This is a genomic window from Streptomyces anthophorae (assembly GCF_049310305.1).
Classification (GTDB): domain Bacteria; phylum Actinomycetota; class Actinomycetes; order Streptomycetales; family Streptomycetaceae; genus Streptomyces.
Genome location: NZ_JBLWQQ010000001.1, coordinates 6,462,577 through 6,520,247, shown reverse-complemented (window position 1 = coordinate 6,520,247; position 57,671 = coordinate 6,462,577). Strand labels below are relative to the sequence as shown.

Genomic DNA, 57,671 nt, shown 5'->3' with positions numbered 1-57,671 from the left:
CGCGAGGACGTCCTCGGCCGCGACCGCGTTGCCCGTCGGGTTGTTGGGGCTCGTGATGAAGACGACGTGCGGCCGGTGCGTGCGGATCGCCTCGACGGCGGCGGGCACGTCGAGCGAGAAGTCGTCGCGGCGCGGGGCGCTCACCCAGCCGGTGTTGGTGCCGCGGGCGAGCAGCGGGTGCATCGAGTACGAGGGCTCGAAGCCGAGCGCCAGACGGCCGGGGCCGCCGAAGGCCTGGAGGAGCTGCTGGAGCACCTCGTTCGACCCGTTGGCCGCCCACACCTGCTCGTAGGTGACCTCGTGGCCGGTCGTCCGGGTCAGGTACCTGGCGAGTTCGGTGCGCAGCTCGATCGCGTCCCGGTCGGGGTAGCGGTTGAGCTCGCGGGCCGCGTCGGCGACGCGCTCGGCGATCCGCCGGACCAGCGGCTCGGGCAGCGGGTACGGGTTCTCGTTCGTGTTCAGCCGGACGGCGACGTCCAACTGCGGTGCGCCGTACGGGGACTTGCCGCGCAGTTCCTCGCGTACGGGAAGGTCGTCGATCCTGGTCACTTGGCTGTAGGTACCTTCCACCCGAAACGGGCCTTGATCGCCGCGCCGTGCGCGGGCAGGTCCTCGGCGTCGGCCAGCGTCACCACGGTGGCCGCGACCTCGGCGAGGGCGTCCTTCGTGTAGTCGACGATGTGGATGCCGCGCAGGAAGGACTGGACGGACAGGCCGGACGAGTGGCAGGCACAGCCGCCCGTCGGCAGCACGTGGTTGGAGCCGGCCGCGTAGTCACCGAGGGAGACGGGCGCCCACGGGCCGACGAAGATCGCGCCCGCGTTCCTGACCCGCTGGGCCACGGCGGAGGCGTCGGCGGTCTGGATCTCCAGGTGCTCGGCGCCGTACGCGTCGACGACCTTGAGTCCGTCGTCGAGCGAGTCGACGAGGACGACCGCGGACTGCTGCCCCTTGAGGGCGGGCACGATCCGGTCCTCGATGTGCTTGGTGGCGGCGACCTGGGGTTCGAGTTCCTTCTCGACGGCTTCGGCGAGCTCGGGAGAGTCCGTGACGAGGACGGCCGCGGCCAGCGGGTCGTGCTCGGCCTGGCTGATCAGGTCGGACGCGACGTGCACCGGGTCGGCGGTGGAGTCCGCGAGGACCGCGATCTCGGTCGGTCCTGCCTCGGCGTCGATGCCGATGCGGCCCGTGAAGTAGCGCTTGGCGGCGGCCACCCAGATGTTGCCCGGGCCGGTCACCATGTTCGCAGGGGCGCAGGACTCGGTGCCGTACGCGTACATGGCGACGGCCTGGGCGCCGCCGACCGCGTACACCTCGTCGACGCCGAGCAGCGCGCACGCGGCGAGGATCGTCGGGTGCGGCAGGCCGCCGAACTCCTTCTGCGGCGGAGACGCGAGCGCGACGGACTCGACGCCCGCCTCCTGCGCCGGTACGGCGTTCATGATCACGGACGACGGGTAGACGGACCGGCCGCCCGGCGCGTACAGGCCGACGCGCTCGACCGGCACCCACTTCTCGGTGACGGAGCCGCCCGGCACGACCTGCGTCGTGTGGCTGGCGCGGCGCTGCTCGCGGTGGACGATGCGGGCCCGGCGGATCGACTCCTCCAGGGCGGCGCGCACGGCGGGGTCGAGGTCGGCGAGCGCCTTGGCGATGGCCTCGGCCGGAACCCGGACGGATTCCAGCGTCACTCCGTCGAATTTCTCCCCGTACTCGATCAGCGCCGCGTCGCCGCGATGATGCACGTCCTCGCAGATCGGACGCACCTTCTCCAGGGCGGCCGAGACGTCGAAGTCGGCTCGGGGCAGCAGCGAGCGCAGGGCCTGCCCCTCGGGGAGGGCGGCGCCGCGCAGATCGATTCGAGAGATCACAGAACAATTCTCTCAGATGCGGGTTTACGCTCGGCGCCCCGTATCAGTGGCTGATATCGCGGCAGGTGCGCTGACCACCGGCGTTCAGACGGTCACACAGCGGGCATGAACGGTTGTACGAACCAGGGATCGCACGGGGGAGGCAGAACAGTCGTGGTCGAGGGGACGACCGGCAACGGCAACGGGGACGTGCCGGACGGGCTGACCGCCACCGAGGTGGGGATGTGGCAGGCCTTCCGCAACGGAAGCGTCTACGACCTGCGCACCGGGGACGCCGAGCGGGACGATCCGCACGGCGGCCACCCCTGGGGACCGGCGCGCAGCGTGCGGGCGCGCATCGCGGCGTGGCTGCTGCTCGACGGCCCGCCCGCCCTCGACGGCCGGGTCTCCTCGCTCAAGCTCCAGGGCGTGCAGATCACGGACGTGTTCGACCTCGCGGGCGGCAACGTCGTCCCGTACCTGGAGATGAAGGGCTGCCGCTTCGAGAAGGAGGTGCTGCTCCCGGAGGCGCACTTCACGACGGTGCGGCTCATCGACTGCTCGGTGCCCCGCCTGGAGGGCGCCCGGATCCACACGGAGGGCGATCTGCACCTCGCCCGCTGCCGCTTCCACAACGGGGTCCGGCTCACGGACGCGCACATCGGCACGGACCTGCTGCTCAACCAGGCCGTCGTGTTCCGCGACCGGCGCGGAAAGTCGATCATGGCGGACGGGCTCACGGTCGGCCAGGACCTCCAGGCCGAGCAGCTGGAGACGCACGGCGAGCTGAGCCTGCGTGGCGCGACGGTCGGCGTCTCGCTGTCGCTGCGGGGCAGCCGGCTGCGGAACACGCAGGGGCGGCGGGCCCTGAACGCTCCGCAGATGTCGGTCGAGCGGACGCTGTACCTCGGTCCCGCCGCGCTCGGCGGCCCGCTCCAGAACGGCGGCGGGACGCCCGCGCGCGGCACCCGCGTGCAGAGCTTCGAGTGCGTGGGCGGGATGCGGCTCGACGACGGCCGCTTCGGGGACGCGGTCGACCTGGACTCGGCGCGCTTCACGATGGAGAACGAGCAGGAGGTCTCGATGCGCCGCATCCAGACCCCTGAGCTGCGCTTCCTCTGCGAGAAGCCGGAGCGCGGGCGGATCGTGCTCTCCGGCGCGCGGGCGACCAACCTGGTCGACAGATCGACGAGCTGGCCGGGCCCCGGCCAGCTCCGGATCGGCGGCTTCCAGTACGAGAACCTCATCCCCACCGGCTCCTTCCCGCTCGCCCGCCGACTCGACTGGCTCTCCGCCGCGACCCCCGAGTACAGCCCGGAGCCGTACGAGCGGCTCGCCACGGTGCTGCGCAACAGCGGCGAGGACTCCGACGCGCGCGAGGTCCTCCTCGCCAAGCAGCGCAGGCGCCGCGAGACGCTGCCGCTCGCGGCGAAGGTGTGGGGCTACATCCAGGACTGGACGGTGGCGTACGGGTACCGGCCCGGGCGGGCCGCGCTGTGGATGGTGGTCCTCTGGGCGCTCAGCGCGGCCGTCTTCTCCCAGGCCCCGCACCCCCGCATCAAGCCCGGCGAGGGCCCGGTCTGGGACCCGGCCCTCTTCACCCTCGACCTCCTGCTCCCCGTCATCGACCTCGGCCAGGCCGCCAGCTGGCAACTCAGCGGCCCCTGGCTGTGGGCCTCGGCGATCCTGGTCCTCCTGGGCTGGATCCTGGCGACGACGGTGGCGGCAGGAGCGACGAGGTTGCTCCGCAGGAGCTAGGCCGTTCAAGCCCCGCCTTTCGGACGAGAGCCCGCGGGGCCCGGGGCGGAGCCCCGAAACCCCGGTGCCGCGCACCCAGGACGACGCCCCCGGCCACGACACGGCAAAAAATCGCACGCGTCATGCAACCTTCCACCCACCTCGGCCGTCATTCCAGCGCAACCACGTCCCCGCGCGCAGAAGGAGGCCCCGTGCCATTCCTGCGCGCCCTCATCCGCACGACCCGCATGCTCCGCCACACCGCCGCCCTCGGCATCGGCCTCCCGCCGGACGAGGAACTCCTGCTCGACGCCCCGGACGACCGCCTCGCCCCCGCCCTCGTCGCCGCGGGCCGCGGCGACCACATCCCCGCCGCGAAGGCCCTCGCCCAGACCCGCGACGCCGCCGAGTGGGAGAACCGGGACCGCGGCGTGCAGCGCCTCGCCTCGTTCGCCGCCGCCCGCCCCGAGTGGTTCGAGGCCTGGCAGAAGGCCTCGCCGCACGACCCCGACCTGCTCCTCGTCAAGGCCGAGCTCGCCGTCACCCGCGCCCTCGCCGCCCCCGCCCACGCCGAGCTCCTGCGCGAGGTCACCCCGCTGATCCTGGCCGCCGCCGAGTGCGACCCCCGTGACCCGGTCCCCTGGCGCATCGCCCTCGACCACGCCCGCGGCACCAACGCCCCGCACACGGAGTTCGAGCAGCTGTGGGCCCGCGCGGTGCGCCGCTCCCCGCACCACTACGGCTGCCACGTCGCGGCCCTGCGCTATCTGTCGGCCGCCTGGTACGGCTCGCACCGCGAGTGCTTCGACTTCGCGGAGCGCGCCGCGCAGGACGCCCTGCCGGGCTCGCTCCTCAAGGCGCTCCCGGCCCGCGCGGCCCTCGCGTATCTGACCTCCGGCGCCCCCAGGACCGGAATCCCGCGCGCCCGCCTGGACGCCGCCGCCGACCTCGCCGCGGAGCTGTCCCGCAGCTACGAGCCCTCGGACCCGTGGCCCGCCGAGGTGCGCAACCTGCTGACCTGCGTACTGGTCGAACTCGAACGCTGGGACGACGCCCTGGAGCAGCTGCGGCTCATCGGCCCGTACGCGACGACGTTCCCCTGGGACCGGCTCACGGACGATCCGCTGGGCCATTTCATGGAGCTGCGCGGACAGGTCCGTCTGGAGGTCGCGGCGACGATGCCGCTGCGCGGCGGACCGGCCCGGTCCGACGACCATTACGCTTGACCGACGTGACCACCGTCCGACTTCCGCTGTTCCCGCTCAACTCGGTGCTGTTCCCGGGACTCGTGCTCCCGCTGAACGTGTTCGAGGAGCGCTATCGCGCCATGATGCGCGATCTGTTGAAGGCGTCGCCCGACGATCCGTCGGAGCCCGACACCGAACCGTCCACCTCGGAGGAGCCCCGCCAGTTCGTGGTCGTCGCGATCCGCGACGGCCATGAGGTCGCGCCCACCGCGCCCGGAATGCCTGACGAGGTGACGACGAAGGAGGCGGGCGCGGGACCGGCCGCGGGCTTCGGCGACGACCCGATCGCCTCCTTCCACGCCGTCGGCTGCATCGCGGACGCCGCGACGATCAGGGAGCGCGCGGACGGCAGCTTCGAGGTGCTCGCCACGGGCACGCGCCGGGTGAAGCTGCACTCCGTCGACGCCTCGGGCCCGTATCTGACGGCCGAGGTGGAGGAGCTGCCCGAGGAGGACGGCGAGGAGGCGGGCGCCCTCGCGGAGGGCGTGCTGCGCGCGTTCCGCTCGTACCAGAAGCGGCTCGCGGGCGCCCGCGAGCGCTCGCTGACGACGGGCGCGGAGCTGCCGGACGAGCCGTCGGTGGTGTCGTACCTCGTCGCGGCGGCCGCCGTCCTCGACGTACCGACGAAGCAGCAGCTGTTGCAGGCCGGGGACGTGGCGTCGCGGCTGCGCGAGGAGCTGACGCTGCTGCGCGCGGAGACGGCGATCATCCGCCATCTGCCCTCGCTGCCCGCGACGGAGCTCACCCGGCAGTCGACCAGCCTCAACTGACGTCACTCAACTCACGTAGGGAAGCGGCACGTTGGCGAAGAAGGCCAAGAAGCAGAATCAGTCCGGAGGCACGCCCGCGACCGTCGCCCTCACCACCGCGGGCACCGCTTTCACGGTCCACTCCTACGAGCACGACCCCGCGCACGCCTCGTACGGCGAGGAGGCCGCCGAGGCGATGGGCGTGTCCCCGGACCGGGTGTTCAAGACGCTCGTCGCGGACGTGGACGGAGCGCTCGTCGTCGGCGTCGTGCCGGTGGCGGGCCAGCTCGACCTGAAGGCGCTCGCCGCGGCGGTCGGCGGCAAGCGCGCCACCATGGCCGACCCGGCCCTCGCGGAGCGTACGACCGGGTACGTGCGCGGCGGCATCTCGCCGCTCGGGCAGCGCAAGAAGCTGCGAACGGTCATCGACTCCTCCGCCGGGAAGCACGACACGATCTGCGTCTCGGCGGGGCGCCGCGGCCTGGAGGTCGAACTGGCGCCGGGGGACCTCGCGGCGCTCACGGACGCGGTGCTCGCTCCCGTCGGGCGTGCGTGACCCCTCGACGTACCCCGCCGCTTCGGCTAAGTACCGAGGACATGTCGAAGAAGACACGCAAGCGCAAGTGGCGGATCAAGAAGGGCAAGGCCAACCACGGGCGACGGCCCGCCTGAGGTCCCTGTTGAGGATCAGCGCGCGCTCAGCCGGCCGCGGATGTCGTCGAAGTGCGCATGCATGGCGGCCTCCGCGGCCTCCGCGTCCCCGGCCCGCACCGCGTCGACGATCCGGCCGTGCATCCGGGCCGGCTCCGCGCCGTCCGCGTTCTCGAACGCGCGCCCGATGTCCTGCGGCCGCGACTGGTGAAAGGCGCTCCAGAACGCGTCGAGCAACTCGCTGAGCAGCCGGTTCGCCAGCGGCCCGTACAGCGCGAGATGGAACTCCCGGTCGGTCGCGGCGTCGATCGCCCCGTCCTTGGCGACCTCCTCGTGCATCCGCCGCACGAGCCCGTCGAGCCGGCCCAGTTCCGCCTCGCCGAGCCGCCCGACGAGACTGCTCATCAGGCCCGCCTCCAGCGCCTCCCGCATCTGGAGCAGTTCGAGCAGGCTGTCCTCGCCCCTGCGGTGTCCGACGACGGTGCGGAACGCGAGCCCGTCGATCAGCGGCTCAAGCGACATCGACCCGACGTACGTCCCGAACCCGCGCCGGATCTCGACGATGTGCTTGGCCTGCAACGACTTCAGGGCCTCGCGCAGCGAGTTGCGGCTGACGGCGAACCGCTCCATCAGCTCGGTCTCGGTCGGCAGCGGGTCGCCGGGTCCGAGGCCGCCCTCGACGATGAGTTCCTTGATCTTCTGCTGCGCGTCGTCCGCGACCAGCGCTCGCATCCAGACCCCTCCTGTGCTCTTGCCCGTGACCATTCCCGTGATCCGCCGGACTCTTCGAACCCTTGACACCGCACTCGACGGAGGAGCACCGTCACCTTCAGGACATAGGACATCCTACGTCCCATCTCCGTACACCATCGGTTAACCCTGGAGACCACGGCCATGACGCTCCGAGCCCCGCTCCCCGCCCCCTTCCGGGGCGTCGTACCGCCGCTGGTCACGCCGCTCACCGCCGAGGGACAGGTGGACGTCGCCTCCATGAGCCGGCTCGCCGAGCATCTGATCGCCGCCGGGGTGCACGGCCTCTTCCTGCTGGGCTCCAGCGGCGAGACCGCCTACCTCACGGACGCCCAGCGCCGCACCGCCCTGGAGGCCGCCATCGAGGCGGCCGCGGGCCGGGTGCCGGTCCTCGCGGGCGTCATCGAGACGACCACGGCCCGGGTCCTGGAGCGGGCCCGGGACGCAGTGAAGGCGGGCGCCGACGCGCTCGTGGCGACCGCGCCGTTCTACACCCGCACCCACCCGGCCGAGATCGCGGACCACTTCCGCCGCATCCGCGCCGGCGCGGACCTGCCCCTGTTCGCGTACGACATCCCGGCCGCCGTGCACAGCAAGCTCGACCGCGACACGATCCTCGGACTCGCCGCCGACGGCACCCTCGCGGGCCTCAAGGACTCCAGCGGCGACGAGGGCTCTCTGCGCCGCCTGCTCGCCCCGCTGCGCGCGGCGGCCCCCGCGTTCTCGGTGTTCACGGGCGCCGAGCTGACCGTGGACGGCGCCCTCCTCGCGGGCGTCGACGGCGTGGTCCCCGGCCTCGGCAACGTGGACGCGCACGGCTACGTCCGGCTCTACGAGGCCGCGCGCGCAGGCGACTGGGCCGCGGCCCGCGCCGAGCAGGACCGGCTCGCCGCCCTCTTCGCGATCACGGACGCCGGCGACCCGGCCGTCATGGGCGGCTCCTCCTCGGCACTCGGCGCCTTCAAGGCCGCGGTCCACCTCCGCGGAATCATCGACTGCCCCGCCACGGCCGCACCGCAGATCCCGCTGGGCGAGACCGAGTTCGCATACATCCGCCACCACCTGACCGAAGCGGGCCTGCTGTGACGACCGCTTCGGCAAAACCAGCCCCGCTCGCGATTGAGACCCACGACCGGGACGGAACCCCAGCCCGCAACACCGGTTCAGCAAGACCAGCCCCGCCGGCGATTGAGGCGCGGGGCCCGGGGCAGAGCCCCGAGTCCGCAACACCGGCTCAGCAAAACCAGCCCCGCCAGCGCTTGAGACCCACGACCGGGACGGAACCCCAGCCCGCAACACCGGTTCAGCAAGACCAGCCCCGCCGGCGATTGAGGCGCGGGGCCCGGGGCAGAGCCCCGAGTCCGCAACACCGGCTCAGCAAAACCAGCCCCGCCAGCGCTTGAGACCCACGGCCCGGGACGGAACCCCAGCCCGCAACACCGGTTCGGCAAAACCAGCCCCGCCGGCGATTGAGGCGCGGGGCCCGGGGCAGAGCCCCGAGTCCGCAACACCGGCTCAGCAAAACCAGCCCCGCCAGCGCTTGAGACCCACGGCCCGGGACGGAACCCCAGCCCGCAACACCGGTTCGGCAAGACCAGCCCCGCCGGCGATTGAGGCGCGGGGTCCGGGGCGGAGCCCCGAGGCCGTAACGGTAGGACTGGGCGGCTACGGGCCCGTGAACGTGGCGGAGCCGTCACGCTGTGGCCCGTACGGCGTAGCGAAATACGGATCCGGATCCCGCGGGCCGAACAGACCCGTGAGGCCCAGGTGCACCACCAGCGCGGCCAGCGGCCACGCAAGCAGCGCCCCCTTGGCGTTCAGCTCCAGGGGCGCGTCGAACACGACCCCCTTGCCGACCTCCTTGGCGTGCGCGGCGACGTTCTGCGTCGGCCCCAGCCAGATGCCGAAGCGCCAGGCGAGCACCCCGCCGAGCAGGCTGCCCAGTGCCAGGCCCACGACCAGCGGTACGCCTCCGCGCCTGCGCCACAGGAAGACGGCAGCCCCGGTGACGGCACCGAACGCGAGCCCGAGCAGGGCGAACGTTCCGTCGATGCCGATGGCCTGCTCGCCCTCGGTGTCCTTGAGGTAGACCGCCGAGGCGTCCGAGACCAGCGGGACCCGGGGCGCGAGCCACAGCCACAGCGCGCCGAGCGCGAGCCCCACCACCGCGACGCCGATCGTCACGACGACGGCCTCGCGCAGTTCGGCCCGGAGCCCCGGACCGTCCTCCTCGTGCTCCTGCGGGGCGGCGGGTGCGGGCGGCAGATGTCCGGTCATGGGGTCGGGGGCCTGCCAGGGGTCGCTGTGCCCGTTGTTGTGCGGGGGCTGATGGGGTGGCGGTGTCAGCGGTGCGGTCACCCTGCCATCGTGCCAGGCGTCGCTGTGCGGCGCGTCACCGGACGGCGGCCCGACGGTAGGCCCACGTCGCCACCGCCAGCGAGGCCACGCCGACGGCCGCGCAGACGCCCAGGTCGAGCAGGACGACGCCCCAGTCGGGGTGCGCGGCGAAGGTCCGCGCGAACGCCTCGACCCCGTACGTAGACGGGAGCAGGTCCCGCGCCCACTGCACGAACTCGGGCATCCGGTCGGCCGGAAGGACGCCGAGCAGCAGCGCCGCGGACATGCCCAACTGGCCGAGCAGCGTGGCCAGTTCCGGCCGGGGCGCGAGCAGGCCGAGCGCGGCGCCGAGGCCGGCGAGGGCGGCGCCCGCCAGCGGGATCACCGCGGCGAGCACCCACAGGTGGGTGAGCGGCAGCTGGAACATCGCGCAGCCGACGACCGCGGTGACCACGGTCCCCGGCACGGTGAACGAGGCGTACGCGCCCGCGGCGCCGAGCACCACGGAGGCGGGCGGCACCGGCAGCGTCGCGTAGTGGTCGAGGCCACCGGCCGCCCGCAGCTGCCCGAAGTACTGGGCGAGCAGGTTCAGCGCGACGAACGCGACGACGAGCACCGCGGACCCGGCCACGACGGCCTGCGCCTCACGGCCGCCCTGGTCGACGACGCCGCGCATCAGGATCATGATGCCGATGCTCTGGAACGTCGCCACGAACAGCAGCGGGATCCGGGCCACGCGGGCCCGGCTGAGCTGGGCCCGGTAGACGGCGGCGAGCGAGGGCAGGAAGCGGGCGCGGGGCGCGAGCAGTTCCTCGGCCTCCTCGGGCACGGACGCCCGGCGGGCCGGGGCCGCCTCGACGGGAATGACACTCACGCCTTCACCAGGCCCTTCACGCCGCTGCGGCTGCCGCCGAGCGCCAGGTACACGTCCTCCAGGCTCGGCGTCGCGAGCGTGAAGTCGTCGAGGAAGTCGAAGGCCGGGCCGCCGGTGACGGCGGCGACGGCGGAGCGGGCCTCGTCCGGTGCGAGCCGCAGCGACCAGCGCCGCCCGGATTCCACGGCGTGCGGCCGCAGCCGCGCCACCTCGTCGAGCTCCACCGGAGCCTCCTGGCGCCACACGAGTTCCACGCGCACCTCGCCGGCGACGCGTTCCTTGAGTCCGGCCGGGGTGTCGCAGGCGATCACGCGGCCCTGGTCGAGCACGGCCACCCGGTCGAGCACGGTCTCGGCCTCGATCACGTTGTGGGTGACGAGCAGCACGGTCGTGCCGCGCTCGGCCCTGCGGCGGTCCACGGCGGACCATACGGCGCGGCGGGCCACGGGGTCCATGCCGGTGGTCGGCTCGTCGAGCACGAGCAGGGGGCGTTCGCCGACGAGGGCGGCGGCGAAGCAGGCGAGCCGGCGCTGGCCGCCGGACAGCTTCTTGATCGGCCGTGCGGCGAGCGGAGTGAGGCCGAGTTCGTCGAGGACGTCGTCGCGGGCGGCCCGCGCGTCCTTCAGCGGGAGCCCGCGGAGCCGCCCGGTGGTCTCGGCGGCCAGCGCGACGGTCAGCTCGTCGAGGGCGGTCGACTCCTGCCCCAGGTAGGCGAGGATCCGGGAGGCGCGCTCGGGGTGCCGCACGATGTCGTGCCCGAGGATCTCGACGCTTCCCGCGTCGGGGCGCATCAGGCCGGTCAGCTGTCGTACGAGGGTGGACTTGCCCGCCCCGTTCGGCCCGAGGAGGCCGAAGATCTCCCCGCGCTCGATGTCGAGCCGTACGTCGTCCGTGGCCCGCAGTTCCGGTGTCCCGGGCACGCCACGGCGCCCGCGCGAGGCCGGATACGTCTTCCGCAGACCCCGCACCGCGCACACCACAGCGCCCGCATTACGCTTCTGGGCGACGGCATCGGTGCGCATACTCACGAGGAACGAGCCTACGGGGTCCGGCGTTCACGATTGCACGCGGGGCGGGACATTTCCCACGCATGGCTCCGCCCCGGACCGGGCCTGCCCCCTTCCGCCGCACCGGCGTTGCACCCTCGGGGCTCCGCCCCGGACCCCGCTGCTCAATCGCCGCAGGGGCTCAATAGGCCAGCCGTCACCGGCTTGGGCAATCTGCCGCCTTGGGCGGCAGGGTGGGCAAGGCGGCGCACGGTGCCGCGCAACGAAAACGTCGGGGCCGACCCCGGCACGGCGGAAAAGCCCCCGTGCCGCGCAACACGGACCGGCTAGTCGGCGGCAGCCGCGTGCTCGGCCGTGCGGATGTCGATCTCCCGCCAGAACCCCGCCCGGATCGCATACCGATCGTGCTCGTCGATCTGGTCGTCCTTGTGCGCGAGCAGCCCGAACCTGGCCGCGTACCGCAACAACTCGCCGTCGATCCGGTGCGGCACCCGCGGATACATGGTCGCCAGCTTCTGCAACTGCGCCTGGTCCCCCAACCGCTCCCGCCACCGCCGCGCGAACACCTGCCCGACCTCGTACGGATCCCCGCCGATCGCGGTGATGTCCTCCTCGCGGTCGGCCCACCGCTGCTCCGCCGTGGTGAGCTGCGCCAGCGTCGGCAGGGACGCCACATCGGCGGGCTCCCCGCCGCCCCCCGGCCGCTCGACCCACCCCTTGTCGGACGACCACCGCAGCGTCGCGTTCGCGGGATGCTGGGCGGTCTGCGCCCCCGGGCCGCGCAGCGCGGCGAGGTCCTTGGGCGTGGGCACGCCCTTGCCGACCCCGGCCCGCTCCTCCTCTTCCGCCGCCGACGCCGCCTCGGAAGCCACCGCACCGTTCTCACCCCGCGCGGCCGGGGCATGCTGCACGGACGCCCCCTCCCCCGGCTCCTCCACGGGCCGCCCCGAGGAGGACAGCGCCGACTCGGGCAGCGGCGCGGAGAGGATCGCGGCGATCTCCGGGCGCGGCACGGGCGGCGGCGCGCAGATCCCGCCGAGCTCCTTGGCACGTACCGCCTTGGTGATCCAGGCCCGGTCGAGCACCCGCCGCTCGTCGGCCTCCGCGACCAGGTCCTCGGACTGGTTGTAGTCGCCGTCGGCGGCCTGCACGGCCCAGAGGTGGACGGCGACGCCGTGCTCCTTGGCGGCCATCATGCCGGGCAGCAGGTCCCCGTCCCCGGTCACCAGCACGATGTCCGAGCAGGCCCGGTTGCGGGCCAGCTCGGTCAGCTCGGCGTGCATCGCCGCGTCGACGCCCTTCTGTGCCCACCGCCCGTCGCTCCTGGTCAGCGCGCCGAGCCGGACGGTGACCCGCGGCATCACCCGCAGTCGCCTGTGCTCGGGCTGCGGCACCCTGTCGGGCGCCCCGTCGAACCAGTAGATGCGCAGCAGCTCCCGGCCGGTCTCGGCCTCGGCGCGCTCGCGCAGGCCCTGGATGAGGGCGGCGTGGTCGACATGGATCCGTGAGCGGGAGGGCTCGCCCGCGAGCAGACTCGCCGCGGCCCCCAGCAGATATCCGGCATCCACCAGAACGATGCAACGATCCACGCGATCCACCCTCTTTCCGCCGACTTGCAAGGAGTCCGGACACGCTCCACGGGACGGCTCCCGCGGCTTCGCTTCGGGTTTCCTTCGAGTCTGCCCGACCGCGCGGGGGTTAACGGCCCGAACTGGATCTTCGGCGTGGCGGAAGCCGTGAACCCGGGGCGGGCCGTCGACGACCTACACCCGTTACGAACGGTAATACTCCGAAATGCGTTCTTCCTCCGCCTGTGTGAATCTGAAGCCGGCCCTGGCCCCTAGATCCCCCGCAGGAGGCAGATCACCATGGCCAAGAACCGTAAGCAGAACCGCCATCAGCAGAAGGCGGCCGAGCAGGCCCGGCCGGACGAGCAGGCCCGGTCCTCGGCCATGGAGGCTCAGGCCAAGTCGGCCGTGGAGGCGACTCCGGGCGACGTGGCCCGCAAGCACCGCGAGCGTCGCTTCGGGCACAACTGAGGCGCCTCGTAGGGAAGTCGGCACACAGCGAGGGGCGCACCCGGATATCCGGGTGCGCCCCTCGCGCATGCGTGCGTGCGGTCAGCCGGCCAGGCAGGACGGGCCGAGCAGCACCTTCAGGTCTCCGTAGAGCGACGGGTCGGGCTTCACCCGGTGCCGGTCGAGCCGCAGCACCGTGGTCTTGCGCGGCCCCTGGAGCTTGATCCGCACCTCGCTGTCGCCCCGGTGGTTGGTGAGGATCTCGCCGAGCCGGTTGATCATCGGCGGGGTGACCTTCAGGGCCGGGATCGTGAGGATCACCGGCGCGTTGGTGCCCGCGTTCGACAGGTCGGGGACCTGCATCTCCATGGCGACGAGGCGCGGCACGTCCTCGCGCTTGTCGAGGCGGCCCTTGACGAAGACGACGGCGTCCTCGACGAGCTGGGTGGACACCAGCTGGTACGTCGCCGGGAAGAACATGCACTCGATGGAACCGGCGAGGTCCTCGACGGTCGCGATCGCCCAGGCGTTGCCCTGCTTGGTCATCTTGCGCTGGAGGCCGGAGATGATGCCGCCGACCGTGACGACCGCGCCGTCCCCGAAGTCGCCTCCGGTGAGCTGGCCGATGCCGGCGTCCGCCTTGTCGGAGAGCACGTGCTCCAGGCCGAAGAGCGGGTGGTCGGAGACGTACAGGCCGAGCATCTCGCGCTCCTGGGCGAGCAGATACGTCTTGTCCCACTCATCGGTGGAGAACTCGACGTCGAGGCCGAAGCCCGGCTCGTCGCTCTCCCCCTCGCCCATGCCGCCGAAGAGGTCGAACTGTCCCTCGGCCTCCTTGCGCTTCACCGCCACGACGTTGTCGATCATCGGCTCGTACTGGGCGGTGAGGCCCTTGCGGGTGTGTCCCATCTGATCGAAGGCACCGGCCTTGATCAGCGATTCCGTCGTCCGCTTGTTGCAGGCCGCGGCCTCGATCTTGTCCAGGTAGTCGGGGAACGAGGTGAACTTCCCCTTCGCCTTGCGGGCCCGGGTGATCGACTCGACCACGTTCGACCCGACGTTGCGAACCGCCTCCAGGCCGAAGAGGATCACGTCGTCGCCCTGGGCGGCGAAGTTGTGCACCGACTCGTTCACGTCCGGCGGGAGGACCTTGATCTTCATGCGCCGGCACTCGTTCAGGTAGACGGCCGACTTGTCCTTGTCGTCCTTCACCGAGGTGAGCAGCGCGGCCATGTACTCGGCCGGGTAGTTCGCCTTCAGGTACGCGGTCCAGTAGGTGACCAGGCCGTACGCGGAGGAGTGCGCCTTGTTGAACGCGTAGCCCGCGAACGGCACCAGGACGTCCCACAGGGCCTGGATCGCCTGGTCGGAGAAGCCCTTCTTCTTCGCACCCTCCTGGAAGAGGACGAAGTTCTTCGCCAGTTCCTCGGGCTTCTTCTTGCCCATCACGCGGCGCAGCACGTCGGCCTCGCCGAGCGAGTAGCCGGCGACGATCTGCGCGGCCTTCTGCACCTGCTCCTGGTACACGATGAGGCCGTAGGTCAGGCCGAGCGTCTCCTTCAGGGGCTCTTCGAGCTCCGGGTGGATCGGCGTGATCTCCTGCCGGCCGTTCTTGCGCTCCGCGTAGTTGATGTGCGAGTTCATGCCCATCGGGCCCGGTCGGTACAGGGCCGAGACGGCGGAAATGTCCTCGAAGTTGTCGGGCTGCATCTGGCGGAGCAGCGAGCGCATCGGGCCGCCGTCGAACTGGAAGACGCCGAGCGTGTCACCGCGGCAGAGCAGTTCGAAGGTCTTCGGGTCGTCCAGCGGGAGGTCGAGCATCTCCAGGTCGATGCCCTTGTTGGAACGCACCATCTTGACGGCGTCGTCCATGATCGTCAGGTTGCGCAGGCCCAGGAAGTCCATCTTCAGCAGGCCGAGCGACTCGCACTGCGGGTAGTCCCACTGCGTGATCGTCACGCCGTCGGTGTGCCTGGTCCACAGCGGGGCGTGGTCGACGATGGGCTCGCTGGACATGATGACGCCGGCCGCGTGCACACCCATCTGCCGGACCAGGCCCTCGACGCCCTTGGCGGTGTCGATGACCTTCTTGACGTCGGGCTCGTTCTCGTACATCCCCCGGATCTCGCCGGCCTCGCTGTAGCGCGGGTGCTGGGGGTCGGTGATGCCGGAGAGGTCGATGCCCTTGCCGAGGACGTCGGCGGGCATCGCCTTGGTGAGGCGGTCGCCCATCGCGTACGGGTAGCCGAGCACGCGCGCGGAGTCCTTGATCGCGTTCTTGGCCTTGATCTTGCCGTAGGTGCCGATCATGGCGACCTTGTCGGCGCCGTACTTCTCGGTCACGTACCTGATCACTTCGACGCGCCTGCGCTCGTCGAAGTCGATGTCGACATCGGGCATGGAGACGCGCTCGGGGTTGAGGAACCGCTCGAAGATCAGGCCGTGCGTGATCGGGTCGAGGTCGGTGATGCCCATGGCGTACGCGACGATCGAACCGGCCGCGGAACCACGGCCGGGGCCCACCGCGATGCCGTTGTTCTTGGCCCACATGATGAAGTCGGCGACGACCAGGAAGTACCCCGGGAACCCCATCTGGATGATGATGTCCATCTCGTACTCGACCTGCTTCTGGCGGTCCTCCGGGACGCCTCCCGGGTAGCGGCGGGCCATGCCGCGGCGGACCTCCTCCTGGAACCAGGTGACCTCCGTGAAGCCTTCCGGGATGTCGAACTTCGGCATGAGGTCGCGCTTCTCGAACATGCCGGTCGTGTCGATCTGCTCGGCCACGAGCAGCGTGTTGCGGCAGCCCTCCTGCCAGGCGTCCGAGGAGTCGATGGCGTACATCTCGTCCGTCGACTTCAGGTAGTAGCCCGTGCCGTTGAACCGGAAGCGGTCCGGGTCGGAGAGGTTCTTGCCGGTCTGGATGCACAGCAGCGCGTCGTGCGCCGACGCCTCGTTCGCGTACGTGTAGTGCGAGTCGTTCGTCACCAGCGGCGGGATGCCGAGCTTCTTGCCGACCCGCAGGAGGTCCTCGCGGACCCGGTGCTCGATGTCGATCCCGTGGTCCATCAGCTCCAGGAAGTACCGGTCCTTGCCGAAGATGTCCTGGTACTCGGCGGCCGCCTTGACCGCCTCGTCGAACTGGCCGAGGCGCAGCCGGGTCTGGAGCTCACCGGAGGGGCAGCCGGTGGACGCGATGATGCCCTCGCTCCACTGGGAGAGCGTCTCCTTGTCCATGCGCGGCCACTTCTGGAGCCAGCCCTCGGCGTACGCGTCCGAGGACAGCTTGAACAGGTTGTGCAGTCCCGTGCTGTTCGCCGCCCACATCGTCTTGTGGGTGTAACCACCCGAACCGGAGACGTCGTCGCGCTTCTGGTGCGGCTGGCCCCACTGGACCTTCCGCTTGTTGCGCCGGGACTCCGGGGCGACGTACGCCTCGATGCCGATGATCGGCGTGATGCCCGCCTTCTCCGCGGTGTGGAAGAAGTCGTACGCGCCGTGCAGGTTGCCGTGGTCGGACATCGCGATGTGCGTCATGCCCATGTCGCCGGCGGCCTTGAACATGTCCTTGAGCCGCGCCGCACCGTCCAGCAGCGAGTACTGGGTGTGCACATGCAGGTGCGTGAAGGGCGGCTTGGACACGGTGGGGGCCTCCAATGGAAAACACCGGGCGACTGACGGGGGACAGCTTGGAAGTCTACGACCGGTCACTGACAACGGCCGGGCACTCCGGAGTACGGTCGTGCGTTGGACAGACCAGAACACCTGTCCCACGCGTCAGTACGGCGTACCGGACCACCCCGCACCAGGAGGCACCCAGCGATGTCGGAACCGCAGCCCACCGCTGAGCAGCGCGGCGAGCAGATCCTCTCCGTCTTCGACACCGCGTTCGGCGAGCTGCTCGCCGCGGACCCCGCGGCGTTCCGGGTCAAGTTCCGCAAGATGGCGGCCTCGGCCTTCGCCTTCTACCGCGGCACGGCGTGTCTCTTCTACGGGGACGTGGAGCGCGAGCAGCACGGCGGGCCCTTCCTGGACGAGCGCACCAGCCGGGTGTGGATCCACGGCGACCTGCACGCGGAGAACTTCGGCACGTACATGGACTCCACGGGCCGCCTGATCTTCAACGTGAACGACTTCGACGAGGCGTACGTGGGCCCCTTCACCTGGGACCTCAAGCGTTTCGCCGCCTCCGTGGCGCTGATCGGCTACTCCAAGGCGCTGAGCGACGAGCAGATCACGGACCTGGTGCGCACGTACGCGGCGGCCTACCGCGAGCGCATCCACGCGCTGGCGACCGGCGCCAAGAGGGACGAGGTGCCGCCCTTCACGCTGGACACGGCCGAAGGACCGCTCCTGGAGGCGCTGCGCGACGCCCGCTCGCTGACCCGCTTCGGCCTGCTCGAGTCCATGACGGAGATCCGCGACTTCGAGCGCCGCTTCGCCGAGGGCGGCGGCTCCATCGAGCTGGACGCGGCGACGCGCTACAAGGTGCTCGCGGCGTTCGACGGGTACCTGGAGACGCTTCCGGAGGCCTCCCTGTCCCGCCCCGACTCGTACCGGGTCAAGGACGTGGTCGGGCGCCGCGGCATCGGCATCGGCTCCGCGGGCCTGCCCTCGTACAACATCCTCCTGGAGGGCAACAGCGACGCCCTCGAGAACGATGTCGTGATCTACATGAAGCAGGCCCAGACCCCGGCCGTCTCGCGGCACATCACCGACCCGGCGGTCCGCGCCTACTTCCAGCACGAGGGCCACCGCACGGTCATCTCGCAGCGCGCCCTTCAGGCGCACGCCGACCCGTGGCTCGGCTGGACGGAGCTGGACGGGGCCGGGCAGCTGGTCGCCGAGATCTCGCCGTACGCGGTGGACCTGGACTGGAGCGACATCGACGACCCGGAGGAGATCGCGGCGGTCGTCGCCGACCTCGGCCGGGCCACGGCGACGATGCACGCGGCGGCGGACGACCAGTCCGGCGAGTCGCTGGTGCCGTTCTCCACCGAGCGCGCCATCGACGCGGCGATCGCGGCCGACGAGGAGGGCTTCGCGCCCCTGCTGGTCGACTTCGCGCACTCCTACGGGGCACGCGCGCGTGCGGACCACCAGATCTTCGTGGACCTGTTCCGCAACGGCCGGATCCCGGGCCTGTAAAAGGTGCTGTGAATGAGCTCCCCTTTAGGCATCGTTTACAGGAACCCATGGCACACTCTGCCGCGATGGACGACATATCCGGGACCCAGCTACGAGTGACGCGCGCGGCGCTGTTCACGGCATGCGTCGTGACGCTGTCCGTCGCGTCGCACGTGCTGCTGTCCCGGGCCCCGCTGCCGCTCACGACGATCGCGGCGATCGCCGCGGCCGTCTTCGTGATCGCGTACGCGCTGGCGGGACGCGAGCGCGGCTTCGGCCGGATCGCCGCCCTGCTCGTCCCGCTGGAACTGGCCGCCGACACGGTCTTCACGACCGGACAGCACGTCTGTTACGGCCGGGCGGGCGGCCCGGTCGCGGGACCGCTGCGCCAGTTCGGCTTCGACGTGCTGTGCGCCGGGAACGTGGGCACCCCGCTGGCCCGGATGACCGGCGGCGGCACCGAGCGGGCCGCCGTGCTCTTCGCTCACACCGACCCGGCGGCCTCCTGGCTGCTCCTCGCCGCGCACGTCGCGGTCGGTCTGCTCGCGGCCGCCTGGCTGCGCCGCGGCGAACAGGCCCTGGCCCAACTGCTGCGCGCGGTGGCCGCCTTCGCGTTCCGGCCGCTGCTCATCGCGTTCGCCGCGGTCACGGTCCGGCGCGAGCCCTCCGCTCGGCTGCCGCGCGTCGCCACGCGCGTACCGGCCTCCCGCACCCGGCTCTGGGTGCACTCCGTAGGACGGCGCGGGCCGCCGTGCCCGACCGCCTGAGCCACCGTTCGGCTCGGGCTCCGGCACGGCAGTCCCCATCCGCATGTCACTTACCTACGGAGCACCACCATGAGCAAGCGCAACACCCAGCAGGCGAAGTCCGCGGCCCGCGAGCGGCTGCGCGCCGAACGCGAGCGCCAGGCCAAGCGCGACAAGACGAAGCGGCAGGCGATCGTCGGCGTCTCCATCGTCGCGGTCCTGGCGATAGCCGGCGGTGTCGGCTACGCGGTGATGCAGGCCAACAAGCCCTCCCACTGGGAGACGGCGATGGACGCCAAGTCCTCCGCCGTGAAGGCGCCCAAGAACACCTCGGGCAAGGACGGCACGACCGTCGTCATCGGCAAGGCCGACGCCAAGAAGACCATGAAGATCTACGAGGACTCGCGCTGCCCGGTCTGCGCCTCCTTCGAGCAGACCGTCGGCCCGCAGCTCCACAAGGACGTCGAGGCCGGAAAGTTCAAGCTCCAGTACATCGGCGGCACGTTCCTCGACGGCGACAGCTCGGGCAAGGGCGACGTCGGCACCAACGGCGAGGGCTCCAAGAACGCGCTGAGCGCGCTCGGCGCCGCCCTCAACGTGAGCCAGGACGCCTTCCTCGACTACAAGACGGCGCTCTACTCGGCGAAGTTCCACCCCGAGGAGAGCGACGACAAGTTCAAGGACGACGACTACCTGATCAAGATCGCCGACACCGTCGACGCGCTCAAGGGCAACAAGGCGTTCCAGAAGGCCGTCACGGACGGCACGTACGACGCCTGGGCCATGAAGATGTCCAAGTCCTTCGACACCAACAAGGACGGCGTCACCGGCACCCCCAGCCTGGTCGTGGACGGCAAGAAGCTGACCGGTTCGGACGGCCAGAACGCCCCGATGACCGTGGCCGAGTACAAGACCGCGACCGAGAAGGCCCTGAAGGGCTGACGTCGGCCGAGGGTGGATGAAGAGCGGGCGAACCTTTCGGGTTCGCCCGCTCTCTGTATCTACCAGTCAGTAGTCTGACCGGCTGTGACCAGTCGACTTCATCAAACCGATCCCAGACCCGCACCGACCGCGCCGAGCCGCCGCACGGTCGTCAAGGCCGCGGCCGCGGGTGCCGCGCTCGCCGCGCCGCTCGCCGCCGCGGCCCCCGCCCGCGCCGCCGAGTCCCCCGCGTTCCTGCACGGCGTCGCGTCCGGCGACCCGCTCCCCGACGGGATCCTGCTGTGGACGCGCGTGACGCCGTCCGCCGACGCGCTGCCCGGCTCCGGCAAGGGCCCCGACGTGCGGGTGGGCTGGGAGATAGCCGAGGACAAGGCCTTCCGCCAGGTCGTCGGCCGGGGAACCGTCACCGCGAGCGCCGCCTCCGACCACACGGTCAAGGCCGATGTAAGGGGCCTGCGCCCGGCGACCGCCTATTACTTCCGCTTCTCGGTGGACGCCGCCCACTCCCCCGTGGGCCGCACCCGCACCACCCCCGCCAACGACGCCTCCCCCGACGGACTGCGCTTCGGCGTCGTCTCCTGCGCCAACTGGGAGGCCGGCTACTACTCCCCGTACCGGCACCTGGCCGCCCGCTCGGACCTGGACGCGGTCCTGCACCTCGGCGACTACCTCTACGAGTACAGAACGGGCGAGTACCCGACCGCCGAGTACACAGTCCGCGAGCACCGGCCGACGCACGAGATCGTCACGCTCGCCGACTACCGCACCCGGCACGGCCAGACGAAGACCGACGCCGACGTCCAGGCGATGCAGGCGGCGCACCCGCTGATCGCGATCTGGGACGACCACGAGTTCGCCAACGACGCCTGGTCGGGCGGCGCGGAGAACCACACGCCGGACACCGAGGGCGACTGGGCGGCGCGCCAGCAGGCCGCCAAGCAGGCCTATTTCGAGTGGATGCCGGTCCGCCCGTCCACCACGGGCACGGTCTTCCGCCGCCTGCGCTTCGGCAAGCTGGCCGACCTCCACCTCCTCGACCTGCGCTCGTTCCGCTCCGAGCAGTCGAGCGTCGGCAACGGTGCGGTGGACTCCCCGGAGCGTACGATCACCGGCCGCGCCCAGCTCGACTGGCTGAAGTCCGGGCTCACCGCGTCGGACGCGCGCTGGAAGCTGGTCGGCACCTCGGTGATGATCTCGCCGGTCGCCTTCGGTTCGCTGCCCGCCCACATCGCGGGCCCGCTGGCCGAGCTGCTCGGCCTCCCGAAGGAAGGCCTGGCGATCAACGTCGACCAGTGGGACGGCTACACGCACGACCGCGCCGAGCTGATCACCCACCTGCGCGAGAACGCCGTCCGCGACACCGTCTTCCTGACCGGCGACATCCACATGGCGTGGGCCAACGACGTGCCGGTCAAGGCGGCGACGTATCCGCTGTCGCCCTCCGCCGCGACGGAGTTCGTGGTCACGTCCGTGACCTCCGACAACCTGGACGACATCCTGCACGTCGCCCCCGACACGCTCTCCACGGTCGCCGAGGGCGCCATCAAGGCGGCCAACCGGCACGTGCGCTGGCTGGACATGGACCGGCACGGGTACGGCGTCCTGGACGTCACGGCCGAGCGCACGCAGATGGACTTCTACGTGGTCTCCGACCGCGCGGACCGGAACGCGACGTCGGCCTGGCAGCGCTCGTACCGCACCCGCACCGGCACCCAGAAGGTCGAACGGGCGGACGCCCCGGTCGCCTAGGACCTACAGGGTTTCGAGGAAGCCGAGCGCCACCCGCCAGGTGGCCTCGGCGGCCTCCTCGTCGTAGTCCGGGAGGTCGGGGTCCGTGTAGAGGTGGCCCGCACCGGCGTACCGGTAGACCTCCACGTCGGCTCCCGCGCGGCCCATCTGCAAGTACCAGGCGGTCAGCCAGTCGTCCGTCTCGAACGGGTCGGGCTCGGCGACGTGCAGCTGGACCGGGAGCTCGTCCACGGCGACGCCCTCCGCGATGTCGGACGTGCCGTGCAGGAGCAGCAGCCCCTTCGCCTTGTCGTCGCCGAGGGCGAGGGTCTGCGCGGTCGCGGCGCCCAGCGAGAACCCGGCGTAGACGAGGCCCCGGTCCGAGTAGGGCGCGGCCGCCAGGACGGCGCGCTTGAGCAGCTCCTCCTTGCCGATCTGTTCGTTGAAGGCCATGCCCTCCTCGACGGTGTCGAAGGTACGGCCCTCGAAGAGATCGGGGGTCCACACCTCGTGCCCGGCGGCCCGCAGCCGGTCGGCGGCGGCCTCGACGGCGGGCCGCAATCCGAACGCCGAATGGAAAAGCATGATGTTCATGGGCTCCATGGTGCCAGGGCCCCGCAGGTTAGACGCGCCCGATCCCGGTTACCGTCGTGGCATGGAGAACGTACTGCGCCCACTGATCGTCATTGGTGGCTCGGTCGTGCTCACACTGCTGGTGGGGTGGGCGGTCGACCGGTTGCTGCAACGCACCGACCAGCGCCACCACGAGACGCCGTTGTGGGGACTGCTGCGCCGCTGCCGGCTGCCGCTCCAGCTCGTGCTCTGCGCGGCGCTGCTCAAGGGGTCGTACGACCAGGCCGGCGTCGCCGAGGACCACTACAGCGGCATTGGAGAAACGCTTAGCCTGGTTCTCATCGGCGCCACCGCGTGGCTCGCCGTCCGGATCTCGTCGGCCATCGTCGAGTCGACCTACGCGCGCTACGCCACCGCCCAGCGCGACCCGGCCCGGGTCCGCCGCGTGCGCACCCAGGTCACCCTGATCCAGCGTGTCGTCATCGCGGTCGTCGGCGTGGTCGCGGTCGCCGCGATGCTCCTGACGTTCCCGTCCTTCAGGGCGGCCGGCGCCTCGCTGCTCGCCTCGGCCGGCCTGTTGGGCATCGTCGCCGGTGTCGCCGCGCAGTCCACGCTCGGCAACCTCTTCGCGGGCCTCCAGATCGCTTTCGGCGACATGGTGCGGATCGGCGACACCGTGGTCGTGGACGGCGAGTGGGGCACGGTCGAGGAGATCACCCTCACCTTCCTCGCCGTGCGCACCTGGGACGAGCGCCGCATCACCATGCCGGTCTCGTACTTCACGTCGAAGCCGTTCGAGAACTGGTCGCGCGGCGGCGTCCAGATGACCGGCACCGTCTTCTTCCACCTCGACCACAGCGCGCCCGTGCCCGAGATGCGCGAGAAGCTGCACGACATCCTGCGCGAGTGCGCCGCCTGGGACGGCCGCGACTGGGGTCTGGCCGTCACCGACACTACTCCCAGCACCCTCCAGGTCCGCGCCCTGGTCACGGCCAAGGACGCGGACGACATCTGGACGGTGCGGGTCACGGTCCGCGAGCAGCTGGTGCGCTGGCTGACCGACCACCACCCGTACGCGCTGCCGCGGATCAACACGGCGACGGCCCTGGTCGCCCCGGACGAGTCGGACTCCCTGCCGGACCACGTCCTCAGCCGCAACGGCCGCGCGCCCCGGACGGGCCGGGGCTGAGACAGGCCCTAACGCCCCAGCAGCTCCCCGCCGTTGACCTGGACGATCTGCCCGCTGACATGGCCGCCGCCCGGCGACGCCAGCCACAGCACGGTGGCCGCGATGTCCTCGGGCGTACCGGCACGCCCGGTCGGGATGGCGTCGACCCGGCGCCGGTACTCCGCCTCTGGCATCGAGGGCCCGAAGAATTCGGTGTCCTCGATGTAGCCGGGCGCGATGGTGTTCACGGTGATGCCGCGCGGGCCGAGGTGCCTGGCGAGGTCGTACGTGTACGGGTGCAGGGCCGCCTTGGCCGCCCCGTACGAGCCCTGGTTCGAGCCGCGCAGGGCGGCGATGGAGGACACGAAGACGATCCGGCCGCCCGGCGAGGTCAGGTGCTCGCGCAACGCCTCGGTGAGCAGCACCGAAGTGAGCGTGTTGATCCGGAAGTCGGCGTCCCAGGCGTGGGCGACGGCCTCCAGCGGATCGCTGCCCTCCGGGGCCGGGTCGCTCCGGCCGCCGAGCCCGCCGGCGCTGTGCACGATCACGTCGACCGTGCCCTCGAACGCCTCGAGCGCGAAGTCGGCGGCGCCGCGCGCCCCTTCGACCGTGCTGAGGTCGGCCGGGTACTTCAGGGCGCCGGACACACCGGCCTTCTCCAGGACCTCGATCCGCCGCCCGACCAACAGCACCCGGTCCCCCTCCGCGGCGAAGGCCCTGGCCGCCGCGAGTCCGATTCCTGTACCGCCACCGGTGATAATCACGTTGCGTGCCATACACACGAGCCTAGGACGTCGAGCGCGCTCCAGGCCGTTGATCCACGGAACCGGAGCCAGGGCCCGATCCAAACGAGAGGCCCTAGCGCAGGCTGCGCACATCCAGCTTTCTGAGCACCCGGTCGACCACCTCGGGGTCGGAGCCCGGTTCGCTGCGGGCCGCGAGGACCTCGTGGCGGGCCGCCGACATCATCTCCGCCTGGATCCGGCGGATCCGCTTGATCCGCTCGACCCGCTTGGTCTGCTTCTCGCGCCGCTCGTCCGCGCCGATCTCCGGGTTGATGCGCAGGCCGATGTCGAGCGCGCGGCGCAGCATCTGCTCCGTCACCTCGTCCGGCAGCTCCTCGACCTCCTCGATCTCCTTGAACCGGCGCTTCGCGGCCTTGGCGGCCCGCATCGCGAGCTGCCGCTCGAACTCCCGCTCGGCGGTGTCGTCGCTGCGCACGCCCAGCTTGCGCACCAGCCAGGGCAGGCTCAGGCCTTGCAGCACCAGGGTCGCCATGATCACCCCGAACGCGAGGAAGACGATCTCGTCCCGCTGCGGGAAGGGAGAACCGTCGTCCATGGTCAGCGGGATGGCGAGGGCCAGGGCCACCGAGGCCACGCCGCGCATTCCGGCCCACCACATGACGACCGTCTCGCGCCAGCTGACCGGGATGTCCTCGTCGACGTCGCGCCGCAGGTGCATCCTTCGTGTCACCCACGTCATGGGCAACAGCCACAACAGCCGTACGACGATGACGACGGCGACGACCGCGGCCGCCCAGCCGAGCATCTCGCCCCAGCGGCCCTCCGCGGTCCTGACGACGTTGTGCACCTCCAGGCCGATGAGGCCGAACGCGACGCCCGTGACGAGGGTGTCCACGACGTCCCAGAAGGCCCGCCCGGTGAGCCTCGTGAGCACGTCGTCGGCGTCGAAGGCGTGCTCGGCCAGGAACAAGGCCGTGGTCAGGACCGCGAGCACGCCCGAGCCCTTGAGCTCCTCGGCGAGTACGTACGAGGCGTAGGGGATCAGGAGCGTGAGGCCGATCTGGAGCGTGGCGTCGCCGAGATAGCCGATGAGCTTGTTGGCGCCCCAGCCGAGCCCCCAACCGACCGCGACGGCCACGACCGCGGACAGGACCAGTTCCAGCGCGGCGTGCGGCAGCGAGAAGGTGCCGCTGACGGCGGCGGCGATCGCGACGTGGTAGAGCACGATCGCGGTCACGTCGTTGAACAGGCCCTCGCCCTCCAGGATCGACACCATGCGCCGGGGCAGGCCGAGTTGGCCCGCGACGGCGGTCGCGGCGACCGGGTCGGGCGGCGCCACCAGGGCGCCGAGGGCGACGGCCGCGGCGACCGGCAGGCCAGGGACGATGGCGTCGGCGGTGAAGGCGACCGCGGCCGTGGTGACGAAGACCAGGGCGACGGCGAGCAGGAAGATCGGCCGTTTGTTGGCCGCGAACTGGCGCCATGACGTGCGGTGCACGGCCGCGTAGAGCAGCGGTGGCAGCACGAGCGGGAGGATCAGGTCCGGGTTGATGTCGACATTCGGCACCGCCTGGATCAGTGCGAGGGCGATGCCGAGCAGGGTCATCAGGACCGGCGACGGCAGGCCGAGCCGGTCACCGAGCGGGACGGTCAGCACGGCCCCGAGCAACAGCACGAACAGCAGGGCCAATTGATCCACCGGGGACTCCGACCAGACTCGACGATCATGTGCGTTCCGGCCTCAAGAGTGCCACGCGCTTCAGATCAAACCGGTCTTTTGGGACCCGGGGCCGCGCGACGCCGCGACGCCGCGACGCCGCGACGCCACGCGGCCACGACGCCTCGGCGCCGGGAGGCCCCGCCGTCTAGCTCAGCGTCTTCCGCATCGCGCGGTGGTCGATGCCCGCGTCGAGGAACTCGGGCCCGTACGCGACGTAGCCCAGGCGCTCGTAGAACCCCAGCGCCTGCGTCTGCGCGTGCAGGTCCACGGCGGTGAGCCCGCGCCCGCGGGCGGCGTCCTCGACGGCCTGCACCAGTGCGGCGCCGACCCCGAGGCCGCGCGCGGCCTTCGTCACGGCGAGCCGCCCGAGCGCGCCGACGTCCGCCGCCCCGCCGTTCTTCACGGCGGCGGCCTCGCCGGTGAGGAGCCGGCCGGTACCGAGCGGCTCCCCGTCCGTCCGGACGGCGAGGACGTGCACGGCCCCGTCGTCGTACGCGTCGTACTCGAGGTCCTCGGGCACGCCCTGCTCGGTGACGAAGACGTCCTTGCGGACGGCGAAACAGGCCTGCCGGTCCGCCGCGCCCTCGGCGACGCGGGTTATGTACGCGGTGACGGGGGTGGTGTTCATGCGCTCTCCGCCCTGACCCGGTCCAGAGCCGTCTGGAGGTCGTCCGGGTAGGAGCTCTCGAACTCGACCCACTGGCCGTCCGACGGGTGCTCGAAGCCGAGCCGCACCGCGTGCAGCCACTGGCGCGTGAGGCCGAGCCGCTTCGCGATCGTGGGGTCCGCGCCGTACGTCAGGTCGCCCACGCACGGGTGCCGGTGCGCGGACATGTGGACGCGGATCTGGTGCGTGCGCCCCGTCTCCAGCTTGATGTCGAGCAGGGAGGCGGCGCGGAAGGCCTCGATGAGGTCGTAGTGCGTGACGGAGGGCTTGCCCTCGGCGGTCACGGCCCACTTGTAGTCGTGGTTCGGGTGGCGGCCGATCGGGGCGTCGATGGTGCCGCTCATGGGGTCGGGGTGGCCCTGCACCAGCGCGTTGTACCGCTTGTCCGGGACGCGCTCCTTGAACTGGCGCTTCAGCGAGGTGTACGCCCGCTCCGACTTGGCGACGACCATCAGGCCCGACGTGCCCACGTCGAGCCGGTGCACGATGCCCTGGCGCTCGGCGGCGCCGGACGTCGAGATCCGGTACCCGGCGGCAGCGAGGCCGCCGATCACGGTCGTCCCGGTCCAGCCGGGGCTGGGGTGGGCGGCGACCCCCACGGGCTTCATGATCACGACGATGTCGTCGTCGTCGTGCACGATCTCCATGCCCTCGACGGGCTCGGCGACGATCTGCACGGGAGCGGGCGCCTGCGGCATCTCCACTTCCATCCAGGCGCCGCCGTGCACCCGCTCGGACTTGCCCACGACCGAGCCGTCCACCGCGACCTTTCCGGCGGCGGCGAGCTCGGCGGCCTTGGTGCGGGAGAAGCCGAACATGCGCGAGATGGCGGCGTCTACGCGCTCGCCCTCCAGGCCGTCGGGTACGGGCAGGGTGCGGACCTCGGGAATCGTGCTCACCCATCGAGTATGCAGGAGCCCACCGACACTCCCGCACATGAGCCCCGTGACCTGGGGCTCGGTCAGCGCGCTCAGTGCTTGCGCTCAGTCCTTGTGGACGGTGCCGTCCGGGTCGATGCCGCGGAAGGACAGCAGCACGATCAGGATGCCGCCGCACACGATCGCCGAGTCTGCGAGGTTGAACACCGGGTAGTGCTTCGGCGCGATGAAGTCCACCACGGCGCCCTCGAAGACGCCCGGCGCCCGGAAGATCCGGTCCGTGAGGTTGCCGAGCGCCCCGCCGAGCAGCAGGCCGAGGGCGATCGCCCAGGGCGTGCTGTAGAGCTTCCGGGCGAGCCGCGCGATCACGACGATCACGGCGGCCGCGATCAGGGTGAAGATGATCGTGAAGGCCTCACCGATGCCCCAGGCGGCGCCCGGGTTCCTGATCACCTCGAGCTGGAGCCAGTCACCGATGATGTGGATGGCGTCGCGGTGCTCCAGCTTCGCCACCACGATCAGCTTGCTGCCCAGGTCCAGGACGTACGCGAGCGCGGCCACGGCGAACAGCACGGCGATCCGCCGCCTGCCCTTGGGCCGGTCCTGGACCTGCTCCTCGGCCTGCTCCGGAACCCGCTTCTCAGCCTGCTCCGGCTCGGTTGCCCCCGCGTCCGGGGAATCCGGCGTACCGATGATGCGCTCCGCCTCTGCCACGTGAGTCCCTCAACCTAGTACCTGACTGAGGACGAGAGTACGGCACGCGGGGCCGCGCCCCCATGGGCCGGTGCCCCGGTGCGGGCGCGGCGATCGCTCAGTACCTGCGCTCCTGCTTCTGCTTGCACTCGACGCACAGGGTCGCGCGCGGGAACGCCTGCATGCGCGCCTTCCCGATCGGGTTCCCGCAGTTCTCGCAGAGCCCGTACGTGCCCGCGTCGAGCCGCTCCAGGGCCCGCTCGGTCTGGAGCAGCATCTCCCGCGCGTTGGCCGCGAGGGCCATCTCGTGCTCGCGGGTGATGTTCTTGGTGCCGGTGTCCGCGTCGTCGTCGCCGGCCCCGTCCCCGGAGTCGCGCATCAGCCCCGCGAGGCCCTCCTCCGCGGACGCGATCTCGCTCCCGAGCCGCAGCACCTCGGTCTGCAACTCGGCGCGCGCCTCCTCGGCCTCCTCCGGGGTCCAGGGATCCTCGCCCGGACGGACGGCCAGCTCACCGGGTTCGGCGGTGCCGCGTGCCTTGGGAACCGCGCTCGGCTTCTTGGTCGCCGTGGCCGTGCCCTGAGTCTTCTTCGCAACCACTGTCGTGGCTCCCGTCGTCTTCGCGGCCTCGGCCGCGTCCTCGGCCGCGGAGGCGACCGTCTTCTTCGCACCCTTGCGCCCGCCGGTCCGGCCGACGCCGTTCCCCTTCTCCCCCGTCTCCTCGGCGTGCTCACCCGCCTTCGCGGCCGCGGTCTTCTTCCTGGCCGCGGTCTTCTTGGCGCCCGCGCTCCCGGCCGCCTCCGGGGCGGCACCCTCCTCGGAGCCGGCCGCCGCCTCGGCCGCGGTCGTCTTCTTGGTCGCGCTCTTGGTCGCGCTCTTCGCCGACGCCGCCTTCTTGGCCGTGGCCTTCTCCGGCTCCGCCTTCGTGGACGCGCCCTTCGCAGTCGTTGCCTCCGTAGAGGCGTCCTTCACCTGCGTTGCCTTCGTAGACGCGGCCTTCGCGGACGCCGCCTTCGTAGCCGTGGCCTTCTTCGGTTCCGCCGCCTTCGTAGCCGTCGCCTTCGTAGCCGTCGCCTTCGTGCTCGTCTGTTTGCGGGCCGTCGTCGCGTGCGACGCGGCGGCCGTCTTCTTCTTGCCGGTGGGCGTCTCCTTCGGCTCCGGCGTCGCGGACGCCTTCGCTCCGGCCGCACCCTTCCCGGAACCGCCGGAGGCTGCCGCGCCCGTGGTTCTCCCGGACTCCGACTGCTGATCGGCGGTCTTCTTCGCCACCATGGTCGCGGCCCCTTCACAATTTGTGATCTTGCTCGCGAATCGTGCTGGGACGATAAATCGACTCAGGGCCCACGGCAACGGGACGAACACCCACCGCGGGGCAGCTTGCAAGCGTTGTGCCCAGCTCCCCGCCCGGTAATCCGCCGCTCCCCGTACCGCACCCGTCGGCGCGCACCGTGTCGCCATTCGGGTCACTCCCCCGCCCTCGCAAAACCGGTCGGCCGCCCCGTCCCGGGCGCCGTACACTGGGTGGAGCGAAAAGCGTGGATGGGGCCGAGTAGCGACGTACGCAGCCAAGAGCGAACCGGGGACGGTGGAAGCCCGGCGGCGAGCGCGACGCGAAGATCACCCCGGAGCCGCCGGAAGAACGCCGCAGCGCACCGATAGCGGCCAGTAGACCCGGCATCGCGACCCCAATGAGGGGGCTCACCGGAGCGCACCACGCCCCGGCGGGCCAAGGAGGGTGGTACCGCGGGAGCGCGCCGCACACGGCGCAGCAGCCTCTCGTCCCTCCGACGGAAGAAGGCAGATCCGCCGGAGGAAGACTGATGACGCAGTACCGCCAGGTGCCCGCCCAGGTCGACCTGCCCGCCCTCGAGCACGCGGTGCTCGACTTCTGGGACGAGCAGAAGATCTTCGCCAAGACCCTGGAGCAGTCCGAGGGGCGCCCCGAGTGGGTGTTCTACGAGGGCCCGCCCACGGCCAACGGCATGCCGGGTGCCCACCACATCGAGGCCCGCGTCTTCAAGGACGTGTTCCCCCGCTTCCGCACGATGCGCGGCTACCACGTGGCCCGCAAGGCGGGCTGGGACTGCCACGGCCTCCCGGTGGAGCTGGCGGTCGAGAAGGAGCTCGGCTTCAGCGGCAAGAAGGACATCGAGGCGTACGGCATCGCCGAGTTCAACGCCAAGTGCCGCGAGTCCGTGACCCGGCACACCGACGCCTTCTCCGACCTGACGACCCGCATGGGCTACTGGGTCGACCTCGACGACGCGTACCGGACGATGAACCCGGAGTACGTGGACTCGGTCTGGTGGTCGCTGAAGGAGATCTTCAACAAGGGCCTCCTGGTCCAGGACCACCGCGTCGCCCCCTGGTGCCCGCGCTGCGGCACCGGCCTCTCCGACCACGAGCTGGCCCAGGGCTACGAGACGGTCGTCGACCCCTCGGTCTATGTCCGTTTCCCCCTCACCTCCGGTCCGCTGGCGGGCCAGGCCTCGCTGCTCATCTGGACGACGACCCCCTGGACCCTGGTGTCCAACACGGCGGTCGCCGCGCACCCCGACGTGACGTACGTCGTCGCCACGAACGGCGAGGAGAAGCTCGTCGTCGCCGAGCCGCTCGTCGAGAAGGCGCTCGGCGAGGGCTGGGAGACGACCGGCGAGTCCTTCACCGGCGCGGAGATGGAGCGCTGGAAGTACCAACGTCCGTTCGAGCTGGTGGAGTTCCCGGCCGAGGCGCACTACGTGGTCAACGCCGACTACGTGACGACCGAGGACGGTACGGGTCTGGTCCACCAGTCCCCCGCCTTCGGTGAGGACGACCTCAAGGTCTGTCGCGCGTACGGACTGCCGGTCGTGAACCCGGTGCTGCCCGACGGCACGTTCGGCCCCGAGGTCCCGATGGTCGGCGGTGTCTTCTTCAAGAAGGCCGACGAACAGCTGACCGAGGATCTCCAGAACCGCGGCCTGCTCTTCAAGCACATCCCGTACGAGCACAGCTACCCGCACTGCTGGCGCTGTCACACGGCACTGCTCTACTACGCGCAGCCGTCCTGGTACATCCGCACCACGGCGATCAAGGACCGCCTCCTCCAGGAGAACGAGAAGACCAACTGGTTCCCGGAGACCGTGAAGAACGGCCGCTTCGGCGACTGGCTCCAGAACAACATCGACTGGGCGCTCTCCCGCAACCGCTACTGGGGCACCCCGCTGCCGATCTGGCGCTGTGAGGAGAACCACCTCACCTGCGTCGGCTCGCGCGCGGAGCTGGGCGAGCTGACCGGCACCGACCAGTCGTCCCTCGACCCGCACCGCCCGTTCATCGACGACGTCACGTTCACCTGCACCCACGAGGGCTGCTCCCTCGAAGCGGTGCGCGTGCCCGAGGTCATCGACGCCTGGTACGACTCGGGTTCCATGCCGTTCGCGCAGTGGGGCTACCCGTACAAGAACAAGGAACTGTTCGAGTCCCGCTACCCGGCGCAGTTCATCTCCGAGGCCATCGACCAGACGCGCGGCTGGTTCTACACGCTGATGGCGATCGGCACCCTGGTCTTCGACAAGTCGTCCTACGAGAACGTGGTGTGCCTCGGCCACATCCTCGCCGAGGACGGCCGCAAGATGTCCAAGCACCTGGGCAACACCCTGGACCCGATCCCGCTCATGGACCGGCACGGCGCGGACGCGGTGCGCTGGTTCATGGCGGCAGGCGGCTCCCCCTGGGCGGCCCGCCGCGTCGGCCACGGCACGATCCAGGAGGTCGTCCGCAAGACGCTCCTCACGTACTGGAACACGGTCGCCTTCCAGGCCCTGTACGCCCGTACGTCCGAGTGGGCGCCGAGCGAGGCGGACCCGGCGCCGGCCGAGCGCACCGTGCTCGACCGCTGGCTGCTGTCCGAGCTGCACCTGCTCACGGACGGGGTCACCCAGGCCCTGGAGGCCTACGACACCCAGCGCGCGGGCAAGCTGCTCTCGGCGTTCGTCGACGACCTCTCCAACTGGTACGTGCGCCGCTCGCGCCGCCGCTTCTGGCAGGGCGACAAGGCCGCGCTGCGCACCCTGCACGACGTGGTGGTGACCATCACACAGCTGATGGCGCCGCTCACGCCGTTCATCGCGGAGCGGGTGTGGCAGGACCTGGTCGTGCCGGTCACCCCGGACGCCCCGGAGTCGGTGCACCTGTCGTCGTGGCCGGAGGCCGACAGGTCGGCGATCGACCCGACCCTGTCCACGCAGATGGCGCTGGTCCGCCGGCTCGTCGAGCTCGGTCGCGCCACGCGCGCGGAGTCGGGCGTCAAGACCCGCCAGCCGCTCTCCCGCGCACTGGTCGCGGCGGCGGGCTTCGCGGACCTCTCCCCCGAGCTGCGGGCCCAGATCACGGAGGAGCTGAACGTCTCCTCCCTGGCCTCGCTCTCGGACGTCGGCGGCAGCCTGGTGGACACCACCGCCAAGGCGAACTTCCGGGCGCTCGGCAAGCGGTTCGGCAAGCGCGTCCAGGACGTGGCGAAGGCCGTCGCGAACGCGGACGCCGCGGCGCTGTCCCTGGCCCTGCGCGAGGGCACCGCCTCGGTGGAGGTCGACGGCGAGAAGATCGACCTCGGCCCGGACGAGGTCATCATCACGGAGACCCCGCGCGAGGGCTGGTCCGTGGCCTCGGACTCGGGCGCCACTGTGGCACTCGACCTGGAGCTCACGGAGGAGCTGCGGCAGGCGGGCCTGGCCCGTGACGCGATCCGCCTGATCCAGGAGGCCCGCAAGAACAGCGGCCTGGACGTCGCGGACCGGATCGCCCTGCGCTGGACCTCCACGGACCCGGCGGTGATCTCGGCCCTCACCGAGCACGCCGAGCTGATCGCCGACGAGGTCCTGGCGACGGACTTCGCCCAGGGCGAGCCGGACACCACGTACGGCTCCGCCTTCACCGACGAGGGCCTGAGCCTGACCTTCCACCTCCGCAAGGTGTAGCCGCACCGGGGCGGGCCCAATCGCCGGAGGGGCTTGAGAAATCAAGCCCCTCCGGCGATTGAGGAGCGGGGTCCGGGGCAGAGCCCCGCGACCGGAGGACCCATTCACGCCGAAGGGCCGGTTGGCCAGAAACGTTTTTCTGGCCAACCGCCCCTTCGGCGTTTCGTACCCCCTGCGCACACCTGACCGCCCACCCCCACCGGACCGCGAAAAGGCCTCGGCCCGGATCGCAGAAACGATCCGGGCCGAGGCCTGAATGAATGCCGACGCCTAGCTACTACCAGGCGCTACACGCACGCGCCGCTCAGTTGTCGTCCTCGTCGATGAGGAAGCCGCGCATCGGCGACGGAGCCTGCCCCATCGGCGACGGACCCTGCGGCCGCACCGGAGCCATCGGCTGCGTCATCGCGGGCGACATCTGCTGCTGACCGCCGCCGTACGACGGACCGCCGTTCTGCTGGTTGCCACCCATCGACTGGTTGCCACCGTAGGACGGCGCACCCGCACCGGCCGGAGCCATGGAAGGCGCCGGGGACGGCGGCAGGCTCGCGGTCGCCGGGGTACGCGGCGGAGCCAGCGAGTCGTCGGCCTGGGTCTCCAGCTGGCGCAGCTGCGACTCCAGGTACGACTTCAGACGCGTGCGGTACTCGCGCTCGAAGCCGCGCAGGTCCTCGACCTTGCGCTCCAGCGTGGCGCGGGCGGACTCCAGGGAGCCCATCGCGACGCGGTGCTTCTCCTGCGCGTCCCGCTCCAGGGCGTCGGCCTTGGCACGGGCGTCACGCTCAAGACCCTCGGCACGGCTGCGCGCCTCGCCGACGATCTTGTTCGCCTCGGAGCGGGCCTCGGCGATCGCCTGGTCGGCGGTCTGCTGGGCCAGCGAGAGGACACGGGCGGCGCTGTCGCCACCGGGGCCCTGACCGGGCTGCGGCAGCTGCGGGCCGCCGTGGCCGCCCATGGGACCGCCCATCGGGCCGCCCAGCTGCGGCTGCTGGCCCATCGGACCCTGGCCCATCGGGCCGGGACCCTGCGGGCCACCCTGCTGACCGTGTCCACCAGGACCGGCCGGCAGCTGCGGGGCACCGCTCGGCAGCTGGGGCGGGCCACCCATGGGGCCGCCCATCTGCTGCTGCGGCGGGCCCGATATACCCGCGGGCACCGGGGCGCCCGGGCCTCGCATGCCCTGCGGGGGACCCTGCTGCTGGTCCTGCGGGCCGTCGGGCCCACCAGGACCGCCAGGCCCACCGGGGCCGCCGGGGCCCTTGCGCATGCCGCCCTGCTGCTGGTTCTGGGCAGCGGCACGGGTGGCTGCGGCAAGTTTCGCGCGCAGGTCCTCGTTCTCTCGAAGAAGACGAGTCAGTTCGGCTTCGACCTCATCGAGGAAGGCATCGACCTCGTCCTCGTCATAGCCTTCTCGGAGGCGGACGGTCGTGAACTGCTTGTTCCGCACGTCCTCGGGGGTCAACGGCATCTCTTCACCTCAACGTTGTCGTCGGCATTCGGCAAGACCGTAGTTGACATCGTGCTCACAGCCGGCTCACGACGGAGATCAGGATGTAGACGATGATCATCAGTACGAAGAAGGACAGGTCGAGCGCCACGCCCCCGAGACGCAGCGGCGGAATGAACCGCCGCAGAAGCTTGAGCGGTGGATCAGTGACAGTGTAGGTGGCCTCAAGAACCACCACCATCGCCTTACCGGGTTGCCACGAGCGGGCGAACTGGAAGACGTAGTCCATGACCAGCCGGAAGATCAGCACGATGAGGAAACACATCAGCGCGATGTAGACCACATCAAAAAACACGCCCATGTCGGCGGTTCCCTCTCCCCTGTGTCTCGTGCCTCGTGACTAGTTGGTTGCTAGCCGTCGAACTTTTACTGCGTCTCAGCTCTGGTTGAAGAACCCGCCCTCTGCGATACGGGCCTTGTCCTCCGCCGTGACATCGACGTTAGCAGGCGACAACAGGAACACCTTCTGTGTCACCCGCTCGATGCTTCCGTGAAGACCGAACACAAGACCGGCGGCAAAGTCGACAAGTCGCTTCGCGTCGGTGTCGTCCATCTCCGTCAGATTCATGATCACCGGAGTGCCCTCACGGAAGTGTTCCCCGATGGTACGGGCCTCGTTGTAGGTCCGGGGGTGCAAAGTGGTGATGCGGTAGGGCTCCCGCTCGGACACAACCTTGGGCATGATCACCGGTGCGTTCTTCTCCAGGCTCTGACGTTCAGGTGTGATGGATGCCACGGGGGCGATTCGCGCCGGACGTCCGGATTCAGCGGCAAGCGAAGCGGGTTGGCGCACCGGCTCGCGCTGAGCCGGGGGCTGCACCACTCTGACCGATTCCTCCACATCCGTGGCGGCATGGGAGCTGTGTGACTGATGCGACGGCTCGTGCCGTCGACGGTCACGCTCGGGCTCCGGGTCGAGCTCGGGCTCGAAGTCGTCATCGGGGTCGAACCCCCGGCCGTCGTACCCATCGTCCTCCACGAGGCCGAGGTAGACCGCCATCTTGCGCATCGCGCCGGCCATTCTCTGAGTCCTCCGCTCTGTGGTGGATCGGCTGACGTCAACCAAAGTGCCCGCGATCCACGTGGCCTCCCCGCCCATCAGCGAGAATGACCATATTTTCTGCTGTGGTCCGACTTCTTCGCGACGTTACCCGAGCCGGGGTCGGACACCGAGGACCGCGGTACCGACGCGCACATGTGTCGCTCCGGCCGCCACGGCCTGCTCGAGATCCGAACTCATCCCTGCCGAGACCATGTTCGCAGCCGGATGGGCCGCGCGCATGGCAGTCGACAAATCCATGAGCCGCTCGAACGCCGCCTGTTGCCGCCCCGCGTAGTCCCCCGTGAGCGGCGCGACGGTCATCAGTCCGTCGAGCCGCAACCCCGGAGCCTCGGCCACGCGAGCGGCCAACTCCTCCACTCCGCCGGGGCCGACACCCCCGCGCTCCCCGCGACCGTCGGCGTCGGCGTCGAGCGCGACCTGGATCAGGCAACCCAGCTCGCGCTCGGCCCGCACGGCCTCCTTGGAGAGCGCCGTGACGAGCTTGCCCCGATCGATGGACTGCACCAGATCGGCGTAACTCGCCACAGAACGGACCTTGTTGGTCTGAAGCTGACCGACAAAGTGCCAAGTAAGCGGCAGATCCGAGCATTCCGCGGCCTTGGGTGCCGCGTCCTGGTCCCGGTTCTCCGCCACGTGCCGCACGCCGAGCCCGGCCAGGATCCGCACATCGCTCGCGGGGTAGGTCTTCGTGACCACGATGAGGGTCACGTCGTCCCGCTTGCGCCCGGCCGCCGCGCAGGCCGCGGTGATACGTTCCTCCACCGTGGCCAGGTTCGCGGCGAGCTCTGCCGTACGTTCCTGAAGGTTCGTCATGTCGTCTCAGTCCAGCCAGACATAGCCGGCGAGTCGGCCGGTGGCCTTGTCGCGGCGGTACGAGAAGTGATCGTGCGACTCAAGTGTGCACACCGGCGACCGCTCCCGGTCACGCACCCCGAGCCGCTCCAGCTGAGCGTGCACACCGGCGGTGACATCGACGGCCGGGGTGCCCCAGCTGGTCTCGGCGTACGCCGCCGGTTCCACCGCCGCGACCTCGGCCCGCATCTCGGCCGGCACCTCGTAGCAGCGCCCGCAGACCGCGGGCCCCGTACGGGCGACGATCCGGGCCGGGTCCGCGCCGCGCTCCACCATCGCCCGCACCGCAGCCGGCACCACTCCGGCGACCATGCCGGGGCGTCCCGCGTGCGCGGCGGCGACGACCCCGGCGACCGGGTCGGCGAGCAGTACGGGGGTGCAGTCCGCCGTGAGCACGGCGAGCGCGAGTCCGCGCCGCGAGGTGACGAGGGCGTCGACACACGGAATGTCGGCTTCGGTGGGCCAGGGCCCGTCCACCACCGCCACGTCGGGCCCGTGCACCTGGTTCATCCACACGACGCGGGAGGCCTCGATGCCGAGCGATCGCGCGGCCAGCTCCCGGTTGCGCAGCACGGCCTCGGAATCGTCGCCGACCGCGCCGCCGAGGTTCAGCTCCTCATACGGAGCGGCGCTCACCCCGCCCCACCGGTCGGTGAAGGCGAAGTGGGCGCCACTCGTAGCAGACACAGTGTGATGTTGTCCTATCACTGTCGCGTGGTTACTTGAGGAAGTCCGGCACGTCGAGCTCCTCGGCCTGGCTGTCCGGGTAGGACGGCCGCGGAACCTGCGGCGGGGCGGGCGGGGCCACCGGCGCCTCGTTCACCGGAGCGGGCGCCTCGGCCGGCGGGGCCGGGGTCGGCGTCTGCGGCTGGGACTCCTCGCGCTGGGTGACGCTGCCGAGGTTGCCGAAGCTCGAACGCGCGGGCTCGGGGGCCGGCGTCGAGGGCCGCGCGGGCGTCGCCGGCTCGTCGCGCTTGGCAGTCGAGGAACCGACCACGTTCTCCCGCTTGTTCGGCGGCTGCCCGCCGTCGAAGCCGGCGGCGATGACGGTGACCCGCACCTCGTCGCCGAGGGCGTCGTCGATGACGGCACCGAAGATGATGTTCGCCTCGGGGTGGGCCGCCTCGCTGACCAGCTGCGCGGCCTCGTTGATCTCGAAGAGACCGAGGTCCGAGCCGCCGGAGATGGAGAGCAGCACGCCGCGGGCGCCGTCGATGGACGCCTCCAGGAGCGGCGAGGAGATCGCCATCTCGGCGGCGGCCACCGCGCGGTCGTCGCCGCGGGCCGAGCCGATACCCATGAGGGCGGAACCCGCCTCGGACATCACGGACTTCACGTCCGCGAAGTCGAGGTTGATGAGCCCCGGGGTGGTGATGAGGTCGGTGATGCCCTGGACACCGGAGAGCAGGACCTGGTCCGCCGACTTGAAGGCGTCGAGGACGGAGACCTGCCGGTCCGAGATGGACAGGAGCCGGTCGTTCGGAATGACGATGAGGGTGTCGACCTCTTCGCGGAGCTCGGCGATGCCGTCCTCCGCCTGGTTCGCCCGGCGCCGGCCCTCGAAGGTGAACGGCCGGGTGACCACACCGATCGTGAGGGCGCCCAGCGAGCGCGCGATGTTGGCCACGACGGGTGCGCCGCCGGTGCCGGTGCCGCCACCTTCACCGGCGGTGACGAAGACCATGTCGGCCCCCTTGAGGACCTCCTCGATCTCCTCGCGGTGGTCCTCGGCCGCCTTGCGGCCGACGCCCGGATTGGCTCCGGCGCCGAGTCCGCGGGTGAGTTCACGGCCGACGTCGAGCTTGACGTCCGCGTCGCTCATCAACAGGGCTTGCGCATCGGTGTTGATGGCGATGAACTCGACGCCCTTGAGACCGACCTCGATCATCCGGTTGATGGCATTGACACCACCGCCGCCGACACCGATGACTTTGATGACTGCGAGGTAGTTCTGCGGTGCTGCCACGTCGAAGGCCTCTCGCCTCGAGTTACGTGTCGCCGCCTCGCGTGAAACGGTGCGACGACTGATGCCGAATTGGGGCGGTCCGGACTACTAGTTGACTACTAGTCGACTGCCGACCCGAACCCTAACGCTGAAGTTTAGGGTTACCAGTGTGTCTGTTTCCTGGACTCTTCCGAACCTGACACTAAGTCGACAAGTGGCGCCCGTTCAACGAACACGCCGAACCTCCCGTTTTTCTTTTCACCCTATGTGATCAGCCGTGTCGATGCCCAACCAGGGTGCTGGCCTGCATCAATGTGCGTCAACTCCCGGACGCCGCAGGGGCCGTGGGAACACTCACGTCCAAGTGCCTGGCCTTCGGGGCGGCTTTCATGAGAGCGGTAAGAGTGCGTGCTTTCGTGTCACCCCGTTCGGCACTCCCCCAGGCGACGGTCCGCCCCCCGGTCAGCTCCAGCGAGATGGCGTCGTACGAACGGACCTTGACGGTCCGCGTGTCCCGCGCGACCTGCTCCGGGAGCTGGCCCGCGACCCGCACCGCCTCGCGGACGAGCCGGGCGGAGCCGAAACGCCGCAGGCTTGCCTCGGCGCCCTGCTGATCCGGCGTCAATTCGAGGAGGGGAACACTCTTCGGCGGCTTGGCGACCGTCGCGAAACGCACGCCTTCGCGGTCGACTTCGATGAACTTGTCTGAATTTCTGCCGTCTTCGACAATCAGGACCGGCTTACGTTCCGTCACTTTCAGCCCGATTCCGTGCGGCCAGGAACGGACCACATCAACCGCGTCAATTCGGGGCAATTTCCGGCGCAGCCGATCCTCGATCGCGTCCGTGTCGACGGAGACCAGCGGGGCACCGACCGGCACGGCGGCCGCGTCCCGGACCTGAGACGGCGTCAGAACCTGGGTGCCGGAGGGCTTGACGCGCTCCACGCGCAGCCACGGCGAGCCGTACAGCAGCCAGGTGCCGCCCGCGCCGAGCAGCACGAGCAGCACTCCGGACACGACAAGGGTGCGCACGCTCGGCATGCGCACCCATCGCGCGGCGGGGGGCGGCTCGGACGCCTCGGACGACTCTTGTTCGCGATCCGTAGTAGTGGGTCCGGCCACTGTCCCCTGCCTTACCTTCGTCCACTCGCTAACGACGCGAGTTGATCGCCTCGTACACCATTCCGACGAGCAGGTCGTCGGCGTCCCTGCGGCCGAACTCGGCGGCCGCGCGGGACATCTCGTACAGCTTGTGCGGGTCGGAGAGCACGGGCAGGACATTGGCCTGGACCCACTCGGGGGTCAGCTCCGCGTCGTCGACCAGCAGTCCGCCGCCGGCCTTGACCACCGGCTGGGCGTTGAGCCGCTGTTCGCCGTTGCCGATGGGCAGCGGGACGTAGGCGGCCGGGAGCCCGACGGCGGAGAGTTCGGCGACGGTCATCGCGCCCGCGCGGCAGAGCATCATGTCGGCCGCGGCGTACGCGAGGTCCATCCGGTCCACGTACGGTACCGGGATGTACGGGGGCATCCCCGGCATCTGCTGGACCTGCGGCAGTTCGTTCTTCGGGCCGACCACGTGCAGCACCTGGATGCCGGACTGCTGGAGGTACGGCGCGACGCGCGTGACCACCTCGTTCAGGTGCCGGGCGCCCTGGGAGCCGCCGGAGACGAGCAGCGTCGGCAGGTTCGGGTCGAGGCCGAAGGCGGCGCGCGCCTCGGGCCGCTTCTGCGCCCGGTCGAGCAGCGCGATGGTGCGGCGCAGCGGGATGCCGATGTAGCGCGAGTTGCGCAGCTTGCTGTCGGGCGAGGAGACCGCGACCTGCGCCGCGTACCGCGAACCGATCTTGTTGGCCAGGCCCGGCCGCGCGTTGGCCTCGTGCACCACGATCGGCACGCCGAGCCGCTTGGCGGCGAGGTAGCCGGGCAGCGCCACGTATCCGCCGAAGCCGACGACCGCGTCCGCCTTGGTGCGCTCCATGACCTGCTCGGCCGCCTTGATGGTGCCGCGCAGCCGCCCGGGAACCGTGATCAGTTCCGGCGTGGGCTTGCGCGGCAGCGGTACGGCGGGGATCAGCGCCAGGTCGTAGCCGCGCTCCGGTACGAGACGGGTCTCAAGGCCGCGTTCCGTGCCCAGGGCCGTGATGCCCACGGTCGGGTCCTGCCTGCGCAGGGCGTCCGCGAGGGCGAGCGCCGGCTCGATGTGGCCGGCGGTCCCCCCACCGGCGAGTACGACATGCACCGAAATTCACCGCTCTCTGGACGGGCGCACCGAGGCGCGCCGTCGCATCGTGTTCCATCTCATCCCCCGGACTCCCGGACTCCGCCGCATGGCGAGGGCCGCCCGCGCCGCCGGCTCGTCCCGCGCGAACGCGATCAGGAGCCCCACGGCGAACATGGTCGGGAGCAGCGCGGACCCCCCGTACGAGAACAGCGGGAGCGGGACTCCGGCGATCGGCAGCAGGCCGAGCACCGCACCGATGTTGACCACGGCCTGTGCCGTGATCCACGTCGTCACGCCTCCCGCGGCATAGCGAACGAAGGGGTCCTCCGTGCGTCCGGCCACGCGGATACCCGCATAGCCTAGAGCCGCGAACAGGGCGAGCACCGACAGCGTCCCCGCCAGGCCCAGTTCCTCACCGGTGATGGCAAAGATGAAGTCGGTGTGCGCTTCGGGAAGTTGTCCCCATTTTTCCACACTCGCTCCGAGCCCGGAACCGAAGAGTCCGCCGGAGGCCAGGGCGTAGATCCCGTGCAGTCCCTGCCAGCACATGTCGCCGGGTCCCGCGTCGGCGCTGCCCAGACAGGCCAGGCGGGCCATGCGGTTGGGGCTGGTCTTGATCAGGAGCAGGCCGATCACGGCGGCCACCGACAGCACGCCCACGAAGAGCCGCGTCGGCGCTCCGGCCGTCCACAGCAGGCCGAAAAGGATCGCGGTCAGCAGGATCGCGGTGCCCATGTCGCCGCCGAGCATGATCAGCCCGAGCAGCATGAAGGCCACCGGAACGAGCGGCACCAGCATGTGCTTCCACTGGGTGAGGAGCCGCTTGTCGTGCTTGCGCGCCAGCAGATCGGCGCCCCAGAGGATCAACGCCAGCTTCCCGAACTCGCTGGGTTGCAGCATGAAGGGGCCGCCGAGCGAGATCCAGTTCTGGTTGCCGTTGATCGACACTCCTATCCCCGGCACCTGCACGAGGACCATGAGGAAGACGCTGACGGCGAGGATCGGATACGCGAGCGCCCGGTGCAGCTTCACCGGCATCCGCATCGCGATCAGGAGCAGGACGCCGCCGAGGACGGCCGCGACGAACTGCTTCTTGAAGAAGTACGAGCTGGACAGGCCCATCTGGAGGGCCGTGATCATCGAGGCCGAGTAGACCATGACCAGGCCGAGGACCGTGAGCAGCAGCGCGGCCCCGATGATCAGGTAGTACGCGGTGAGCGGCCGGTCCCAGGCGCGCTTGGCCTGGGAGTAGAGGCGGCTTGCCGGGTTGACCCGGGCCCGGTAGACCTTGCTGGTCCTCCGGGGCGGTGCGGCGGGGCGCCCGGTCGTGCGGGGAGGACTGCTACCGGCCATGACCGTCCCCCACCGATGAGCCGTACGTCTGCGCTGCCACGTTCCCCTCCCGAAGGGTGCCCGGCGTCACCGGGCGCCCTCTCGAGTCCCGTCAGACGCTGGTGGCGCCCAGTTCGCGGACCGCTTCCGCGAACGCCTCGCCACGCTTGTTGTAGTTGGTGAACATGTCCATCGACGCGCAGGCCGGGGCCATCAGCACGGTGTCCCCTTCGCGGGCGAGCCGCGCGGCCTCCTGGACCGCCGCCGACATCGCCCCAGTGTCGGTCCGGTCGAGGTCGACGACCGGTACTTCCGGGGCGTGTCGCTCCAGGGCTTCCCGGATCAGGGCCCGGTCCGCGCCGATCAGGACGACGCCGCGCAGCCGCTTCGCCGCACCCGTCACCAGCTCGTCGAAGGTGGCGCCCTTGGCGAGCCCGCCCGCGATCCACACGATGGACTCGTACGCGGCCAACGAAGCCTGGGTGGCGTGGGTGTTGGTCGCCTTGGAGTCGTCCACGTAGGCGACGCCGTCCACGTCGGCGACGTGCTCGATGCGGTGGGCGTCGGGGCGGAAGTTCCGCAGTCCTTCGCGTACGGCCCGGGGCTCGACGCCGTAGGCGCGGGCGAGGGCCGCCGCCGCGAGGGCGTTGGCGATGTTGTGCGGGGCCGGCGGGTTGACGTCCCCGACCTCGGCGAGCTCCTGGGCGTTCTTCTGCCGGTTCTCCACGAAGGCGCGGTCGACCAGGATGCCGTCCACGACACCGAGTTCGGAGGGGCCCGGGGTGCCGAGGGTGAAGCCGATGGCGCGGCAGCCCTCCTCGACGTCGGCCTCGACGACCAGGTCCTCGGTCGCCTTGTCGGCCACGTTGTAGACGCAGGCGACCTGGTTGCCCTCGTAGATGCGGCCCTTGTCGGCGGCGTACGCCTCCATGGAGCCGTGCCAGTCGAGGTGGTCGGGCGCGAGGTTCAGGACGGCGCCGGAGTGGGCGCGCAGCGAGGGCGCCCAGTGCAGCTGGTACGAGGAGAGCTCGACGGCGAACACGTCGTAGGCCTCGTCGCCCTGGAGGACGACGTCGATGATCGGCGTGCCGATGTTGCCGACGGCGGCCGTACGCAGGCCCGCCGCCTCCAGGATCGACGCGAGCATCTGCGTCGTGGTGGTCTTGCCGTTGGTGCCGGTGATCGCGAGCCAGGGCGCGGCGTTCGGGCCGCGCAGGCGCCAGGCGATCTCGACGTCACCGACGACGTCCACGCCCGCGGCCGCGGCCTCGGCGAACAGCGGCGAGGAGGGCTTCCAGCCGGGCGAGGTGACGACGAGCTCCGTGCCCTCGGGCAGCGTGGAGGAGTCACCGAGCTGGACGGAGATCCCCTCTTCTTTAAGAAGGGCCGCCTTTTCGCGGTGTGCCTCGCTGTCGCCGCCGTCCACGACGGTCACCGACGCGCCGAAGCCGGCCAGGGCGCGGGCGGCACTGATGCCGCTCACGCCGAGACCGGCGACGGTGATGTTCATGCCCTGCCATGGGGAAGGGGTCGTCACTTCTTGGCTGCCCATCCTGCGTAGAAGAGGCCGAGTCCGACGATCACGCACATGCCCTGGATGATCCAGAACCGGACCACGACAAGGACTTCGGACCACCCCTTGAGTTCGAAGTGGTGCTGGAGCGGCGCCATCTTGAAGACCCGCTTGCCGGTCATCTTGAAGGAGCCGACCTGGATCACGACGGACATGGTGATCAGGACGAACAGGCCGCCGAGAAGCGCGATCAGGAGCTCCGTACGGGAGCAGATGGCGAGGCCCGCGAGGGCGCCGCCGAGGGCCAGTGAGCCCGTGTCACCCATGAAGATCTTGGCGGGCGAGGTGTTCCACCACAGGAAGCCGAAACAGGCGCCCATCAAGGCCGATGCGACCACCGCCAGGTCGAGCGGGTCTCTGACCTCGAAACACGCCCCTGGGTTGGTGAGGGTCTGCGCGTTGGCGCAGGACTCCTGGAACTGCCAGACACCGATGAAGGTGTACGCGCCGAAGACCATCACGGAGGCGCCGGTGGCGAGGCCGTCGAGACCGTCCGTCAGGTTCACGCCGTTCGACATCGCGAGGATCATGAACAGCGCCCAGACCACGAACAGGACCGGGCCGATCGACCAGCCGAAGTCCTCCACGAAGGAGAGCTTGGTGGAGGCGGGGGTGTTGCCTCTGACGTCCGCGAACTGAAGTGAGATCACCGCGAAGGCGATGCCGACGATCAGCTGTCCGGCCATCTTCGCCTTGGCTCTGAGGCCGAGCGAGCGCCGCTTGACGATCTTGATGTAGTCGTCGAGGAAGCCGACGAGCCCCATGCCCGCCATCAGGCCGAGCACGAGCAGACCCGACAGGGTCGGCGCCGCGCCGGTGATCAGCTTGCTGAGGAAGTACGCGATGAGGGTCGCCAGGATGAAGGCGATACCACCCATGGTCGGCGTGCCGCGCTTGCTGTGGTGCTCGCGCGGGCCGTCGTCACGGATGAACTGGCCGTAGCCCTTGCGCGCAAGCAGCTTGATCAGCAGCGGCGTTCCGGCGAGCGTCAGGAAGAGACCGATGACACCTGCGAACAGGATCTGCTTCATCATCAGGCATCAACCCCACCCTGCACGTCAGCGAGCAGCGCCTGTGCCACGCTCTCCAGGCCCACCGACCTGGATGCCTTCACGAGCACGACGTCTCCCGGGCGCAGCTCGCTGCGCAGCAGGTCGATCGCCGCCTGTGCGTCGGACACGTGCACCGACTCCTCACCCCACGAACCCTCGTTATAGGCGCCCAGTTGCATCCAGGACGCTTCCCTGCCCCCGACTGCAACGAGCTTGCTGACGTTGAGTCGGACGGCGAGCCGTCCGACGGCGTCGTGCTCGGTCAGCGACTCGTCGCCCAGCTCGGCCATCTGCCCGAGCACCGCCCACGTCCGGCGCCCCTTGCCCATGGCCACCAGCGCGCGCAGCGCCGCTCGCATGGACTCGGGGTTCGCGTTGTAGGCGTCGTTGACGATCGTGACGCCGTCCGAGCGCTCGGTGACCTCCATCCGCCAGCGGGACAGGTTGCCCGCCTCGGAGAGCGCGAGGGCGATCTCCTCCACGGACATGCCAAGGTCATGGGCGACGGCGGCCGCGGCGAGCGCGTTCGACACGTGGTGCTCACCGTACAGGCGCAAGGTCACGTCGCTGCACCCGGAGGGTGTGTGCAGGCTAAAGGCGGGCTGTCCGCTCTCCGTGAGCCGGACATTCTCGGCACGCACGTCGGCGCTGTCGGCCTCTCCGAAGAAGAGCACCTTCGCCTTCGTGCGCGAGGCCATGGCGCGCACCAGCGGGTCGTCCGCGTTGAGGATCGCGGTGCCGTCCGCGGGCAGCGACTCGACGAGCTCGCCCTTGGCCTCCGCGATCTGCTCGCGGCCGCCGAACTCGCCGATGTGCGCGGTCCCGACGTTCAGGACGACACCGACCTTCGGGGGCGTGAGGCCCGTCAGGTACTTGATGTGGCCGATGCCGCGGGCGCCCATCTCCAGGACGAGGAACTGCGTCTCGTCGGTGGCGGTGAGCGCGGTCAGCGGCAGGCCGATCTCGTTGTTGAACGAGCCCGGCGTGAAGACCGTGTCGGCCTTGCGGCGCAGCACCTGGGCGATCAGGTCCTTGGTACTGGTCTTGCCTGCGGAGCCGGTGAGGGCGACCAGCGCGGCACCGAGCCGTGCGACCACGTGCCGGGCCAGCGCGCCGAGCGCGGCCTGGACGTCGTCGACGACGATGGCGGGCACGCCGACCGGGCGCGAGGCCAGCACGGCGACGGCACCCTTGTCGACGACCTCGCGCGCGTAGTCGTGGCCGTCGACCCGCTCGCCCACGAAGGCGGCGAACAGGCTTCCCGGCTCGACCTTGCGCGAGTCGATGACGACCGGCCCGGTCACCCGGACCTGCGGGTCCGGTATGTCGTACGTCTGCCCGCCGACGGCTGAGGCGATCTCGGCGAGGGAGAGGGCGATCACAACTTCATCCCTGGGTTTTCTGGTTGTCGACGGTGGCTTCGGCCGCTTCGATGGCCGCGCGGAGCACCTGGCGGTCGTCGAACGGGCGGATCACACCGGCGATGTCCTGGCCCTGCTCGTGGCCCTTGCCCGCGACGAGCACCGTGTCGCCGGGCTCGGCGCGTGCCACGGCGGCGGCGACGGCGGCGGCCCGGTCCTCGAACACGGCGACGTCGCCCCGCTCGTGGGCCGGCACGTCGGCGGCGCCCGCGAGCATCGTGGCGAGGATCGCGAGGGGGTCCTCGGAGCGCGGATTGTCGGAGGTGAGGATGGCCGTGTCGGCGAACCGCGCGGCGGCGGCGCCCATCGGCATCCGCTTGGTCTTGTCGCGGTCGCCGCCGCAGCCGAGCACGATGTGCAGCTTGTTCTCGGTGACCTTGCGCAGCGCCCGCAGGACGGACTCCACGGCGTCGGTCTTGTGCGCGTAGTCGACGACAGCGAGGTACTTCTGGCCCGCCTCCACGCGCTCCAGGCGGCCGGGCACGCCGGGTACGGCGGCGACGCCGTCGGCCGCGGTCTGCGGGTCGATCCCGGCGACGGCGAGGGTGACGATCGCGGCGAGGGTGTTCGCGACGTTGAAGGGGCCCGCGAGCGGCGCCTTGGCGGCGATCCGCTCGCCCTTGGGGCCGACGACGGTCAACGTCGAGTCGAACGGGCCGACTTCGACGTCCTCGGCGCGCCAGTCGGCGTCCGGGTGGCCCTCGGCGGAGAAGGTGACGACCGGGACCTCGGACTCGTCGATGAGCCGGCGCCCGTACTCGTCGTCGAAGTTCACGACGCCCCGCTTGCTGCGCGCCTTCGTGAACAGCTGGGCCTTCGCCTGGAAGTAGTCCTCCATGTCGGAGTGGAACTCCATGTGCTCCGGGCTCAGGTTGTTGAAGACGGCCACGTCGAAGACGCAGGCGTCGACCCGGCCCAGCACGAGGGCGTGGCTGGAGACCTCCATGGCGACGGCGTCGGTGCCGCGCTCGCGCATGACCGCGAACAGCGCCTGGAGATCGGTGGCTTCCGGAGTGGTGCGCTCGGACTTGATCCGCTCGTCGCCGATCCGCATCTCGACCGTCCCGATCAGACCGGTGCTGCGCACGGTCTTCAGGCCGCCCTCGATGAGGTACGCGGTGGTGGTCTTGCCCGAGGTACCGGTGATGCCGATCTGGAGCAGGTCCCGGCCGGGGTGGCCGTAGATCGTGGCGGCCAGCTCGCCCATCCGGCTGCGCGGGTTGTCCACGACGAGCGGGACCAGGCCGGCCTCGGAGACGCGCTGCCAGCCCGCCGGGTCGGTCAGCGCGGCGACGGCGCCGAGCGAGGCGGCCTGCGCGGCGAAGTCGGCGCCGTGCGCGCGGGCTCCCGGCAGGGCCGCGTACAGGTCGCCGGGGCGCACCGCACGGGAGTCGTGGGTGATGCCGGTGACTGCTGCCGCGGCCGTGGGCGCTTGGACACCCAGTTGATCGGCGAGTTCCGCGAGGGGTGTGGCGGAGACCTCGACCGGTCGCGGCGGCCCGGGGTATGTCACGGGTGCGCCCTTCTGGGTGGTTTGGGACTGATCAGCGTGTGGCACGGCGTGAGCGTACCGGGCCCACCCCCCGCCCGGCGAAGCGAGGGGCGTGGCGCGGGGCGGTTCCCCGGATCGGAGGTGATGGCTGTCACGGCGCCCTCACGGGTAGTAAGTGATCATGTGCGCGGCCCGTACTGGCTGGAAAGCGTCATGGCTTGAACGTCACGGGCAGCCGGGCCGGCTTGTCACCCGTGGGCGGGGCCTGGAGCGTCTTCAGGGCGAACTCCATGACCTTCTTGTAGATCGGGCCACAGATCTGGCCGCCGAAGTAGCCGCCCTTGGTGGCGTTCTGGATCGCGCAGTAGACCGTCACGCGCGGCTTGTCGGCGGGGGCGAAACCGGCGAACGACGACGTGTAGCCCTTGTAGCGGCCGGTGGCCGGATCCACACGGTTGGCCGTGCCCGTCTTGCCCGCGACGCGGTAGCCCGGGATGCGGGCCTTCGTGCCGGTGCCCTCCTCGTCGTCGACCACGGACTCGAGCATCTGCGCGACGGTCTTGGCGGTCTTCTTGCTGACGACGCGGTTCTCCTTGGGCTTCGGGGCCGGCGTGAACCGCCCGTCGGGACCCTTGGTGCCGCGTACGAGGGTGGGCTGCACCCGTACGCCGTCGTTGGCGATGGTCGAGTACACGGAGGCGGCCTGCATCGCGTTGATGGAGAAGCCCTGGCCGAACGGGATCGTGTACTGCTGCGACGTGGACCACTTGTCGGCGGGCGCGAGGATGCCGGACGTCTCGCCGGGGAAGCCGAGGCCGCTCTCCCGGCCGATGCCGAACCTGTGCAGGTAGGAGTAGAGCGAGGCGTTGGCCGCCGGCTGCGTCTTGCCCAGCTGCCCCGTCGCCAGGATGGTGCCGATGTTGCTGGACTTGGCGAGCACGCCGTTGAGCGTGAGGTGCCAGGTCGGGTGGTCGACGTCGTCCTGGAAGAGCCGGTCGCCGCGGTGCAGCCGGTTGGGCACGGTGACGTGGGTGCCCGGGGTGGCCGCCTTTTCCTCCAGGACAGCCGCCATCGACATGACCTTGGCGGTGGAGCCCGGCTCGTACGCGTCCTGGAGCGCGGCGTTGCCCAGGGCCTCCGCCTTGGCGTCGGCCAGGTCGTTCGGGTCGAAGCCGGGCGCGTTCGCCATGGCGAGGACCTCGCCGGTCTTGGTGTCCTGCACTATCACGTAGCCGCGGTCCGCCTTCGACTCCTTGACCTGCTCGTCGATGGCGTTCTGCGCGGCCCACTGGATGTCGCGGTCGATGGTCAGCTCGACGTCCGAGCCGGGGACCGCGGGCTGTTCGGTGGTGCCCGCGGTCGGCACCTGCTGGCCGCCGGACTGGGCGTAGCGGATCTTTCCGGCCTTGCCCGCGAGCTCCTTGTCGAGCTGCTGCTCGACGCCGCCGCCGCCCTTGCCGTCGGCGTTGACCCAGCCGAGGACGCCCGCGGCGAGGTCGCCGTTCGGGTAGACGCGCTTGCTGCTGGGGTCGGCGACCACGCCGGAGAGCACGCTCGCCTCGCGGCCCGCGGCGTTCGCCTTCTCGTTCAGGGTGGTCCGAAGGTCCTTGATCTGCTTCCAGACCTGCGGAGTCTGCCGCGGGGCGAGCCGCACGTACCGCGTGTTCTTCGTCTTCAGCTTCTTGGTCAGTTCTGCCGCGTCGACCCCGATGATCGGCGAGAGCAGCGCCGCCGCCTGCTCCGGCGCGTCGTCGACCTTGGTGGCCTTCTTCGTGAACAGCGTCGGGTCGGCCGTGATGTCGTACGCGTCCACGCTCGCGGCGAGCTCGACGCCGCTGCGGTCCGTGATGCCGCCGCGCTCGGCGGCGATGGAGTGGCTGACGTATCGGTTCAGCGAGGCCTTCGCGGCGTACGCGCTGGCGTCGACGCCCTGTACCTGGAAGAGCCGGACGACGAAGACCATCAGGACGAGCGTGAGGCCCAGGCTCACCATGCGCAGGCGCGGCTTGGGGCTGCCCAGGCGCAGCCGGGAGGGCGCCTTCGGCTTCGGCCTCGGCGGGGCGGGGCGGGGGCGGCGGGCGGCCGGGCGGCCGTTCTGCGCGGACTTCGACGCGGGCCTGGGTGCGGACTTCGACGCGGGCCTGGGCGCGGGCTTGGGTCCCGCCTTCGGCGCGGGGCGTCCGGTGCGCGGCGGGCGCGCGGGGCCTGGCACGCGGCGGCGCGGGGGCTCCCTGTCGGTCATGGCGTCACCTGCCGGTGCTCGAAGGGGAGGGTTCGACCGAGGAGTTCGGACTCGCCGGCTCGGAAGGTTTGACGGAGGGGGAGGCGCTGGCCGAAGGAGACGGGCTCGCGGAGGGCGAGGCGCTCGTGCTCGCGGCGGCCGGGGCCTTCGCCGGCTCGGGCCGGGGCGGGGCGGGCGGCCCGGCGGCCGGGCTCGGCATGCCCTTGACGGTGCCGTCCGGCTCCAGGAACGCCGGGTCCCCGCCGGGCACCATGCCGAGCCGGCGGGCGCGTTGCAGGAGGGCGTCGGGCGCCGAGTAGGAGTCGACGTCGCGCTGGAGTTCCTGCTCGTCGTCGGTGAGCTCGGTGGTCTGCTTCTTGAGCTTGGTGAGCTGGAACGAGCCCTCGTTGAGCGAGGAGTTCAGCATCAGGAGCGTGATCAGACCGCCGCCGAGGAGCAGCACGACGAGAAGGACGAACGGGGTGCGCGCGGCCTGCGTGCCGCCGGACTGGCCGATCGGGAGCAGCCGCGCAAGGCGGGCGGCCCTGTCGCGCAGCGAACCTTTCGAGCCACTGCTGGCGCTCATGACCACCCCTCCACGCGCGCGTACGTCACTCGACCGTCACCCCTCGACATCCTCGCGGATGCGCTGCGCACCCCGCAGCCGAGCCGGAGCGGCCCTGCGGTTCTCCGCGACCTCCTCCTCCGTGGGGAGTTCGGCGCCGCGAGTGAGCAGCTTCAGCCGGGGCTGGAACTGCTCGGGCACGACGGGCAGCCCGGGCGGCGCCGTATTGCTGGCTCCGGCCGCGAACACCTGCTTGACCAGGCGGTCTTCCAGCGAGTGGTACGACAGGACGGCGATCCGGCCGCCGACCGCGAGCGACTTCACGGCGCCCGGGATCGCCCGCTCAAGCACGCTCAGCTCACCGTTGACCTCGATGCGCAGGGCCTGGAAGGTGCGCTTGGCCGGGTTGCCGCCGGTGCGCTTGGCGGCCTGCGGCAGGGAGTCGCGGATCAGCTCGACGAGCCGGGCGCTGTTGCTGAACGGCTCCTTCTCGCGCTCCCGCACGATGGCCGAAACAATGCGCTTGGCCTGCTTCTCCTCGCCGTACTGGCGCAGGATCCGCACCAGTTCGCCCGGCGGGTACGTGTTGAGCACCTCGGCGGCGCTCATGCCGGTCGTCTGGTCCATGCGCATGTCGAGCGGCGCGTCCTGCGCGTACGCGAAACCGCGGTCGGCCTCGTCGAGCTGCATGGAGGAGACGCCGAGGTCGAACAGGACGCCCTGCACCTTCGGGATGTCCAACCGGTCGAGGACCTCGGGCAGTTCGTCGTAGACGGCGTGCACGAGGGTGGCCCGGTCACCGAAGGGCGCGAGCCGCTCGCCCGACAGCCGCAGCGCCTCCTTGTCGCGGTCGAGCGCGACGAGGCGGCACGAGGGGAACGTGGAGAGCAGTGCCTCGCTGTGCCCGCCGAGGCCGAGCGTGCAGTCGACGACGACCGCGCCCGGCTGGGCGAGCGCCGGAGCCAACACGTCCAAGCAGCGCTGGAGCATGACCGGAACGTGTCGCTGGCTCAAGGGTCCCTCTCAAGTCCGGCGTGGGGACGTACGCACTGCCGGGTCCCCGCCCGCTCGTGAAGGGGAAGTGGTCCGTCGGCGCCGGGGAAGTGACGCCGGCCGACCGGAGCGGGAGGAGGCCGAGCCGTACGTACGCGCCGCGCACGCGGGGAGCGTTCCGTCAGCTGCCGGGAGGGCAGTGCCGGGATCTCCGTGTTGCATCGTTGCGTGGTTATCTGGGGTCGGCGTCACTTTAGTCCACGGTGCCGCCCGGTCAATCAACCGGTCGACCAAGCGCGCTGCGCGTCGCGGCCGTCGTGTCCCGGTGCCGCGAAACGGGCGAATTCACCCGAGCGGCCGAGGCCGCGCCCTCCCTGTGGGGTCGCTCACAACAAGGCGCGATGATGTTCTTTGTCCCCTCTCACAGCGGGCCCGGACCAGGCGTGACGGCTACCGTCATAGTCATGACGACTTCTGCTCACCTCCCCTCTGGAGCCCCCTCCGAAGGCGCCATACCCGCCGACGGCAGCGTGACCGACCGCCTCGTCGACGCGAACGGGCGGTACGCCGCCGCGTTCACCGACCCCGGCATGGACGCCCGCCCCGTGCTGCGGGTCGCCGTGGTCGCCTGTATGGACGCCCGTCTCGACCTGCACGCCGCCCTCGGCCTCGAACTCGGCGACTGCCACACGATCCGCAACGCGGGCGGCGTCGTCACCGACGACGTGATCCGCTCCCTCACCGTCAGCCAGCGCGCGCTCGGCACCCGCAGCGTGGTCCTCATCCACCACAGCAACTGCGGCCTCGAAGGCCTGACCGAGGACTTCAGGACCGACCTGGAGATGGAGGTCGGACAGCGTCCCACCTGGGCGGTCGAGGGCTTCCGCAATGTCAACCAGGACGTGCGCCAGTCCATCCAGAAGGTGCGCACCTCCCCCTTCCTGCTGCACACCGACGACGTGCGCGGCTTTGTCTTCGACGTGAAGACGGGCCTGCTGCGGGAGATCGAGCCGGCCTGACCTCCCTCCGATCGCGGTCGGCCTTCCCTTCAAAAGGGTCCAAGCCCTGACATATCGCGGCCAGTTGTCCACAGGCGAGTGACACGAACCGGTAACGCCAACAAGAATGCGTGTGTGACATCCGCACGAGCGGCGAACAACTCGTGCGCGCTGTCCGTGTATCGGGGTGGGCCGGTTCGTGTCGTAGCGCGTCGGCCCGGAAAGTACGGGCCGAGGAGGGCCGGGTGACGACCTATGACGATCGAGCGAGCCTTACTGATCTGACCACCACCGCGGAGCGCGTGCGCGGGTCGGTGGAGGGTGTGATCGAGGGCAAGCCGGAGGTCGTAAGGCTCTCGCTGACCGTGCTGCTCGCCGAGGGGCACCTGCTCATCGAGGACGTTCCGGGCGTCGGCAAGACGATGCTGGCGAAGGCGCTCGCGCGGTCCATCGACTGCTCGGTGCGCCGCATCCAGTTCACGCCCGACCTGCTGCCCTCGGACATCACCGGGGTGTCCATCTGGGACCAGCAGCGCCGGGACTTCGAGTTCAAGCCGGGTGCGATCTTCGCGCAGATCGTGATCGGGGACGAGATCAACCGCGCGTCCCCGAAGACGCAGTCCGCGCTCCTGGAGTCCCTGGAGGAGCGCCAGGTCACCATCGACGGCCAGACGTACGAACTGCCCAGCCCTTTCATGGTGGTGGCCACCCAGAACCCGGTCGAGATGGAGGGCACCTACCCGCTGCCCGAGGCCCAGCGCGACCGCTTCATGGCCCGCGTCTCCATCGGCTATCCGAGCCCGGAGGCCGAACTTCAGATGCTGGACGTGCACGGCGGCGTGAACCCGCTGGACGACCTCCAGCCGGTGGCGCACGCGCACGAGATCGTGAAGCTCATCGACGCGGTGCGCACGGTCCATGTCGCCGACGCCGTACGGCGCTACGCGGTGGACCTGGTCGCCGCCACGCGCAGCCACCCCGACCTCAGACTCGGCGCGTCCCCGCGCGCGACGCTGCACCTGTTGCGCGCGGCCAAGGCGGCCGCGGCCCTCGGCGGCCGTGACTACGCGCTGCCCGACGACGTGCAGACGCTGGCCGTGGCGGTCCTGGCGCACCGTCTGCTGCCCACCGCGCAGGCCCAGTTGAACCGGCGCACCGCCGAGCAGGTCGTCCTCGACATCCTGCAACGCACCCCGGTCCCGGCCTCCGAACCCCGCGCCGTACAGACCTACGACTCGACGACGCCCCCGCTGTACGGCCAGCAGCCGCCCGGTCCGCGGAGGCTGTGATGACGACGGGGGGACGCGTCGGGCCCTACGCGCCGGATCCGGGGGGCGGATTCACGGACGACGGTGCGGGCAAGAACGTCGGCGACAGGAGCGGTGTGCGCACCGCCCTCGCCGGACTCACCACGCGCGGCCGCTCGTTCCTGGCCGCCGGCATCGCCGCGGGCATCTGCGCGTACGTCCTGGGGCAGAGCGATCTGCTCCGGGTCGGCCTGCTGCTCGCGGTCCTTCCGCTGGTGTGCGCGGGCGTCCTGTACCGCACCCGCTACCGGGTCGCGGGCAGCCGCCGCCTCTCCCCCGCGCGCGTACCCGCGGGTTCCGAGGCGCGCGTGCATCTGCGCATGGACAACATCTCCCGGCTGCCGACCGGCCTGCTGATGCTCCAGGACCGGGTGCCGTACGTGCTCGGGCCGCGGCCCCGGTTCGTCCTCGACCGGGTCGAGGCGGGCGGCCGCCGCGAGGTGTCCTACCGGGTCCGCTCGGACCTGCGCGGCCGCTACCCGCTCGGCCCGCTGCAACTGCGCCTCACGGACCCCTTCGGCATGTGCGAACTGACCCGGTCCTTCTCGACGTACGACAGCCTGACGGTGATCCCGCGCGTCACGGCGCTGCCGCCGGTGCGGCTCACCGGTGAGGCGAAGGGGTACGGGGACGGGCGGCTGCGCTCGCTCGCCCTTGCAGGCGAGGACGACGTGATCCCGCGCGGCTACCGGTACGGGGACGACCTGCGGCGCGTGCACTGGCGCTCCACCGCGCGCTACGGCGAGCTGATGGTGCGCCGCGAGGAGCAGCCGCAGCGGGCCCGCTGCACCGTGCTGCTGGACACCCGGGCGCCCGCCTTCCAGGGCGCCGGACCCGACTCGGCCTTCGAGTGGGCGGTCTCCGGCACGGCCTCCGCCCTGGTGCACATGCTCGAACGCGGCTTCTCCGTGCGGCTGTTGACGGACACGGGAAACGCGGTGCCGGGCGAGGGCACCGACGGCTTCGCGGGCGCCAGCCAGGAGTCGGCCGACGCGGCGGGCCTGATGATGGACACGCTCGCCGTCGTCGACCACTCCGACAGCGGCACGCTCTCCGCCGCGTACGACGTCCTGCGCGGCGGCAACGAAGGGCTTCTGATCGCCTTCTTCGGCGACCTGGACGAGGAGCAGGCCTCCGTCGCCGCCAAGATGCGCCGCCGCAGCGGTGGCGCGCTCGCCTTCCTCCTGGACAGCGGCTCCTGGACCCGGGGCCCCGGGGCGCCGGTCTCGGAGCGCTGCACCGAGCGGCTGCGGATGCTCCAGGAAGCCGGCTGGACCGCGGTGGCCGTGCCGCACGGCGCGTCCCTCGAAGAGCTCTGGCGGCAGGCGGACCGGGAGCGCACGGGGCTCTCCGCGCCGACCGGCCCGCCGGACGCACCGAACACACCGGGGGGTTGGTCATGAGCGGCGGCGCCCGCCTGTCGATCTGCGCCACGCTGGCCACGTTCCTGGCCTCGTGCGCGCTGCTCCCGCTGGTCGACCGGTCCACCTGGCTGATCCAGACCGCGATCCTCCTGGTGATCCAGGCCGCGGTCGGCGCGCTCACCCGCAGGGTGCCGCTCGCCCGCCCGCTGACGGTCGCGGCGCAGGCCCTGGTCTCGCTGCTGCTGCTCACCGTCCTCTTCGCCCGCGAGCAGGCGATCGGCGCGGTCCTGCCGGGCCCCGATGCCTTCCAGCACTTCGGGGTGCTGCTCCGGACGGGCGGCGAGGACGTGGGCCGGTACGCGATACCGGCGCCGCTGACCGACGGCATCCGGCTGATGCTGGTGGGCGGCGCACTGGTGATCGGGCTCTTCGTGGACGCCCTCGCGGTGACGTTCCGCAGCGCGGCCCCGGCCGGGCTGCCGCTGCTCGCCCTGTACTCGGTCGCCGCGGGTCTCTCCGAGGGCGGCACCGACTGGCTGTGGTTCCTGCTCGCGGCCGGCGGCTATCTTCTGCTGCTGCTCGCCGAGGGGCGGGACCGGCTCGCCCAGTGGGGCCGGGTGTTCGGCGGCGCCGGGCGGGCACCCGGCGCGTCCACGCCCGTGCAGGACGGCGCGCGCGGCGTCCTCGCCCCGGTCCGTACCGGCCGCCGCATCGGCGCCGTCGCCCTGGGGCTCGCCCTGGTGGTGCCGCTCGCCCTGCCCGCCCTGGACGGCGGGCTCCTCGGCCCCTCCGGCAGCGGGGTGCGCGGCGGCGCGGGGGGCGGCGGCACGATCTCCGCGGTCAACCCGCTGGTCTCGCTCCAGAACAGCCTGAACCAGCCGGAGGACCGGGAGGTGATGACGTACCGGACGAACGCGGACCAGACGTCCGACATGTATCTGCGGATCGTCGCGCTCGACGAGTTCGACGGCACGACCTGGCGCCCCTCGGTGCGCAGCATCGACGACGTGCCGTCCACCCTGCCGGACCCGCCGGGCCTGGGCGCCGACGTGCGCAGGACCGAGGTGCGGACCACGATCTCGGCGGCCGACTGGTACGCACAGGACTGGCTGCCGATGCCCTATCCGGCGACGCAGGTGGGGATCGACGGGCGCTGGCGCTTCGAGCGGGTCGGCCGGACCCTGGTGGGCGACCACGGCCAGACCACGCGCGGGAAGACGTACACCGTCGACAGCCTGATCGTGCGGCCGACACCGCAGCAGCTCGCCGACGCGGGCACGCCCCCGGGCGGCATGGTCCGCGAGTTCACCAAGGTGCCCGACTCGCTGCCCGACGTGGTGCGCGCGACCGCGCTCAAGGTCACCGAGGGCGCCTCGAACAACTACGAGCGCGCGGTGAAGTTGCAGGACTACTTCGCGGTCAACGGCGGCTTCACGTACAACACGGAGGTGCGGGCCGGCAGCGGTTCCGCCGCGATAGCCCGGTTCCTGAAGCAGAAGGAGGGCTTCTGCGTCCACTTCTCCTTCTCGATGGCCGCCATGGCGCGCACGCTGGGCATCCCGGCCCGCGTCGCGGTCGGTTTCACGCCGGGCGTGCCCGCGGGCGAGGGGAAGTACTCGGTGGGCCTGCGCGACGCGCACGCCTGGCCCGAGCTGTACTTCGAGGGCATCGGCTGGACCCGCTTCGAGCCCACGCCGAACCGGGGCACGGCCCCTGACTACACGGTGGCGGACAACCCCGAGGGCAGCTCCAGCAACCCGGCGGCGCCCAGCGAGTCCGCCTCCACCGCGCCCTCGGCCCCGGAGCCCTCGACGTCCGAGAGCTGCTCGTTGGCCCAGCGCAAGGAGGGAAGCTGCGGCAACACCGCGCCCGCGGTCGTGGGCGGCTCGCCGGACGACGGACCGCCGGTCGGCACGATCGCCGCGGTGTCCCTGACCGCCCTGCTGGTCGTCGGGGTGCCGCTGCTGCCGATGCTGTGGCGCAGGCGGGTCCGGGCCGTGCGGCTCGGCCCCGCGGGCCGCACGGACGCCGGTGCCGCCGGTCGCACCTTGGCCGCCTGGCGCGAGGTCACGGACACCGCGTGGGACCACGGCATCGGTCCCGACGACTCGCTGACCCCGCGGACGGCGGCCGCCCGCATCGTCCGGATCGGCGAACTCGAGCCCGAGGCGGCCGACGGCGTGCACCGGGTGGCCGCTGCGGTGGAGCAGGTCCTGTACGCGCCGCGGCCCCGGCCCACGTCGGGTCTGGGCGAGGACGTACGCCGCCTGCACGACGATCTGCACGCGAAGTCGAGCCGGTCGACAAGGCTCCGTGCGACGTTCGCGCCGCGCTCGGCCGTCCGGGTGGTGTGGGCGGCGGCGCGGCGCTGGGAGGCGTTCACGCTCAGCGTGCGCGGCCGGTTCACCCGGCCGACGCGGCCGACCCGCCAGGAAGGCTGAACCGGCCGGCTACGCAGAAAGGGTGACCGCGCGATGCGGTCACCCTTTGTGCATGTCCTGATGTGGGCGCAGGTCCTGCTGGGGCCGGCGGCTCACCGCCTGCTGCTCAGCGGCCGCCCTGCTCGTCCCTGCGGCGCTGCCAGCGCTGCTCGATGCGGT

General features: G+C 71.0%; 49 protein-coding genes (2 of these 49 only partly in view). 17 read left to right on the top strand and 32 right to left on the bottom strand.

The window, feature by feature from the left end; translation table 11 throughout:
* Both ACNYS0_RS29550 and hisD read right to left on the bottom strand, forming a co-directional pair.
* Positions 1-549 carry the 5' end (the start) of a histidinol-phosphate transaminase gene (locus tag ACNYS0_RS29550; RefSeq protein ID WP_422477747.1) on the bottom strand. The gene continues 552 nt to the left of window position 1, outside the view, so 549 of the gene's 1,101 nt are visible here — the first part of the coding sequence; its start codon is at positions 547-549; its stop codon lies beyond the left edge, outside the window.
* Positions 546-1,871 (bottom strand): histidinol dehydrogenase, encoded by a 1,326-nt coding sequence (gene hisD / locus ACNYS0_RS29545; protein ID WP_422477745.1) that lies wholly within the window; start codon positions 1,869-1,871, stop codon positions 546-548. Before hisD ends, ACNYS0_RS29550 begins: the two co-directional genes overlap by 4 nt.
* 153 nt (positions 1,872-2,024) lie before the next feature.
* Between hisD and ACNYS0_RS29540 the strand changes: the two genes are divergently transcribed.
* The 5 genes from ACNYS0_RS29540 to ACNYS0_RS44195 all read left to right on the top strand — a co-directional run bounded on the left by ACNYS0_RS29540 (position 2,025) and on the right by ACNYS0_RS44195 (position 6,255).
* Positions 2,025-3,608, top strand: coding sequence for an oxidoreductase (locus ACNYS0_RS29540; protein WP_422477743.1), 1,584 nt, complete (start codon positions 2,025-2,027; stop codon positions 3,606-3,608).
* A 227-nt stretch (positions 3,609-3,835) separates the two neighbouring features.
* A complete protein-coding gene (locus tag ACNYS0_RS29535; protein ID WP_422482808.1) occupies positions 3,836-4,813 on the top strand; it encodes a hypothetical protein in 978 nt (325 codons plus the stop codon).
* A gap of 5 nt (positions 4,814-4,818) precedes the next feature.
* Entirely contained in the window at positions 4,819-5,604 is a 786-nt protein-coding gene (locus ACNYS0_RS29530) for an LON peptidase substrate-binding domain-containing protein (RefSeq protein ID WP_422477741.1), read from the top strand.
* A gap of 31 nt (positions 5,605-5,635) precedes the next feature.
* Positions 5,636-6,139, top strand: a complete 504-nt coding sequence (gene ybaK / locus ACNYS0_RS29525; protein ID WP_422477739.1) for a Cys-tRNA(Pro) deacylase — start codon at positions 5,636-5,638, stop codon at positions 6,137-6,139.
* A gap of 41 nt (positions 6,140-6,180) precedes the next feature.
* Positions 6,181-6,255, top strand: a complete 75-nt coding sequence (locus ACNYS0_RS44195) for a hypothetical protein (RefSeq protein WP_465270599.1) — start codon at positions 6,181-6,183, stop codon at positions 6,253-6,255.
* Between the two features lie 15 nt (positions 6,256-6,270).
* On the opposite strand, the gene ACNYS0_RS29520 is transcribed toward ACNYS0_RS44195, so the two are convergent.
* Positions 6,271-6,966 carry a FadR/GntR family transcriptional regulator gene (locus ACNYS0_RS29520; protein WP_422477737.1) on the bottom strand — a complete coding sequence of 232 codons (696 nt, stop codon included), beginning with the start codon at positions 6,964-6,966 and terminating at the stop codon, positions 6,271-6,273.
* 162 nt (positions 6,967-7,128) lie between these two features.
* Between ACNYS0_RS29520 and ACNYS0_RS29515 the strand changes: the two genes are divergently transcribed.
* Positions 7,129-8,070 (top strand): dihydrodipicolinate synthase family protein, encoded by a 942-nt coding sequence (locus tag ACNYS0_RS29515; protein WP_422477735.1) that lies wholly within the window; start codon positions 7,129-7,131, stop codon positions 8,068-8,070.
* Between the two features lie 579 nt (positions 8,071-8,649).
* On the opposite strand, the gene ACNYS0_RS29510 is transcribed toward ACNYS0_RS29515, so the two are convergent.
* The 4 genes from ACNYS0_RS29510 to ACNYS0_RS29495 all read right to left on the bottom strand — a co-directional run bounded on the left by ACNYS0_RS29510 (position 8,650) and on the right by ACNYS0_RS29495 (position 12,791).
* Positions 8,650-9,342: a DUF2567 domain-containing protein gene (locus ACNYS0_RS29510; protein ID WP_422477733.1), complete on the bottom strand. Its 693-nt coding sequence runs from the start codon at positions 9,340-9,342 to the stop codon at positions 8,650-8,652.
* 34 nt (positions 9,343-9,376) lie between these two features.
* Positions 9,377-10,195, bottom strand: a complete 819-nt coding sequence (locus ACNYS0_RS29505) for an ABC transporter permease (RefSeq protein ID WP_422477731.1) — start codon at positions 10,193-10,195, stop codon at positions 9,377-9,379.
* Positions 10,192-11,217, bottom strand: coding sequence for an ABC transporter ATP-binding protein (locus ACNYS0_RS29500; protein WP_422482807.1), 1,026 nt, complete (start codon positions 11,215-11,217; stop codon positions 10,192-10,194). Before ACNYS0_RS29500 ends, ACNYS0_RS29505 begins: the two co-directional genes overlap by 4 nt.
* A 311-nt stretch (positions 11,218-11,528) precedes the next feature.
* Positions 11,529-12,791, bottom strand: a complete 1,263-nt coding sequence (locus ACNYS0_RS29495) for an NYN domain-containing protein (protein WP_422477729.1) — start codon at positions 12,789-12,791, stop codon at positions 11,529-11,531.
* A 279-nt stretch (positions 12,792-13,070) separates the two neighbouring features.
* On the opposite strand from ACNYS0_RS29495, the gene ACNYS0_RS29490 reads away from it, so the two are divergent.
* Positions 13,071-13,241, top strand: coding sequence for a hypothetical protein (locus ACNYS0_RS29490; protein WP_385768816.1), 171 nt, complete (start codon positions 13,071-13,073; stop codon positions 13,239-13,241).
* An 81-nt stretch (positions 13,242-13,322) separates the two neighbouring features.
* On the opposite strand, the gene dnaE is transcribed toward ACNYS0_RS29490, so the two are convergent.
* Positions 13,323-16,862 (bottom strand): DNA polymerase III subunit alpha, encoded by a 3,540-nt coding sequence (gene dnaE, locus ACNYS0_RS29485; protein WP_422477727.1) that lies wholly within the window; start codon positions 16,860-16,862, stop codon positions 13,323-13,325.
* A gap of 180 nt (positions 16,863-17,042) precedes the next feature.
* Here dnaE and ACNYS0_RS29480 point away from each other — a divergent pair, with 180 nt between their 5' ends.
* The 4 genes from ACNYS0_RS29480 to ACNYS0_RS29465 all read left to right on the top strand — a co-directional run bounded on the left by ACNYS0_RS29480 (position 17,043) and on the right by ACNYS0_RS29465 (position 21,784).
* Positions 17,043-18,368, top strand: a complete 1,326-nt coding sequence (locus ACNYS0_RS29480) for a DUF2252 domain-containing protein (protein ID WP_422477725.1) — start codon at positions 17,043-17,045, stop codon at positions 18,366-18,368.
* 65 nt (positions 18,369-18,433) lie between these two features.
* Complete coding sequence (locus ACNYS0_RS29475) at positions 18,434-19,114, top strand: hypothetical protein (RefSeq protein ID WP_422477723.1); 681 nt, start codon at positions 18,434-18,436, stop codon at positions 19,112-19,114.
* A gap of 69 nt (positions 19,115-19,183) precedes the next feature.
* Positions 19,184-20,035: a thioredoxin domain-containing protein gene (locus ACNYS0_RS29470; protein WP_422477721.1), complete on the top strand. Its 852-nt coding sequence runs from the start codon at positions 19,184-19,186 to the stop codon at positions 20,033-20,035.
* An 84-nt stretch (positions 20,036-20,119) separates the two neighbouring features.
* The gene (locus ACNYS0_RS29465; protein WP_422477719.1) at positions 20,120-21,784 is read left to right on the top strand and encodes an alkaline phosphatase D family protein; all 1,665 of its coding nucleotides are present in this window, start codon (positions 20,120-20,122) and stop codon (positions 21,782-21,784) included.
* 3 nt (positions 21,785-21,787) lie between these two features.
* Here the strand turns inward: ACNYS0_RS29465 and ACNYS0_RS29460 are convergent, their stop codons facing one another.
* Positions 21,788-22,357, bottom strand: a complete 570-nt coding sequence (locus ACNYS0_RS29460) for a dienelactone hydrolase family protein (protein ID WP_422477717.1) — start codon at positions 22,355-22,357, stop codon at positions 21,788-21,790.
* 61 nt (positions 22,358-22,418) lie between these two features.
* On the opposite strand from ACNYS0_RS29460, the gene ACNYS0_RS29455 reads away from it, so the two are divergent.
* On the top strand, positions 22,419-23,525 hold the full coding sequence (locus ACNYS0_RS29455; protein ID WP_422477715.1) for a mechanosensitive ion channel family protein: 1,107 nt from the start codon (positions 22,419-22,421) through the stop codon (positions 23,523-23,525).
* An 8-nt stretch (positions 23,526-23,533) separates the two neighbouring features.
* Here the strand turns inward: ACNYS0_RS29455 and ACNYS0_RS29450 are convergent, their stop codons facing one another.
* The 6 genes from ACNYS0_RS29450 to ACNYS0_RS29425 all read right to left on the bottom strand — a co-directional run bounded on the left by ACNYS0_RS29450 (position 23,534) and on the right by ACNYS0_RS29425 (position 29,478).
* Positions 23,534-24,280 carry an SDR family NAD(P)-dependent oxidoreductase gene (locus ACNYS0_RS29450; protein WP_422477713.1) on the bottom strand — a complete coding sequence of 249 codons (747 nt, stop codon included), beginning with the start codon at positions 24,278-24,280 and terminating at the stop codon, positions 23,534-23,536.
* Between the two features lie 82 nt (positions 24,281-24,362).
* Positions 24,363-25,949: a Na+/H+ antiporter gene (locus ACNYS0_RS29445; protein WP_422477711.1), complete on the bottom strand. Its 1,587-nt coding sequence runs from the start codon at positions 25,947-25,949 to the stop codon at positions 24,363-24,365.
* Positions 25,950-26,115: 166 nt separating this feature from the next.
* Positions 26,116-26,598 carry a GNAT family N-acetyltransferase gene (locus tag ACNYS0_RS29440; RefSeq protein WP_422477709.1) on the bottom strand — a complete coding sequence of 161 codons (483 nt, stop codon included), beginning with the start codon at positions 26,596-26,598 and terminating at the stop codon, positions 26,116-26,118.
* The gene (locus tag ACNYS0_RS29435; RefSeq protein WP_422477707.1) at positions 26,595-27,536 is read right to left on the bottom strand and encodes an RluA family pseudouridine synthase; all 942 of its coding nucleotides are present in this window, start codon (positions 27,534-27,536) and stop codon (positions 26,595-26,597) included. The genes ACNYS0_RS29440 and ACNYS0_RS29435 overlap by 4 nt, the downstream gene beginning before the upstream one ends.
* An 84-nt stretch (positions 27,537-27,620) precedes the next feature.
* On the bottom strand, positions 27,621-28,229 hold the full coding sequence (gene lspA / locus ACNYS0_RS29430; protein WP_422477705.1) for a signal peptidase II: 609 nt from the start codon (positions 28,227-28,229) through the stop codon (positions 27,621-27,623).
* A gap of 97 nt (positions 28,230-28,326) precedes the next feature.
* Positions 28,327-29,478, bottom strand: a complete 1,152-nt coding sequence (locus ACNYS0_RS29425) for a TraR/DksA family transcriptional regulator (protein ID WP_422477703.1) — start codon at positions 29,476-29,478, stop codon at positions 28,327-28,329.
* Positions 29,479-30,026: 548 nt separating this feature from the next.
* Here ACNYS0_RS29425 and ileS point away from each other — a divergent pair.
* Positions 30,027-33,164, top strand: coding sequence for an isoleucine--tRNA ligase (gene ileS / locus ACNYS0_RS29420; protein ID WP_422477701.1), 3,138 nt, complete (start codon positions 30,027-30,029; stop codon positions 33,162-33,164).
* A 304-nt stretch (positions 33,165-33,468) separates the two neighbouring features.
* Here the strand turns inward: ileS and ACNYS0_RS29415 are convergent, their stop codons facing one another.
* The 16 genes from ACNYS0_RS29415 to rsmH all read right to left on the bottom strand — a co-directional run bounded on the left by ACNYS0_RS29415 (position 33,469) and on the right by rsmH (position 51,423).
* Positions 33,469-34,632 (bottom strand): DivIVA domain-containing protein, encoded by a 1,164-nt coding sequence (locus tag ACNYS0_RS29415; protein WP_422477699.1) that lies wholly within the window; start codon positions 34,630-34,632, stop codon positions 33,469-33,471.
* Between the two features lie 55 nt (positions 34,633-34,687).
* A complete protein-coding gene (locus ACNYS0_RS29410) occupies positions 34,688-34,972 on the bottom strand; it encodes a YggT family protein (RefSeq protein WP_385769862.1) in 285 nt (94 codons plus the stop codon).
* Positions 34,973-35,047: 75 nt separating this feature from the next.
* On the bottom strand, positions 35,048-35,692 hold the full coding sequence (locus tag ACNYS0_RS29405) for a cell division protein SepF (protein WP_385769864.1): 645 nt from the start codon (positions 35,690-35,692) through the stop codon (positions 35,048-35,050).
* Between the two features lie 126 nt (positions 35,693-35,818).
* Positions 35,819-36,547 (bottom strand): YggS family pyridoxal phosphate-dependent enzyme, encoded by a 729-nt coding sequence (locus ACNYS0_RS29400; RefSeq protein ID WP_422477697.1) that lies wholly within the window; start codon positions 36,545-36,547, stop codon positions 35,819-35,821.
* A 6-nt stretch (positions 36,548-36,553) separates the two neighbouring features.
* Positions 36,554-37,294 (bottom strand): peptidoglycan editing factor PgeF, encoded by a 741-nt coding sequence (pgeF, locus tag ACNYS0_RS29395; RefSeq protein WP_422477695.1) that lies wholly within the window; start codon positions 37,292-37,294, stop codon positions 36,554-36,556.
* A 10-nt stretch (positions 37,295-37,304) separates the two neighbouring features.
* Positions 37,305-38,552: a cell division protein FtsZ gene (ftsZ, locus tag ACNYS0_RS29390; RefSeq protein ID WP_422477693.1), complete on the bottom strand. Its 1,248-nt coding sequence runs from the start codon at positions 38,550-38,552 to the stop codon at positions 37,305-37,307.
* 298 nt (positions 38,553-38,850) lie between these two features.
* Entirely contained in the window at positions 38,851-39,654 is an 804-nt protein-coding gene (locus ACNYS0_RS29385) for a cell division protein FtsQ/DivIB (protein ID WP_422477691.1), read from the bottom strand.
* A gap of 28 nt (positions 39,655-39,682) precedes the next feature.
* Positions 39,683-40,771 (bottom strand): undecaprenyldiphospho-muramoylpentapeptide beta-N-acetylglucosaminyltransferase, encoded by a 1,089-nt coding sequence (gene murG / locus ACNYS0_RS29380; protein ID WP_422477689.1) that lies wholly within the window; start codon positions 40,769-40,771, stop codon positions 39,683-39,685.
* A 6-nt stretch (positions 40,772-40,777) separates the two neighbouring features.
* Positions 40,778-42,106 carry a putative lipid II flippase FtsW gene (gene ftsW, locus ACNYS0_RS29375; protein ID WP_422477687.1) on the bottom strand — a complete coding sequence of 443 codons (1,329 nt, stop codon included), beginning with the start codon at positions 42,104-42,106 and terminating at the stop codon, positions 40,778-40,780.
* Positions 42,107-42,197: 91 nt separating this feature from the next.
* Positions 42,198-43,595: a UDP-N-acetylmuramoyl-L-alanine--D-glutamate ligase gene (murD, locus tag ACNYS0_RS29370; RefSeq protein ID WP_422477685.1), complete on the bottom strand. Its 1,398-nt coding sequence runs from the start codon at positions 43,593-43,595 to the stop codon at positions 42,198-42,200.
* Between the two features lie 23 nt (positions 43,596-43,618).
* The gene (gene mraY / locus ACNYS0_RS29365; RefSeq protein ID WP_266720569.1) at positions 43,619-44,692 is read right to left on the bottom strand and encodes a phospho-N-acetylmuramoyl-pentapeptide-transferase; all 1,074 of its coding nucleotides are present in this window, start codon (positions 44,690-44,692) and stop codon (positions 43,619-43,621) included.
* Positions 44,692-46,092 carry a UDP-N-acetylmuramoyl-tripeptide--D-alanyl-D-alanine ligase gene (locus ACNYS0_RS29360; RefSeq protein ID WP_422477683.1) on the bottom strand — a complete coding sequence of 467 codons (1,401 nt, stop codon included), beginning with the start codon at positions 46,090-46,092 and terminating at the stop codon, positions 44,692-44,694. The genes mraY and ACNYS0_RS29360 overlap by 1 nt, the downstream gene beginning before the upstream one ends.
* A gap of 4 nt (positions 46,093-46,096) precedes the next feature.
* Positions 46,097-47,644 carry a UDP-N-acetylmuramoyl-L-alanyl-D-glutamate--2,6-diaminopimelate ligase gene (locus ACNYS0_RS29355; RefSeq protein WP_422477681.1) on the bottom strand — a complete coding sequence of 516 codons (1,548 nt, stop codon included), beginning with the start codon at positions 47,642-47,644 and terminating at the stop codon, positions 46,097-46,099.
* A gap of 190 nt (positions 47,645-47,834) precedes the next feature.
* Positions 47,835-49,865 (bottom strand): peptidoglycan D,D-transpeptidase FtsI family protein, encoded by a 2,031-nt coding sequence (locus ACNYS0_RS29350; RefSeq protein ID WP_422477679.1) that lies wholly within the window; start codon positions 49,863-49,865, stop codon positions 47,835-47,837.
* Between the two features lie 4 nt (positions 49,866-49,869).
* The gene (gene ftsL / locus ACNYS0_RS29345; protein ID WP_422477677.1) at positions 49,870-50,430 is read right to left on the bottom strand and encodes a cell division protein FtsL; all 561 of its coding nucleotides are present in this window, start codon (positions 50,428-50,430) and stop codon (positions 49,870-49,872) included.
* Positions 50,431-50,466: 36 nt separating this feature from the next.
* A complete protein-coding gene (rsmH, locus tag ACNYS0_RS29340) occupies positions 50,467-51,423 on the bottom strand; it encodes a 16S rRNA (cytosine(1402)-N(4))-methyltransferase RsmH (protein WP_385769891.1) in 957 nt (318 codons plus the stop codon).
* Between the two features lie 380 nt (positions 51,424-51,803).
* On the opposite strand from rsmH, the gene ACNYS0_RS29335 reads away from it, so the two are divergent.
* The 4 genes from ACNYS0_RS29335 (at position 51,804) to ACNYS0_RS29320 (ending at position 57,512) form a co-directional block, all read left to right on the top strand.
* On the top strand, positions 51,804-52,421 hold the full coding sequence (locus ACNYS0_RS29335) for a beta-class carbonic anhydrase (RefSeq protein WP_422477675.1): 618 nt from the start codon (positions 51,804-51,806) through the stop codon (positions 52,419-52,421).
* 224 nt (positions 52,422-52,645) lie between these two features.
* On the top strand, positions 52,646-53,689 hold the full coding sequence (locus ACNYS0_RS29330) for an AAA family ATPase (protein WP_422477673.1): 1,044 nt from the start codon (positions 52,646-52,648) through the stop codon (positions 53,687-53,689).
* A complete protein-coding gene (locus ACNYS0_RS29325; RefSeq protein ID WP_422477671.1) occupies positions 53,689-55,110 on the top strand; it encodes a DUF58 domain-containing protein in 1,422 nt (473 codons plus the stop codon). Before ACNYS0_RS29330 ends, ACNYS0_RS29325 begins: the two co-directional genes overlap by 1 nt.
* Positions 55,107-57,512 (top strand): transglutaminase TgpA family protein, encoded by a 2,406-nt coding sequence (locus ACNYS0_RS29320; RefSeq protein WP_422477669.1) that lies wholly within the window; start codon positions 55,107-55,109, stop codon positions 57,510-57,512. The genes ACNYS0_RS29325 and ACNYS0_RS29320 overlap by 4 nt, the downstream gene beginning before the upstream one ends.
* 106 nt (positions 57,513-57,618) lie before the next feature.
* Here ACNYS0_RS29320 and ACNYS0_RS29315 read toward each other — a convergent pair whose 3' ends face one another.
* Positions 57,619-57,671, bottom strand: the final stretch of a protein-coding gene (locus ACNYS0_RS29315) for a DUF3040 domain-containing protein (protein WP_399234661.1). It continues 370 nt past the right edge of the window; the window shows 53 of its 423 coding nt (coding positions 371-423); its start codon lies beyond the right edge, outside the window — the gene reads right to left on this strand; it ends in the stop codon at positions 57,619-57,621.

What these genes read in the sequence shown, in the direction of transcription:
- ACNYS0_RS29535 (WP_422482808.1), top strand. Translation starts at nt 3,836, where the DNA reads ATGCTCCGCCACACCGCCGCCCTCGGCATCGGCCTCCCGCCGGACGAG.
- ACNYS0_RS29520 (WP_422477737.1), bottom strand. Translation starts at nt 6,966, where the DNA reads ATGCGAGCGCTGGTCGCGGACGACGCGCAGCAGAAGATCAAGGAACTC.
- ACNYS0_RS29515 (WP_422477735.1), top strand. Translation starts at nt 7,129, where the DNA reads ATGACGCTCCGAGCCCCGCTCCCCGCCCCCTTCCGGGGCGTCGTACCG.
- ACNYS0_RS29500 (WP_422482807.1), bottom strand. Translation starts at nt 11,217, where the DNA reads ATGCGCACCGATGCCGTCGCCCAGAAGCGTAATGCGGGCGCTGTGGTG.
- ACNYS0_RS29490 (WP_385768816.1), top strand. Translation starts at nt 13,071, where the DNA reads ATGGCCAAGAACCGTAAGCAGAACCGCCATCAGCAGAAGGCGGCCGAG.
- ACNYS0_RS29480 (WP_422477725.1), top strand. Translation starts at nt 17,043, where the DNA reads ATGTCGGAACCGCAGCCCACCGCTGAGCAGCGCGGCGAGCAGATCCTC.
- ACNYS0_RS29475 (WP_422477723.1), top strand. Translation starts at nt 18,434, where the DNA reads ATGGACGACATATCCGGGACCCAGCTACGAGTGACGCGCGCGGCGCTG.
- ACNYS0_RS29470 (WP_422477721.1), top strand. Translation starts at nt 19,184, where the DNA reads ATGAGCAAGCGCAACACCCAGCAGGCGAAGTCCGCGGCCCGCGAGCGG.
- ACNYS0_RS29460 (WP_422477717.1), bottom strand. Translation starts at nt 22,357, where the DNA reads ATGAACATCATGCTTTTCCATTCGGCGTTCGGATTGCGGCCCGCCGTC.
- ACNYS0_RS29455 (WP_422477715.1), top strand. Translation starts at nt 22,419, where the DNA reads ATGGAGAACGTACTGCGCCCACTGATCGTCATTGGTGGCTCGGTCGTG.
- ACNYS0_RS29450 (WP_422477713.1), bottom strand. Translation starts at nt 24,280, where the DNA reads ATGGCACGCAACGTGATTATCACCGGTGGCGGTACAGGAATCGGACTC.
- ACNYS0_RS29440 (WP_422477709.1), bottom strand. Translation starts at nt 26,598, where the DNA reads ATGAACACCACCCCCGTCACCGCGTACATAACCCGCGTCGCCGAGGGC.
- ACNYS0_RS29425 (WP_422477703.1), bottom strand. Translation starts at nt 29,478, where the DNA reads ATGGTGGCGAAGAAGACCGCCGATCAGCAGTCGGAGTCCGGGAGAACC.
- ileS (WP_422477701.1), top strand. Translation starts at nt 30,027, where the DNA reads ATGACGCAGTACCGCCAGGTGCCCGCCCAGGTCGACCTGCCCGCCCTC.
- ACNYS0_RS29415 (WP_422477699.1), bottom strand. Translation starts at nt 34,632, where the DNA reads ATGCCGTTGACCCCCGAGGACGTGCGGAACAAGCAGTTCACGACCGTC.
- ACNYS0_RS29410 (WP_385769862.1), bottom strand. Translation starts at nt 34,972, where the DNA reads ATGGGCGTGTTTTTTGATGTGGTCTACATCGCGCTGATGTGTTTCCTC.
- ACNYS0_RS29405 (WP_385769864.1), bottom strand. Translation starts at nt 35,692, where the DNA reads ATGGCCGGCGCGATGCGCAAGATGGCGGTCTACCTCGGCCTCGTGGAG.
- ACNYS0_RS29400 (WP_422477697.1), bottom strand. Translation starts at nt 36,547, where the DNA reads ATGACGAACCTTCAGGAACGTACGGCAGAGCTCGCCGCGAACCTGGCC.
- ftsW (WP_422477687.1), bottom strand. Translation starts at nt 42,106, where the DNA reads ATGGCCGGTAGCAGTCCTCCCCGCACGACCGGGCGCCCCGCCGCACCG.
- murD (WP_422477685.1), bottom strand. Translation starts at nt 43,595, where the DNA reads ATGAACATCACCGTCGCCGGTCTCGGCGTGAGCGGCATCAGTGCCGCC.
- mraY (WP_266720569.1), bottom strand. Translation starts at nt 44,692, where the DNA reads ATGATGAAGCAGATCCTGTTCGCAGGTGTCATCGGTCTCTTCCTGACG.
- ACNYS0_RS29350 (WP_422477679.1), bottom strand. Translation starts at nt 49,865, where the DNA reads ATGACCGACAGGGAGCCCCCGCGCCGCCGCGTGCCAGGCCCCGCGCGC.
- ftsL (WP_422477677.1), bottom strand. Translation starts at nt 50,430, where the DNA reads ATGAGCGCCAGCAGTGGCTCGAAAGGTTCGCTGCGCGACAGGGCCGCC.
- ACNYS0_RS29335 (WP_422477675.1), top strand. Translation starts at nt 51,804, where the DNA reads ATGATGTTCTTTGTCCCCTCTCACAGCGGGCCCGGACCAGGCGTGACG.
- ACNYS0_RS29325 (WP_422477671.1), top strand. Translation starts at nt 53,689, where the DNA reads ATGACGACGGGGGGACGCGTCGGGCCCTACGCGCCGGATCCGGGGGGC.
- ACNYS0_RS29320 (WP_422477669.1), top strand. Translation starts at nt 55,107, where the DNA reads ATGAGCGGCGGCGCCCGCCTGTCGATCTGCGCCACGCTGGCCACGTTC.